General features: G+C 35.4%; 44 protein-coding genes. 19 read left to right on the top strand and 25 right to left on the bottom strand.

Translation table 11 applies throughout. The annotated features are described in order from the left end of the window. A partial coding sequence (locus B9T31_RS16095) for an NAD(P)/FAD-dependent oxidoreductase (RefSeq protein ID WP_139840934.1) occupies positions 1 to 259 on the bottom strand: 259 nt, incomplete at its 3' end. Between the two features lie 189 nt (positions 260 to 448). Between B9T31_RS16095 and B9T31_RS16100 the strand changes: the two genes are divergently transcribed. The 4 genes from B9T31_RS16100 to B9T31_RS16115 all read left to right on the top strand — a co-directional run bounded on the left by B9T31_RS16100 (position 449) and on the right by B9T31_RS16115 (position 3,763). Further along, positions 449 to 1,060, top strand: coding sequence for a DUF1285 domain-containing protein (locus B9T31_RS16100; protein ID WP_086182952.1), 612 nt, complete (start codon positions 449 to 451; stop codon positions 1,058 to 1,060). Between the two features lie 51 nt (positions 1,061 to 1,111). Continuing rightward, on the top strand, positions 1,112 to 1,984 hold the full coding sequence (murI, locus tag B9T31_RS16105) for a glutamate racemase (RefSeq protein WP_086182953.1): 873 nt from the start codon (positions 1,112 to 1,114) through the stop codon (positions 1,982 to 1,984). A 99-nt stretch (positions 1,985 to 2,083) separates the two neighbouring features. Then, positions 2,084 to 3,097 carry a ferrochelatase gene (gene hemH / locus B9T31_RS16110; RefSeq protein ID WP_086182954.1) on the top strand — a complete coding sequence of 338 codons (1,014 nt, stop codon included), beginning with the start codon at positions 2,084 to 2,086 and terminating at the stop codon, positions 3,095 to 3,097. A 21-nt stretch (positions 3,098 to 3,118) separates the two neighbouring features. Beyond that, on the top strand, positions 3,119 to 3,763 hold the full coding sequence (locus B9T31_RS16115) for an MBL fold metallo-hydrolase (protein ID WP_086182955.1): 645 nt from the start codon (positions 3,119 to 3,121) through the stop codon (positions 3,761 to 3,763). A 78-nt stretch (positions 3,764 to 3,841) separates the two neighbouring features. On the opposite strand, the gene B9T31_RS16120 is transcribed toward B9T31_RS16115, so the two are convergent. Next, positions 3,842 to 4,027 (bottom strand): DNA gyrase inhibitor YacG, encoded by a 186-nt coding sequence (locus B9T31_RS16120; protein ID WP_086182956.1) that lies wholly within the window; start codon positions 4,025 to 4,027, stop codon positions 3,842 to 3,844. Between the two features lie 116 nt (positions 4,028 to 4,143). Between B9T31_RS16120 and B9T31_RS16125 the strand changes: the two genes are divergently transcribed. The 3 genes from B9T31_RS16125 (at position 4,144) to B9T31_RS16135 (ending at position 6,478) form a co-directional block, all read left to right on the top strand. After that, positions 4,144 to 4,788, top strand: a complete 645-nt coding sequence (locus B9T31_RS16125) for an SAM-dependent methyltransferase (RefSeq protein ID WP_171264788.1) — start codon at positions 4,144 to 4,146, stop codon at positions 4,786 to 4,788. Positions 4,789 to 4,794: 6 nt separating this feature from the next. Next, positions 4,795 to 5,997 (top strand): TIGR03862 family flavoprotein, encoded by a 1,203-nt coding sequence (locus tag B9T31_RS16130; RefSeq protein ID WP_086182958.1) that lies wholly within the window; start codon positions 4,795 to 4,797, stop codon positions 5,995 to 5,997. Between the two features lie 67 nt (positions 5,998 to 6,064). Further along, on the top strand, positions 6,065 to 6,478 hold the full coding sequence (locus B9T31_RS16135; RefSeq protein WP_086182959.1) for a GFA family protein: 414 nt from the start codon (positions 6,065 to 6,067) through the stop codon (positions 6,476 to 6,478). 34 nt (positions 6,479 to 6,512) lie between these two features. Here the strand turns inward: B9T31_RS16135 and B9T31_RS16140 are convergent, their stop codons facing one another. Both B9T31_RS16140 and B9T31_RS16145 read right to left on the bottom strand, forming a co-directional pair. Then, the gene (locus B9T31_RS16140) at positions 6,513 to 7,076 is read right to left on the bottom strand and encodes a hypothetical protein (protein ID WP_086182960.1); all 564 of its coding nucleotides are present in this window, start codon (positions 7,074 to 7,076) and stop codon (positions 6,513 to 6,515) included. Between the two features lie 4 nt (positions 7,077 to 7,080). Next, positions 7,081 to 7,869 carry a class I SAM-dependent methyltransferase gene (locus B9T31_RS16145; RefSeq protein ID WP_086182961.1) on the bottom strand — a complete coding sequence of 263 codons (789 nt, stop codon included), beginning with the start codon at positions 7,867 to 7,869 and terminating at the stop codon, positions 7,081 to 7,083. Between the two features lie 118 nt (positions 7,870 to 7,987). Here B9T31_RS16145 and B9T31_RS16150 point away from each other — a divergent pair, with 118 nt between their 5' ends. Together B9T31_RS16150 and B9T31_RS16155 are read left to right on the top strand one after the other, a co-directional pair. After that, positions 7,988 to 9,256, top strand: coding sequence for a hypothetical protein (locus tag B9T31_RS16150; RefSeq protein WP_086182962.1), 1,269 nt, complete (start codon positions 7,988 to 7,990; stop codon positions 9,254 to 9,256). A 29-nt stretch (positions 9,257 to 9,285) separates the two neighbouring features. Next, positions 9,286 to 10,239, top strand: coding sequence for a 2-hydroxyacid dehydrogenase (locus B9T31_RS16155; protein WP_086182963.1), 954 nt, complete (start codon positions 9,286 to 9,288; stop codon positions 10,237 to 10,239). 119 nt (positions 10,240 to 10,358) lie between these two features. Here B9T31_RS16155 and B9T31_RS16160 read toward each other — a convergent pair whose 3' ends face one another. The 11 genes from B9T31_RS16160 to B9T31_RS16210 all read right to left on the bottom strand — a co-directional run bounded on the left by B9T31_RS16160 (position 10,359) and on the right by B9T31_RS16210 (position 25,579). After that, the gene (locus tag B9T31_RS16160) at positions 10,359 to 10,760 is read right to left on the bottom strand and encodes a hypothetical protein (RefSeq protein WP_086182964.1); all 402 of its coding nucleotides are present in this window, start codon (positions 10,758 to 10,760) and stop codon (positions 10,359 to 10,361) included. Between the two features lie 176 nt (positions 10,761 to 10,936). Beyond that, positions 10,937 to 14,542, bottom strand: coding sequence for an urea carboxylase (gene uca, locus B9T31_RS16165; protein ID WP_086182965.1), 3,606 nt, complete (start codon positions 14,540 to 14,542; stop codon positions 10,937 to 10,939). Positions 14,543 to 14,554: 12 nt separating this feature from the next. Then, positions 14,555 to 16,387, bottom strand: a complete 1,833-nt coding sequence (gene atzF, locus B9T31_RS16170) for an allophanate hydrolase (RefSeq protein ID WP_086182966.1) — start codon at positions 16,385 to 16,387, stop codon at positions 14,555 to 14,557. 359 nt (positions 16,388 to 16,746) lie between these two features. Then, positions 16,747 to 17,136 carry a hypothetical protein gene (locus B9T31_RS16175; RefSeq protein WP_086182967.1) on the bottom strand — a complete coding sequence of 130 codons (390 nt, stop codon included), beginning with the start codon at positions 17,134 to 17,136 and terminating at the stop codon, positions 16,747 to 16,749. Positions 17,137 to 17,208: 72 nt separating this feature from the next. Then, positions 17,209 to 18,156 carry an HrgA protein gene (locus B9T31_RS16180; RefSeq protein WP_171264789.1) on the bottom strand — a complete coding sequence of 316 codons (948 nt, stop codon included), beginning with the start codon at positions 18,154 to 18,156 and terminating at the stop codon, positions 17,209 to 17,211. Positions 18,157 to 18,211: 55 nt separating this feature from the next. After that, positions 18,212 to 20,281, bottom strand: coding sequence for a glycine--tRNA ligase subunit beta (glyS, locus tag B9T31_RS16185; RefSeq protein WP_086182969.1), 2,070 nt, complete (start codon positions 20,279 to 20,281; stop codon positions 18,212 to 18,214). Then, the gene (gene glyQ, locus B9T31_RS16190; RefSeq protein ID WP_086182970.1) at positions 20,281 to 21,255 is read right to left on the bottom strand and encodes a glycine--tRNA ligase subunit alpha; all 975 of its coding nucleotides are present in this window, start codon (positions 21,253 to 21,255) and stop codon (positions 20,281 to 20,283) included. The genes glyS and glyQ overlap by 1 nt, the downstream gene beginning before the upstream one ends. A gap of 243 nt (positions 21,256 to 21,498) precedes the next feature. After that, on the bottom strand, positions 21,499 to 22,959 hold the full coding sequence (locus tag B9T31_RS16195) for a hypothetical protein (protein WP_086182971.1): 1,461 nt from the start codon (positions 22,957 to 22,959) through the stop codon (positions 21,499 to 21,501). Between the two features lie 66 nt (positions 22,960 to 23,025). Then, entirely contained in the window at positions 23,026 to 24,318 is a 1,293-nt protein-coding gene (locus B9T31_RS16200; protein WP_171264787.1) for a hypothetical protein, read from the bottom strand. Continuing rightward, on the bottom strand, positions 24,263 to 24,682 hold the full coding sequence (locus tag B9T31_RS16205) for a divergent PAP2 family protein (protein ID WP_086182973.1): 420 nt from the start codon (positions 24,680 to 24,682) through the stop codon (positions 24,263 to 24,265). The genes B9T31_RS16200 and B9T31_RS16205 overlap by 56 nt, the downstream gene beginning before the upstream one ends. Positions 24,683 to 24,697: 15 nt before the next feature. Then, on the bottom strand, positions 24,698 to 25,579 hold the full coding sequence (locus B9T31_RS16210; RefSeq protein WP_086182974.1) for a decaprenyl-phosphate phosphoribosyltransferase: 882 nt from the start codon (positions 25,577 to 25,579) through the stop codon (positions 24,698 to 24,700). A 28-nt stretch (positions 25,580 to 25,607) separates the two neighbouring features. On the opposite strand from B9T31_RS16210, the gene B9T31_RS16215 reads away from it, so the two are divergent. From B9T31_RS16215 to B9T31_RS16225, 3 genes are read left to right on the top strand one after another with little or no spacing between them, the layout of a single operon-like run. Further along, positions 25,608 to 26,012, top strand: a complete 405-nt coding sequence (locus B9T31_RS16215) for a GtrA family protein (RefSeq protein ID WP_086182975.1) — start codon at positions 25,608 to 25,610, stop codon at positions 26,010 to 26,012. A gap of 3 nt (positions 26,013 to 26,015) precedes the next feature. Continuing rightward, positions 26,016 to 27,314, top strand: coding sequence for an FAD-binding oxidoreductase (locus B9T31_RS16220; RefSeq protein ID WP_086182976.1), 1,299 nt, complete (start codon positions 26,016 to 26,018; stop codon positions 27,312 to 27,314). Beyond that, positions 27,315 to 28,070, top strand: coding sequence for an SDR family NAD(P)-dependent oxidoreductase (locus tag B9T31_RS16225; RefSeq protein WP_086182977.1), 756 nt, complete (start codon positions 27,315 to 27,317; stop codon positions 28,068 to 28,070). A gap of 41 nt (positions 28,071 to 28,111) precedes the next feature. On the opposite strand, the gene B9T31_RS16230 is transcribed toward B9T31_RS16225, so the two are convergent. The 8 genes from B9T31_RS16230 to miaB form a co-directional block, all read right to left on the bottom strand. Beyond that, complete coding sequence (locus tag B9T31_RS16230; RefSeq protein WP_086182978.1) at positions 28,112 to 28,480, bottom strand: hypothetical protein; 369 nt, start codon at positions 28,478 to 28,480, stop codon at positions 28,112 to 28,114. Positions 28,481 to 28,641: 161 nt separating this feature from the next. Then, positions 28,642 to 29,217 carry a xanthine phosphoribosyltransferase gene (locus B9T31_RS16235; protein ID WP_086182979.1) on the bottom strand — a complete coding sequence of 192 codons (576 nt, stop codon included), beginning with the start codon at positions 29,215 to 29,217 and terminating at the stop codon, positions 28,642 to 28,644. A gap of 89 nt (positions 29,218 to 29,306) precedes the next feature. Next, positions 29,307 to 30,008: a DUF3108 domain-containing protein gene (locus B9T31_RS16240; RefSeq protein WP_086182980.1), complete on the bottom strand. Its 702-nt coding sequence runs from the start codon at positions 30,006 to 30,008 to the stop codon at positions 29,307 to 29,309. A gap of 92 nt (positions 30,009 to 30,100) precedes the next feature. Continuing rightward, on the bottom strand, positions 30,101 to 30,772 hold the full coding sequence (locus B9T31_RS16245) for a hypothetical protein (RefSeq protein WP_086182981.1): 672 nt from the start codon (positions 30,770 to 30,772) through the stop codon (positions 30,101 to 30,103). A 231-nt stretch (positions 30,773 to 31,003) separates the two neighbouring features. Then, on the bottom strand, positions 31,004 to 31,297 hold the full coding sequence (locus B9T31_RS16250; RefSeq protein ID WP_086182982.1) for an antibiotic biosynthesis monooxygenase family protein: 294 nt from the start codon (positions 31,295 to 31,297) through the stop codon (positions 31,004 to 31,006). Positions 31,298 to 31,358: 61 nt separating this feature from the next. Then, on the bottom strand, positions 31,359 to 31,841 hold the full coding sequence (gene ybeY, locus B9T31_RS16255; protein ID WP_086182983.1) for an rRNA maturation RNase YbeY: 483 nt from the start codon (positions 31,839 to 31,841) through the stop codon (positions 31,359 to 31,361). A 25-nt stretch (positions 31,842 to 31,866) separates the two neighbouring features. Further along, positions 31,867 to 32,952: a PhoH family protein gene (locus B9T31_RS16260; protein WP_086182984.1), complete on the bottom strand. Its 1,086-nt coding sequence runs from the start codon at positions 32,950 to 32,952 to the stop codon at positions 31,867 to 31,869. A gap of 41 nt (positions 32,953 to 32,993) precedes the next feature. Further along, on the bottom strand, positions 32,994 to 34,448 hold the full coding sequence (miaB, locus tag B9T31_RS16265) for a tRNA (N6-isopentenyl adenosine(37)-C2)-methylthiotransferase MiaB (RefSeq protein WP_086182985.1): 1,455 nt from the start codon (positions 34,446 to 34,448) through the stop codon (positions 32,994 to 32,996). A gap of 407 nt (positions 34,449 to 34,855) precedes the next feature. Between miaB and B9T31_RS16270 the strand changes: the two genes are divergently transcribed. The 4 genes from B9T31_RS16270 to B9T31_RS16285 all read left to right on the top strand — a co-directional run bounded on the left by B9T31_RS16270 (position 34,856) and on the right by B9T31_RS16285 (position 39,172). Next, positions 34,856 to 36,745, top strand: coding sequence for a lytic transglycosylase domain-containing protein (locus B9T31_RS16270; RefSeq protein WP_228146072.1), 1,890 nt, complete (start codon positions 34,856 to 34,858; stop codon positions 36,743 to 36,745). 27 nt (positions 36,746 to 36,772) lie between these two features. Next, complete coding sequence (locus tag B9T31_RS16275; protein ID WP_139840935.1) at positions 36,773 to 37,429, top strand: ribonuclease I; 657 nt, start codon at positions 36,773 to 36,775, stop codon at positions 37,427 to 37,429. Between the two features lie 310 nt (positions 37,430 to 37,739). Continuing rightward, entirely contained in the window at positions 37,740 to 38,726 is a 987-nt protein-coding gene (locus tag B9T31_RS16280) for a malate dehydrogenase (RefSeq protein WP_086182988.1), read from the top strand. Between the two features lie 188 nt (positions 38,727 to 38,914). Beyond that, positions 38,915 to 39,172 (top strand): DUF2789 family protein, encoded by a 258-nt coding sequence (locus B9T31_RS16285; protein WP_086182989.1) that lies wholly within the window; start codon positions 38,915 to 38,917, stop codon positions 39,170 to 39,172. Between the two features lie 68 nt (positions 39,173 to 39,240). Here the strand turns inward: B9T31_RS16285 and B9T31_RS16290 are convergent, their stop codons facing one another. Then, on the bottom strand, positions 39,241 to 39,768 hold the full coding sequence (locus B9T31_RS16290; RefSeq protein ID WP_086182990.1) for a hypothetical protein: 528 nt from the start codon (positions 39,766 to 39,768) through the stop codon (positions 39,241 to 39,243). 57 nt (positions 39,769 to 39,825) lie between these two features. Continuing rightward, positions 39,826 to 40,428 (bottom strand): 2OG-Fe(II) oxygenase, encoded by a 603-nt coding sequence (locus B9T31_RS16295; protein ID WP_086182991.1) that lies wholly within the window; start codon positions 40,426 to 40,428, stop codon positions 39,826 to 39,828. 117 nt (positions 40,429 to 40,545) lie between these two features. Here B9T31_RS16295 and B9T31_RS16300 point away from each other — a divergent pair, with 117 nt between their 5' ends. The 3 genes from B9T31_RS16300 to B9T31_RS16310 are packed head-to-tail and all read left to right on the top strand — an operon-like array spanning position 40,546 to position 43,381. Continuing rightward, positions 40,546 to 41,403 (top strand): 23S rRNA (adenine(2030)-N(6))-methyltransferase RlmJ, encoded by an 858-nt coding sequence (locus B9T31_RS16300; RefSeq protein WP_086182992.1) that lies wholly within the window; start codon positions 40,546 to 40,548, stop codon positions 41,401 to 41,403. A gap of 42 nt (positions 41,404 to 41,445) precedes the next feature. Continuing rightward, positions 41,446 to 42,270, top strand: coding sequence for a CDP-diacylglycerol--serine O-phosphatidyltransferase (gene pssA, locus B9T31_RS16305; RefSeq protein WP_086182993.1), 825 nt, complete (start codon positions 41,446 to 41,448; stop codon positions 42,268 to 42,270). Between the two features lie 22 nt (positions 42,271 to 42,292). Further along, complete coding sequence (locus B9T31_RS16310; protein WP_086182994.1) at positions 42,293 to 43,381, top strand: DUF6670 family protein; 1,089 nt, start codon at positions 42,293 to 42,295, stop codon at positions 43,379 to 43,381. The last annotated feature ends 215 nt before the right edge of the window (positions 43,382 to 43,596 follow it).

Genomic DNA, 43,596 nt, shown 5'->3' on the forward strand with positions numbered 1-43,596 from the left:
CAACGACAGGAACATTTAATGGTGCACCTTCATCTTTCCAGTTAGGGAAGAGTTCATTGATGGCACGAGGTTCAAGAACAGCCCCAGAGAGAATATGCGCACCGACTTCGGAGCCTTTTTCAACCACACAAACGGAAAGATCATTTAAATTATTTTCAATAGCCAGTTGACGAATTTTGATCGCAGCAGAAAGACCCGCAGGTCCTGCACCGACGATGACAACGTCAAATTCCATAGATTCACGTTCGATGTGTTCCATCTAGGACTCCTCATATTTTGCGAAGGTGGCAACCGTGACGACTAAAAAGACGGCGCTGCCATGAGTGTTCTGTAAAGCCGAGACACAAATTAATTATGCGTCTTTTGTATTGTGGGCTAGTATAGTTTTAAACCGTGTCCTAGCCAATTGGCTTAACTATATTATTTTACGTCATTGGAGTATTAACTGATGGGAATTCAAAATAAATCACCAAATATGACGAAAAATCCTGCGAATAGTGATGATAAAAATTTAATGGATATTACACAATACTTAAAAGATGGACAGTACGGTCACAAAAAGTCAATCCCCCCATTAGCACAATGGCATCCAAAGCAGTGTGGCACAATGGATTTAGTCATCAAAGAAAATGGAGAATGGTGGCACGAAGGTCAACCGATTCGAAGACAGGCACTTATTAATTTGTTTTCTACAGTATTATGGAAAGAAAATAATAAATTTTATTTAAAGACGCCTGCTGAAAAAATTGAAATTCAAGTTGAAGATGAGCCTTTATTTGTCAATCAAGTCGATCAAATTTTGATAGACGGTCAAAAATATTTGCAATTTACAACAACAACGGACGATATTATTTTAGTAGATCAAGATCATGCTATTTTTATGCGTGAATATCAGGGTGAATTAAGGCCATATGTACAGGTGAGATTTGGTATAAATGCTTTAATTCAGCGTGCTGCTTTTTTTCATTTAATTGAAATGGGAGAGTTATATGAAACTGATCAAAAAGAGACCATATTGAGTTTACAAAGTGGTAATTTTAGTTTGCAATTAGGCTGCTGAGGTTTAAGCTTTGGCTTCACTCCTTTATTTTTTTGACTCAGCTGAGTAGATATGAAAGCAATTCATCCTATTTATCCATTCAATGAACCGATGTCAAAGGCCGCTGCTGATGCACCGATTGGTATTTTTGATTCTGGGATTGGTGGTTTATCTATAGCGATTGAAATTGCACGATATTTACCCAATGAACGTATTGTTTATTTTGCTGACACTGCTCACGTGCCATATGGACCACGTGATAATCAAAATATACGTGAGTTAACTGCACAAGCTGTTGAGTGGCTTTATCGCCAAGGCTGTAAAGTTGCTGTTGTTGCTTGTAATACAGCATCTGCATTTAGTTTAGATCATTTAAGAGAGCATTATGGTGACCATTTTCCAATTATTGGATTGGTACCTGCCTTAAAACCTGCGATATTACAAACAAAAACAAAAAAGGTGGCTGTTTTAGCAACCCCTGCAACGTTTCGTGGACGATTGATACAAGATGTTATAGAGAATTTTGCCATTCCATCTGAGGTCAAAGTATTACCTGTTATATGTCTAGATTTAGTCCCTATCGTTGAAGCTGGTGAGCATATGGAATCTATATGTTTACAAAAATTAAAAGAAGTATTACAACCCGTTGTAGATGAAAATGTAGATTATCTTGTCTTAGGTTGTACACATTATCCATTTTTAAAAGCAGCAATAGAAACGGTATTTCCAGCACAATTTATATTAATTGATTCGGGGCTTGCAGTTGCACGTCAAACTGCACGTATTTTAATTAAGAATGAATTGTTAGCATCATCACCCATCGATTCAAATACACTGAGAATTGAATGTTATTTTAGTGGGAATAATGCAGAAAATATGCGCGGTATTTTGCAAAAAATAATTTCAGAAGATATTTCTTGGCAAGCGATTAATTTATTGGAATAGTGAAATATCGATTGATTTATACTTATTTAATTGATCAATTCATCAACTTTAAAAAAGTTGTATTACGATAAGCTTATTCCGTCATATTTAGAGGACATCATGATTTCTACTGTAAAACCTAAAGTCACGATTATTCTCGCAAATCTGGGGACACCAGATGCTCCTACTGCGCCAGCAGTTCGAAAATTTTTAAAACAATTTTTATCTGATCAACGTGTGATTGAAATTCCAAAACCAATTTGGCAAATTATTTTAAATGTATTTATTTTACCCTTTCGCCCAAAGCGAGTTTCACATGCCTATCAGATGATATGGTCAGAAGATTCACCAATGCGTGAGATTTTATTGCAACAAGTTTCTATGCTTAATCAACAATTAGCAAAACACTATCCAGATTTAGATTTAAATATTGTTCCAGCAATGACGTATGGACAGCCAAGTATTCATCATGCGTTAGAGCAATGTCAGCAGCATAAATCTGATCATATTATTTTATTTCCCTTATTCCCTCAGTATTCTGCCACATCGACAGCGCCTTTATATGATGCAGTTGCAAACTGGGTATTGAAGCAGCGGAATTTACCTGGTTTAAGCGTAATTCGAGATTATTATCAACATCCATTATATATTCAAGCCTTAGCACAAAGCGTACGTGATTATCAAAACCAACATGGTCAGGCTGAAAAACTATTAATGTCATTTCACGGAATTCCTCAGCCTTATGCAGACAAAGGCGACCCTTATGCAGATCGTTGTCGTATTACAGGTCAATTGGTTGCCCAAGCATTAAATTTAAAGGCAGATGAATGGGAAATAAGTTTTCAGTCACGTTTTGGTAAGCAAGAATGGGTGAAGCCTTATACAGATGTAGTATTGCAAACGTGGGGGCAGCAAGGTGTAAAGTCTGTACAAATTATGAGTCCAGCATTTTCAGCAGATTGTTTGGAAACACTTGAAGAATTAGCAATTCAAAATAAAGAAATATTTCAGCAAGCAGGCGGACAAGCCTATGCTTATATTCCTGCCTTAAATTTACGTGAAGATCATATCGCTTTATTCAGTATCTTAGTTCAGGCTCATCTTGATGCTTTAAAACAAACATTAGCCTATTAAATTCTCTGAGGATTTTGCCAGATGTTACAAGTTAAAATTGTGCCAGTAACCGCATTTCAACAAAATTGTTCAATTCTTTGGGATTCTGAAACCAAAGATGCCATTTTAATTGATGCAGGCGGTGAGCCTGAAAAACTTAAAGCTGAAATTGAAAAATTAGGGCTAAATGTGAAAGCACTTTGGTTAACGCATGGACATTTAGATCATGCTGGTGCAGTTGGTGCGTTAAGGAATGAATGGAATGTTCCTGTGATTGGTCCACATAAAGAAGATGCTTTTTGGCTCGATATGATTCAAGAAGTTTCAGCTAAATATGGTTTTCCAATTCCTGAAAAAGTGAATGTAGACCAGTGGTTGAATGGTGGTGAAATACTCAAACTAGGTGATGAGGAATTTGAGGTTCGTTTTGCACCAGGCCATACACCAGGTCATGTGATGTTTTATAATAAAAATTATGCTTTATTATGGACAGGCGACGTGTTGTTTAAGGGTTCAATTGGACGAACTGATTTTCCAAAAGGAAATCATCAGCAGTTATTAGACTCGATTCAACGAGAATGTTTCAGCTTACCAGATGAAACACAATTTATTTCAGGACATGGTCCAATCAGTACCATTGGCTTTGAAAAACAGCATAATCCATTCGTTGCAGGAAAAGCAGGTTAATGAGATGGGTGTGGATTAAGTCCATTTATAAAAAAGTCTGTATTCACAGACTTTTTTATTTTAGCAGGGTAATTGCGCTTAGAGTGTATCTTCTTCGCTTCCACCATCAGCTTGAGGTGCATCTTGAGTTGGGAGTTTATACTCTTCTTTGGCCCAAGCTCCAAAATCGATGAGTTTACAACGTTCTGAGCAAAATGGGCGAGATTCATTCTGTTCCCATGTTGTGAGTTCACCACATCTTGGGCAATTTAATGTTGTAGGCATGGGAAATGACTCCAATAAAAACAAGGTTTGATCAATCAAAATTAAAAATAGATAGGGATAGAATTAGGTAAATACGGGCACACTTGTTAGACTTGTGCCGTTTTTGTTAGTTTGATCTGATTATGTCAATTCGTCAATTTCAAGCGCATCGTATGTATGCCCCTCGTGATTTTAAAGCCATTGCCAATGAGCCAATTTGTGTTGAAATTGGTGCTGGAAAAGGTAAACATGCATTATTGTTTAGTAGAGAAAATCCAAATAAGAAATTACTTGCAATAGAAAGAACGCGAGAAAAGTTTTTAGCTATGCAAAAACAGCACGAACTCGAAGGGCAAACCAACTTAGAGGTGATTCATGCAGATGCTTTACCTTGGGTGGTGCATGCATTATTTCCAGAACAAGTTGAGCAATTTTTTATCTTGTATCCAAACCCTGAACCACATAACGCAGCACAGCGATGGTTAAATATGCCATTTTTTGAGTTTCTGTTGTCACGTTTAAAAGTCGGTGGCAGCATTACTTTGGCGAGTAATATTACTGAATATATTGATGAAGCTGTAGAGCAATTAGTGCATGTATGGAAGTTGCCATTTGTAAAAGAGGAGATTCCCCTTACATCTGCACGAACGCATTTTGAAATTAAATATTTAGAACGTGGTGAATTGTGTCAGCAATTGATTATTCATAAACCTGAAGTTTATACAACTCGGTTTGATGATTTTGCACCGCTCAATGGGCAAAGTTATGAAAATAAAGGTTAAATGTAAATGACCAAACGTATCGCAATAATTGGTGCTGGACCTGCAGGATTAATGGCTGCGGAAGTCTTGAGTCAATATGATTATCATGTGCATATCTATGAGCAAAAACCTTCTGCGGCACGAAAGTTTTTAATGGCAGGAAAAACAGGTTTAAATATTTCCCATTCCGAGCCTTTCGAAACATTTATACAACGATATGATCAGAGAGAATGGCTTGAACCTTGGGTTCAACAATGCGATGCATTGTGGATTCAAAATTGGATGAAAGGGTTGGGTGTTGAGTCTTATATTGGGTCTTCAGGACGGGTTTTCCCAATAGAAATGAAAGCTGCACCGTTATTGCGTTCTTGGTTAAAACGTTTAGCGGAACATGGCGTGCAATTTCATTATCGACATCGGGTTATAGATATATTGGGTACACAGCTGAGCATTCAAAACGTAATGAATGAACACATAGATCAAATACATTTTGATGCTATTATTTTAGCATGTGGTGCAGTATCTTGGCCGTCTTTGGGCAGTGATGGTTTGTGGCAAAAATGGTTGAATCGTGATGAAATAGAGCCATTTCAAGCGAGTAATGTTGGTGTCGAACGACATTGGTCTAAATTTATGCAACCTGTTTTTGGAGAACCACTAAAACGCGTTGAGGCTTGGGTGAGTGATGGTGCTAAAACAATGGGTGATATCGTCATTACTCATTATGGTTTGGAAAGTGGTCTGATTTATAAACAGGGGCGAGCCCTACGTCAGCAGAAAAAAAATCGACAACCATTGCAATTGATTTTAGATTTATTGCCAGACCAAAACCGAGAGCAACTCACACAAAAATTACAACCCAGTCAAAGACAATCATTAAATAATGTTTGGCGTAAAGCAGGATTAGATCATGCGAAAGCAAACTTAGTCCGTGAATTGGTTGCAAAAGAATTTTGGTATCAACCGAACATACTTGCACAGAAAATTAAGCATCTTGAAATTGACTTAACTGGTTTTCGTTCTATTGAAGAGGCGATTAGTTGTGCTGGCGGTGTTCGCCGTGAATATTTAACTGAACATTTACAATTGAAAAATCATTCTAAAATATTTGTATGTGGTGAAATGTTAGATTGGGATGCGCCAACAGGGGGATATTTATTAACAGCATGTTTTGCGACTGGGCGTGCTGCGGGTGAAGGCGTTCATCAATGTTTGCTGTCACATCAATAATCTTTTATATATTGATGTTTGTATTTTATGCTAATGTCGTTAAGAAATTAATGCTTGGGTAAGTAAGATGACACATCCAAAAAAATATACGGGTAGCTGTTTGTGTGGTGCTGTTCAATATCAAATTGATGGTGAAATTGGTCCAATCATACAATGTCATTGTCAAAAATGTAGAAAAGCGAATGGAACGGCTTTTGCAACCAATGCACCTGTGGTGAGATCTGAATTTAAGTTTACACAAGGTGAAGGGGTTATCAAAAAATACAAATCGAGTGAAGCAACAGAGCGTTGTTTTTGTGGTGAATGTGGATCACCTATTATGAGTATTAAGGAAGCAACTCCAAATTTTTACCGTTTAAGAATTGGTACTTTAGATACACCGATTGATCATAAGCCGACACAGCATATTTTTGTTGGCTCTAAAGCGGAATGGGATGTCATTTATGATGATCTACCTCAATGTGAAGGTATGGCAAAATAAAAAAGGAATCCTATGATTCCTTTTTTATTGATTTTTATTCTTGAACTTTAGTTTCGAGTTCAGGATATTGTGTACGCCAATATTCAAGTTGCTCTTGCGCTTGTATATCACTTTGCATGGCACTTTCATTGTCTTCAGTGATATTTGGGCTTTGATTTGCTTGGGCTTTATGCGCTTGAAGTAGCTTTTCTTGTTCTTCCCAATAATTTGCAAGCAGTCCTTGAATATAACGACCTTGTTCTGTTTTGAGATTTAGTTGTTTTAACATTTCTAAGGCTGAAAGTATGCTGTCATGTTTGCGGCTATATGCAAATTCAGCAGTTAAAGTTCCTGCATTTTTCATTTTTTCTAGATCACTTTCTAGTTCATCGCTGACGTCTGTATAGCGCTCATCATAATCAATGAGTAGTTTGATGTCATGGGTATCATTTGCAGTTTTTGTAAATTGTTTAATGGGTTGAGGAGATAATTCCTGAATCACCTGATCTTCAGTTGTTATTTCATTCTTTTTTTCAGTATTTTTTTGATCGCAAGCGCTGAGGAATAAGGCAGAGCTGAATAATGTTATTGCTATCACTGGAGATTTTAAATTGAGCATAAGTTTATCCTAACAAACTGGGTATCTTTTGAAAAATATAAACATGTGTGATGTATGGAAACGCTATTTCATCTTGCGCTGTTTTTTGAGTATAGTCACGTAAAACCTCCTCAATTTTATGTTTTAATTCTTGTTGTTGATCGAGAGGCATTGCTGCAATAAAGCTGGTCGAAAGGAAGCGTTTAGAAACAACTTGTTCAACCGTACCATGATGTTCCAATGAAAATGTCGTGTGGTCATATAAGTTAAAAAGAGCGTGTTCTTTAAAAACATTTTTCCAAATATTGTGATGGTAGCGAGGGGTATCTCCTTCAAAAGGTTGAATCAGTTCAGCAATGGCTTTGACCCAGTTAACATCAAGATCACGTTGGTTCCAAATTAAGATAAGCCATCCATGATCTTTTAAAACACGATGCAGTTCAGTTAATGTTTCAATATTGGCAAACCAATGAAAGGATTGGGCACAACAAATGGCATCTGCAAAATGTGTTGAAAATGGTAGATTATGGCTAAATGCTTGAACCGCTTGAATGTTAGGATAAGCATCCTTAAGTTGTTCAAACATTGCTGTAATGGGTTCAACAGCAATAACTTGATTACTTATTTGCTGTAAATAGGGTAAGAATTTGCCAGTGCCTGAACCTAAGTCAATTAACGTACTATTTTCAGACAGACGTAGTTCATTGGCTAACCAAGTTCCAATATTGTGTGGATAACTTGGACGGACTTGTTGATAAAGTTCTGCTGCAGAACTGAAACCTTTTTGCGCAGATGAATGTAGAAATTGTGTCATATTTTGCGATTTTTAATCTGCTGTGCTTCTATACAATAACATATTCGTTATAAAGTCATTACGATAACGAATTTAAAATTGATCATGTTAACTAAGAGTAGTTCGCTTCGGTGAGGGAATGGATAAACACATAATTTTTGAAGACGGACATATCCGCGCTATTTTCCTTAAAGGTTCTTCACAAGAATTGATTATTTCTTTTGGTGATTTAATTACACGTGCAAAAGGACTGGCAATTAATGCAGAAAAATCATTGGAAAAGTTTCAATACAATGTGATTGGGATTATGCCAAAAGAAAAGTCATGGTTTCCTGAAAGTTCGATGTTGAACATGATGGCGGCAATACAAGAATACTTAGCACCGTTTAAGACACGAATTGGTTATGGTGGTTCTATGGGGGGCTATGCCGCAATTAAGTATTCAAACCTGCTAGATTTACAACGTATTGTTGCTTTAGTGCCACAGTTTTCGATTGATCCATTAGATGTTACAGATTTACGCTATAACATGTTTTATCATGAAGAAGTTAATCGGGAAATGAAAATCAAACCTGAGGATGTTTCTGAGAACCGTGAATATATTGTGGTATATGATCCTTATTATGAGGAAGATTCTGCTCATTACATTAAAATTAAAGCGCTTATTCCACATGTAAATACATTACATTTACCACATACAGGTCATGATGCAATTGCAATTTTAGCCAGCTCAAAATTGCTCAATGATTTTTTAACGCATAAATTTGATTCAGCCTATTTTTATCAACAAATCCGTGAAGTCAAAAAAAATAGTAAATTTTATTACCGTAAAGTGATTGAAAATTTATTACCAAAGCATCGTGGATCTTTAGGTCAGATTCTGAAAAATAATGATTTTCAGGTGGACAGTAATTTCTTTGACAGCAAGTTGAAACAAAATTTAATACGTTCTTTATTTAGTAATAAACAGGTTGATCAGCACGATTTAAAAAAATTAGGTTTACAGATCAATGTACCGCAAGAAACCCGTAGTTTATTGCTAGACGATTTTGGACACGGCTTAGTGTTTAATGTCATTAGTCAAAAAATTGAAGGCTATGCATCGCATGCAATTGCACTCAATCATAAGTTTTTAATTCCAATTTATGCTAAAAATAGTGGTTTAGTACAAATTTATTTGAATGATGAACCTTATATTGTCGCAATGAATGATCGGAATATTTTAAAGCTATTCAGAGAAGATGAAGATTTGGCTTTAGGTATGCACCCACTTGTGTTGAAGAAGTACGGTGATTATTTTGCAATTAGCTATAAACAGTTAAATTTAAGTAGTGATGAATACGGTGGTTGTGAATTCATTGAAGATATGCCAGAAACTGCCAAGTTTATTCATGAACCAGAGCTTTAAATAAAGATTTAAATTGCAAGGAGTGTCATGTGAAAGCTGTATTTTTAGATTATGCATCTTTAGACAAAGATGATTTAGATTTTAGCGCACTTCATGCAATTTATGATGAATTAGATGTATATCCTACAACATCATCTTTAGAGTTGCTTGAACGTGTACGTGATGTAGATGTGATCATTAGTAATAAAGTGATCATTAACGCTGAGACGATTCAACAATGTCCGAAGTTAAAGCTAATTTTAATTTCGGCAACAGGAACCAACAATATTGATTTGGTTCAGGCAACAGCACAGGGCATCATTGTTTGTAATTGCCAAGCTTATGGGACATCAGCAGTTGCACAACATACTTTGATGCTGATACTTAATTTGGCGACCTCATATCGTGATTATGATCGTGCAGTACAGCAAGGTAAATGGAATCACTCTTCTCAATTTTGTTTACTCGATTTTCCAATTGTGGAACTGGCAGGAAAAACTTTAGGAATTGTGGGTTTTGGTGAGTTAGGACATGCTGTTGCGAAATTGGCAGAAGCTTTTGGTATGACTGTATTGGTTGCACAGCTTCCAAATCGCCCGATTCATGAAACACGAATTCCTTTAACGACATTATTATCACAAGTGGATTTTCTCACCTTACATTGTCCATTAACAGAAGACACACAAGATTTAATACATGCTCATGAGTTTTCGATCATGAAAAAAAGTGCATTTTTAGTTAATTGTGCTCGAGGTGGAGTTGTGAACGAGAATGCATTGGCTGAGGCTTTGATTCGACATGAAATTGCAGGTGCGGCAACGGATGTACTTACTGTGGAACCACCTAAAGATGGAAATGTATTGCTGAATCCGAGCATTCCTAATTTACTCATCACACCGCATAGTGCATGGGGAAGCGTTGATGCACGTCAACGCATTATCAATCAATTGGTTGAAAATACAGATGCATTTATACAAGGAAAAGTCATTCGACAAGTTAACTAGAGATAAAAATTTCATACTTTTGGTAAATGAAAAATAAAATACAAGCTCAGGAATCTGAGCTTGTATTTTGAAAAAGTTTACTTATATTGACAATATTTTTGTTTGAGTTTGATCTTTTCTTAAGGATTGACTCGCGTATTTTGTTCTAAAGGTTGTTGAATAATTGGGGCAGGACCATCTTTAGGGTCTCCAAACACGCCATTTTTAACTTCCGTGATTTTTTGTCCAGCTGCCTGTGCTGTATGTTCTATACCTTCTTCTGCTGCTTTGGCTTTGGGTTTTAATTTATTCCAACCACGTTCAGTTGCAGATCCAATTCGAGTTGCGGTATTTTTAATTCCCTCTTGGGTTTTATAGGCAAATACATGAAAAATATTGGGGTTTTGCCCATAAGGTGAAATTAATCCATTTTCATCAGCCTGGTTTTGATTATTATTCAGGGGCGATGTTGTTGGGTTAGCCCATAATGATGTGGTCATTAATATTAAACTAACACACGTTATCAATTTTGTTTTATTCATGGTGTGCGAGACCTCCTTATATCAGCCTATTCTTGACATGAGTATATAGCAGTCTATTTCTGATGATGTAAAATTTTCTTAATTGTTTGAAGAAATAATGGAGAATAAGTTGCTATTGGACGCACTGAAATCAAAAGCCCAAACAAATTGTTTGGGCTTTTGATCAATTGAGAGAATTATTTCATATAAACAAGAGGCTCACCTGTATGTACTGTTTGACCAGCACGACAAATAATGGCTTTTACCGTACCTTCTTCATCAGCATAAACAGGTAATTCCATTTTCATTGCTTCAATAATGGCAATGGTTTCACCCTTTTTGACAATTTGACCTTGTTCAACCAAGACTTTCCATACATTTCCAGTCATAGATGCATTTAGTGCAATAAAATCACTAAAGTCTTGTTGTTCAACTTCAGGCTCATGAATTTCTTCTGCATGAACAAATTCATTTTTCCAACGTGTTACCTCTGTTTTAAATGCCAATTGCTGCTTTTCTTGGAAGTCTGTAATACTTTGTGCGTGATCTGCTAAAAATTGACAATGTTCAGCATAATCAAAAATAGTCTCTTCGATACGGATCTGGGCTTGCCCATTGGCAAAATCTAAACGCCATTGTTCAAGTTCAGTTTCAGAAACTTCAAAAAACTTAATTTGATCAAAAAACTGCAAGAACCAAGGTTGATCACCAAACTGTTTATTCTTTTTAAATTTATTCCAAATAGGGATAGTACGACCAACTAATTGATAACCTCCAGGGGAGTCCATTCCATAAATGCACATGTACATTCCACCAATACCAACAGTTCCTTCCGCTGTAAATGTACGGGCAGGATTATATTTAGAACTAAGTAGTCGATGGCGTGGATCAATTGGAACGGCACAAGGAGCTGTTAGATACACATCTCCTAATCCGAGTACAAGATAATTGGCATCAAATACAACTTGTTTAACTTGATTACGATGTTCTAATCCATTAATCCGTTGAATAAAGTCAACATTATTCGGTAGCCAAGGTGCTTTAGAACATACACTTTCCTGATAACGTTCAACTGCATCTAAGGTTGCACGGTCTTCAAAAGCCATAGGCAAATACAGAATACGAGATGGAATTCTGATTTGACTCAAATCACCCATTTGATCTTCTAAGAGAAGGAGCTTATGCATTAAGGTTGATTGTGAAATGATTAAACCATCATATTTAATTTGTAATGAACGTACGCCTGGTGAGAGTTCCAAAATACCTGCTATAGATTGAGCACGAATCATTTCAATCAGTTGATGAACGCGTAATCGTAGTGAGAGATCGAGAATATTATCTCCGTATTCAAGCAAGATATAGCTATCACCTGCCTGACGATAGATTGTTTTAGGTGAAAGCGTTGTTTGTTCTTTTTGTGCGAGAATAATGCCCCCAGTTACCGTTACAGCATGGGAAAGTGGATTTAAGGTTGTTGTAATTTCAAAATTTTCAATAAAGTCGAGTTGTTGCTGTTCTAATTGATTTGCTTGTTCTATGGTTAATGGAAAAAAGGAAATTTTATCGTCTGCTTTCAGTTGTCCGATTTTCCATAATTCTGCTTTTGCAATCGTCACAGGGCATACAAAGCCCCCTAAGCTTGGTCCATCCTTGGCTAAAATAACGGGGAAATCCCCTGTGAAGTTAATAGCACCAATTGCATATTCACAGTCATGAATATTTGAAGGATGTAATCCAGCTTCACCACCGTTTTCACGTGCCCAACTTGGAGATGGACCGCTTAAGCGAATTCCTAAGCGATTTGAATTAAAATGGACGGTCCATTCTGATGCAAAAAATTCATCAATATATTCTTGTTTAAAAAAATCTGGGGCTCCATGTGGTCCATATAATACACCAATTTTCCACTCTTTATGATAAGTCGGGATGAGTTCATTGGGTAAGGCACGAGGTACTGCAGTGGCTGCAGATTGCTCTGGTTGAAGCTGTGCTGGATCGACAGTTTTAATCATGTCGCCCATACGAAGTATACGTCCAGCATGTCCACCAAAGTTTCCTAAGGCAAAAGTTGATCTGCTTCCCAAATAAAGAGGTACATTTAAGCCGTGACGAACAGCCAAGTAAGTCCGACAACCTGATTCAACTTGACCTAATTTAAGAGTTTGACCAGATTTTACGTAAATAGGTTGCCAAAATGGAACCATTTCTTCGTCAAGTGAAGCAGCGCAAGGAGCACCTGTTAAAGCAATGACTGTATCAATATGAAACTTTAGGGTTGGACCCAGTAAGGTAAATTCAAAACCAGCAGCTTGAGAATCATTTCCGACAATTTTATTGGCTAATCTGAATGCAAAATCATCCATTGGACCAGATGGAGGAACACCAATATCCCAATATCCAATCCGACCAGGATAATCCTGAATAGAGCTATGCGTTCCAGCTTGAATCACTTCAATGACTTTGGGGGTATTCTTAAAATGATCAAGCATACGTGTCCAAATTTGCATATTTTCAAATTGAGATGTCGCGATAATTTCACGAATATAGTCAAGGTTTGTACTAATGCCATTGAGCCTCACTTTTTCTAAGGCTTCTTTTAGTTTTTGTATTGCAGCTGGACGATTTTGAGCATGTACAATAATTTTAGCAATCATTGGATCATAGTATTGGGAAATTTCTGTACCTGTGGAAACCCACGTATCGACTCGAATATCATCTGGGAAATAGACTTCAGTTAAAACACCTGGACTAGGCTGGAAATTTTTCAGTGTATCTTCTGCATAAATGCGAACTTCAATTGCACATCCTTGAGGTTGAACTTTTGTGAGCATTTCCCAATCGAGCTCATCACCAGCTGCAACTTTAAGCATGCATTCAATGAGATCTAAGCCCGTGGCCATTTCTGTAACGGGATGTTCAACTTGTAAGCGTGTATTGACTTCTAAGAAATAAAATTCATCTTTAGATGGATCGTAAATAAATTCGACTGTGCCTGCACTGCGATAATTAACGGTTTGTCCAAGTTGTATTGCTGCTAAATGTAATTTTTCTCGTGTCTGTTCTGGTAAATGTGCTGCTGGTGTTTCTTCTATAATTTTTTGATTGCGCCGTTGTAAGGAGCAATCTCGTTCACCCAAAGCAATCACGTGACCTTGACCATCACCAAAAATTTGCACTTCAATATGTCTAGCCTGATCGACAAATCGCTCTAAAAATACACCAGAATCTTTGAAAAACTGTTTACCTAAACGTTTAACACTTTCAAAGGCCTCAATTAACGCTGTTTGTGAATCACATTTTGTAAGCCCAATGCCACCACCACCTGCTGTACTTTTGAGCATAATAGGATAACCAATGGATTCCGCTGCATTAAGAGCTTCTTCTAGATTATTTAATAAGCCTGTTCCTGGTGTCATAGGAACATGTGCGAGTGCTGCTAACTCACGAGCACGATGTTTTAGACCAAACTCTTCAATTTGAAAGGCTGTTGGACCAATAAAGACCAAATTATTCTGTTCACATCTTTGTGCGAAATCGGCACTTTCAGAGAGAAAACCATAACCAGGGAAAATCGCTTGAGCACCTGTTTCTTTGGCGATATCCATTAATCGATCAATATTTAAGTAGGTATGTTCTAGTTCAATGCCTTGTAGTGAGATGGCGATATCCGCATCTAATACATGTTGTGCAAAACGATCTATATCTGAATAGACCGCAATACTTTTTATTCCGAGTTTTTTTAATGTTCGGATTGCTCTAACGGCAATTTCTCCGCGATTTGCAACAAGAACCGTATGAAACATGATGATTATTCCTTAGTAAGATGTAACTTTTGTTTGATTATTTTGTTGTTGTTGATATACATACCATCCACCAAAATGGCTGATATTTTTTGCATTAGTGAGTGCATAAGATTCACAAATAAAGCCTTTAACCCAACGACCGTCTTTCAATTCAATATTACCTATGCCAAGCGGTGCAGGAATTTCAGCAACAAATTCACCAAATCGGGCAGTCGGAATATCCCAAAGCTCAACGACAATTGCTTGCCCATCTGACTCATTACGAACTAAACCAGGTTTAGGAGGAATAACACCTTGAAGTTCATAAAGTGAATATTTATGAGCTGTTCGTGTTGTTTCTATATGTACTGCATCTCGGGTGAGTAATTGAAAATTCAATGGCATCCCCGTTAAATGTGCACCGACAACGGCAAGACGAATATGATGGTTCGAAGGCGCTAAAATAGATTGATGAGGCTTTAGGTTTTGACCTGTTGCACCTAAACTTAAATTCAAATGATTTTGCCAAATTTTGCCAAAATGAGCTAAAGCTGCATCATGCCACGCAGGAGCAATAAGAGTGATACCAAAAGGTAAGCCATCTGCTCTAAAGCCTGCGGGTAATGCGAGTGCGCTTAGATCGGCTAAATTGGTAAAATTTGTATAGGTTCCAAATTGAGAATTTAACTTGATGGGTTCAAGTTTTACCTCTTCAATGGTATAAATTGTTGGCGATGTTGGAACAATTAAGGCATCAAAATTTGCTAGAGTTTCTTGAATGGTGCGTGCTAAATTTTGTTTTAAATATTCAGCGTTATAGGCATCAATTGCAGTAAATTGATAACCTTGTTTAATAATTTCTAAGACAGTTGGGTCGAAAGCCTTTTGATTTTGATGAATTAAATCATCTACAGCCGCAGTTCGTTCAGCAACCCAAGGTCCTTGATAAAGTTGGGCAGCAAGTTTTTCAAAGGCACTAAAATCAATTTCTGTAATATGGGCTTGAAAAGAGGTCAATAATTGAATGGCTTGTTTAAAGGCATGCTCAGACTGTTGATCTCCCCAAAAGTTTAAAACTTGAGGAATCGCAAAATTCAATTTAGATGAAAAGCGGGCAGGGGCAGTTTTAGGATTTTTTCTAGAATAGCCATCTCTAGCATCATATTTTTCAAGTAAATTTGCAACATATTCAGCATCTTCAACGGTCAAAGCAAAAATTGAAATGCAGTCAATACTTTTACATGCAGGAAATAAACCGAAATTAGAAAAACGTCCTTTAGTCGGCTTTAAGCCTACAATATTATTAAAACCAGCTGGGACACGACCAGAACCAGCAGTATCTGTTCCTAATGAAAAAGGTACAAAGCCACGAGCGACGACACTGGCAGAACCAGAACTGGAACCCCCACTAACGTATTTGGGATTAAATACATTTTCAACAATCCCATAAGGTGAACGTGTACCTACAAGCCCTGTTGCAAACTGATCTAAGTTAGTTTTACCAATCACAATTGCACCTGCTTGTTTTAATAATTTAACAAGTTCGGCATCTTGTGTGGCAGGTAGCGTCAGCGCATTACATGCAGCCGTTGTAATAAACCCTTCTACATCAATGTTATCTTTAACAGCAAATGGAATTCCATATAATGGATATTGTTGATAAGGATTTGCTGTATGCGGGTTAAGTTGTTGCAGATTACTGATTTGCTCCCTGATTTGTTCAGTGGTTGCTAAGGTGATCCATGCATTGTCTTGTATATCTAAATTTTTAACTAAGTCGATTAATTGCTCTATGGAAAATTCACCACGTTGATAAGCCAATTGCCAATCATGAATTGTCCATCCACAAACGTCATTTAAAAGCATATTTGAGTCCATCTTACATACAAGCACGAATGCTATGAAGCAGGATTTATGCCAAAAATTAACGTCTTGTTCTGAATATAATTTTTATAGATGTACAAATTTAAATGTCATAATTTGGCTCAAATTCTTATGTTTTGAAAAAATTGTCCATCAATAGTGCAAAGCTGAAATAGTAAAGAAGAACATGTTGTCGAGACTAAAGATTAAAGAAATTTTGAGTTCATATTTGGGTAAAGAGATAATCAATTAATTCAGATTTTTGGTATAATTAAGTTATATTTTATTGAAATTTATAATAAAAATATGATGTGAATAATATTTTAGGTCGCTTAAAAAATTTTAAACGACCTATTTTGAGATTAATTACACTGTTCTAACGCTTCTTTTGCAAAGTTTTTACGAAGTGCTAAAAAGTTCTTTTGAGTATTTTCATCGTATAAATCAAATTTTTGAGCTGAGCTTGTGCCATCTGGTGAGAATAATGCAGAACCTGCTGAAAATAATGTTAAACCTTTAAATGCCCATTGTTCTACCACTCTTCCATTGCCCATTTGCCCTGTAAATTCAATAACGCACTTATCATGTAGCTTATTTAGACGGGCTTTATTGTTAAGGGTATCTGGATAGACATCTAGATTATGAACTTCTTGGAGTACTCCAGCATCTAGATGTTCAACAGTTGGTGCAGTTGTACAAGCAGAAAGCGCTAAACCAGTCAAAGTTGCGAATATAAGTGCGTGAAGTTTCATAAGATTCTTTCTTATTCAGTATTGTTCAATTGAGTATATGAAATATAAACCAAATTTTATAGAGGTTTTATCTTAATGATTCCAATCTTGTGGGCGAATACGTCCTGTCTGATAGTAAATAGAGACTAATTCAATAAAATTTTTAAAGTCCAAATTTTCATTTATGATTCGATTCATAGATTGCCAGTCAACTTCAGGTCTTCTTCGTGCGGGTAATAAAATTTCACTTTCAGTAGGGTTTTCTGGAATTAATAGGATTACGCCAATACCATGAAGTGCGGAGAGCATACGCAGTTCTTCTTCAACGATATTTGTAGAAATTGAAGTTGCGACTAAATAGCCTTCATTCGCCCAACTGGAATTACTCACAGCCTGAAAAAAACTACTTCGAATATTGCTACTATTTAACTCTTTCTTGACTTCAAAAGACCATAGACGAATATTTTGTCCTGAACTATGTTTTACACAGGTTTTGATGAGTTCACTCCAGTGTTTGTCTAAAGCTTGCATTGCAACAAGGTCAGGGTGCAACCATTGATTACCGTTTGGACCACGCGTATTACTTGAGCGTTTTTCATTAATTCTAAGGCAATATAAATTTAATTCAGATGTTAAGAACTCAATCAGAAGAGGATATAAATCATGTTCAGATAATTGACCTACTTCATGAGTTGTTGAATAAATATCCATATTATTTTGAGATGATGCTACTGTTTCAATATTTTGTGTTAGTTCGTATGTGGAATGTGAGGAATACCAAAACTTTCGTGGACGAGGCTGATCACGAATATGAATATATGGGGAAGTTTTTAAAAGACTTTTAGCGCTACTGCTGATTTCACGAACAATTTGCAGAATAAAATCTGAATCTGATGTAAATCGATGATTTAATCTTTTGTACTCATAATCTTCTGGGTAAATTTTAATAATAGCTTCAGCAATTTCTCTTGCAGTAAATTTTTGATCTAAGTTAGATTTTAAAAATTCTGTAACTTTTTGGTTTTGAGATAATTTCATTATTTATACGTCATAAAAAACCTCGCTATAACATAGCGAGGTTCCATTTATTTTTCAATTAATGTTGCAACACGGAAATATCTGCAACTTTAGTAAATAAATCACGTAGTTGAGCAAGTAAACGTAAACGGTTTGCTTTAAGCTCAGGATCATCAGCCATGACCATGACATTGTCAAAGAATGCATCGACAGGTACGCGAAGTGCAGCTAGTTTAGACAAAGCTGTTGTGTAATCTTTAGCAGCAAATAAAGGTAAAACAACAGGGGTAATATTTTGCAACTCTGTAAATAATGCCTTTTCAGCATCTTCTACTAGGTTTTCTTCAATAATAGCCCCTGTTGGTGTTGCTTCTTTTGCAAGAATATTCGCAACGCGTTTATTTGCCGCAGCCAATGCCGCAGCTTCAGCTAAAGTACGGAAATGGTTTACAGCATTCACACGTTTGTCAAAATCTAAAGGAGATTTTGGAGACAATGCTTGCACAGCTTGTATGACATCGACTTCAACACCTTGATCTTCATATTTAGCGCGATAACGACCTTCTAAGAATGCAACCGCATCTGTTCGTGTTTTATCGTGATCTTTAATCACATCGCCATAGGAAGCTAGCGCTAATTTAATCAAATCTTCAATTGAAACATCTAATTCATTTTCAGTCACAAGGCGTAAAATACCAATTGCAGATCGACGTAATGCAAATGGATCTTTCGATCCTGTAGGTGCTTGATTAATACCAAAAATACCTGTCAATGTATCTAAACGATCTGCAAGGGCAATGGTTGTACCAGTTTTCGTTTTTGGTAATACATCACCAGCAAACTTTGGTAAATATTGCTCGCCAAGTGCTTCAGCAACCTCGTTATTTTCACCTTCAATACGTGCGTAGTATGTCCCTGCAATACCTTGAAGTTCTGGAAATTCACCGACAAGTTCAGAAGTTAAGTCACATTTCGCAAGAAGTGCCGTTTTTTCAGCATCTGTAGAGTCTGCACCTGTAATTGCAGATAAGGCAGTAGCCAATTTGGCAATACGTTCTGATTTATTCCATAGTGTGCCAAGTTCTGCTTGGAACACCATATTTGCTAGCTTTTCTTTGCGAGAGGCAAGTGGTTGTTTTTGATCTTGTAAGAAGAAAAATTCAGCATCGGATAAACGAGGACGTACAACTTTTTCATTTCCCTCAATAATCTGAGTTGAATCTTTAGATTCAATATTTGAAACGGTAATGAAATAAGGTTGAAGTTTATTCTCATGATTGACTAAGCAGAAATACTTTTGATTATCTTGCATCGTGGTAATTAAGGCTTCTTGAGGAACTGCCAGGAAGCGCTCTTCAAAACTTGCACGAAGCGAAACAGGCCATTCAACCAAAGCTGTTACTTCATCACGAAGATCGGTCGGAACTATAGCTATGGCATTGACTTCATCTGCAAGTGTTTTGACTTGCTGATCAATCATTGCTTGACGTTCTTCAAATGAAGCGATGACATATGCATCTTTTAATTTTGATAGATAATCATCTGCATGCGTTAAGGCAATTGCTTCTGGTGCATGGAAGCGATGACCATAAGTTAAGTTGCTAGTTTTGTGGCCTTGGATTATTGCATCAATCACTTGATTATCTTTGAGTAAAATAACCCATTTTACTGGTCGTACAAATTCAATGCGACTTGCTGCAGAACGCATACGTTTCGCAATAGGAAGATTATCTAAAGCAGTTTGTAAAATTTGAGGTAACAAGACATCTAGATTTTGACCTTTAACCTCTTTTAAAAAGCAAATTTTTTCAACTTTACCTGCTTGAAAGGTAGATATTTGATCTGCTCGAATACCTTGCCCACGCATAAAGCCTTCAAGTGCTTTGGTTGGATTACCTTCACTGTCATATGCAGCTTGAACTGCCGGACCATCAAAGCGCTTTTGTGTATCTGCTTGAGCACCATCTACTTGAGTAATTTTCAAAGCTAAACGACGAGGCGCAGCATAGGCTTCAATTGAATCAAAGGTTAGACCTGCTTCTTTTAAGCCTTTTTCCGTTTCTACTTTTAATGCATCACGTAATTTTTTTAAGCTTTTGGGTGGAAGTTCTTCACAACCTAATTCGAACAATACTGTATGTTTTGACATTATTTGCTCTCCTTTTTTGCATCTGCTTCAACTTGTGCTTTTAACTGCGCCAATACTTCATCTCGTAAATGCGGTTCTGCCATTGGAAAACCAAGTTCAGAACGAGCTGCTACATAACTTTGAGCAATAGCACGTGCTAAAGTTCGTACACGTAAGATATAGCGTTGGCGTTCAGTGACAGAAATTGCACCACGTGCATCAAGTAAGTTAAAACAGTGCGATGCTTTAATGACTTGCTCATACGCAGGTAAAGGAAGTTTTGCTTCAATTAAACGGTTTGCTTCAACTTCATAAAAATCAAAAAGTTCAAACATTTTTTCAATATTGGCATATTCAAAATTATAAGTTGATTGTTCAACTTCATTTTGGTGGAAAACATCACCATAGGTGACGGTACCAAATTGTCCTTTTGTCCAGACTAAGTCATAAACTGAGTCTACGCCTTGTAAATACATAGCAAGACGTTCTAGACCATAAGTGATTTCACCTGTTACAGGGTAACATTCAATACCACCAACTTGTTGGAAGTAGGTAAATTGCGTAACTTCCATGCCATTTAACCAGACTTCCCAGCCTAGACCCCAAGCACCTAAAGTTGGTGATTCCCAATTATCTTCTACAAAGCGAATATCATGTACAAGTGGATCAATTCCAATGGCTTTCAATGAATCTAAATAGAGCTGTTGGATATTGTCAGGATTCGGTTTAAGTACCACTTGAAATTGATAATAGTGCTGTAAACGATTTGGATTTTCTCCATAACGTCCATCTTTTGGTCGACGTGAGGGCTGTACATAAGCAGCATTCCATGTTTCAGGACCTAAAGCACGTAAGAAAGTTGCTGTGTGAAATGTACCAGCACCCATTTCCATGTCATAAGGTTGAAGAACAACACAGCCTTGTTCTGCCCAGTAATTTTGTAAGGCAAGAATTAAGCCTTGGAAGGTATCAATATGCGATATGGCGCGACTCATGGTCATCCACTTAAAATTAGAGAAAAATTGCGTTCAATTATAGGGATTTTCAAAGGCGGTAGCAAAGGTTATACATAAAATGCTTATGCTAAGATTTTAAGCTGAAAATGAAGAATAAAACTTGAGATGTAAATAATCAGAATTAAAAAGTGATTAAAGATTTGAAAAATTATTTAGTGCAGAATTAATCGATTAAAAGTCACAAATACATAACGAATTAGATATTTGTGACTGAAACATTCATTACTTCATAATAATTTCGTAATTGTTAGAAGGGTTTTGTGCCTGATACAGTTGAAGCGTTTGTTTTAGCTTAGATAAATGAGCTTTATCTGTGGCATAAAAAGTAACTGTGTCATAAGCTGGAGTAATTTTTCGTTGCTTAAGTTTAAGTTCACCTGCTTTAAGCCAATTATCTGGGCGAGTCGGAAACCAATCATCATAAACAGCGACATAATGAACATTATTTTTCTGCATTAATTTCTTAATCCAAGTAACATCATTTGGATCTTTTCTATAATGCAAAGCTTCAATAGAGCCTAAGCCCCATAAATCTAATATATATTGATCACTACGTAAAGCAACAAGCCCAAGATCATTCACAGCAATAGGTGCATTTAAAGTTTTAGCGATTTCAGACATTCGGAATTGTTGGTTATAAATATTTGAAGAAGCTTTTGCTGTTTGATTGGTCGAACTACTTAATGATGGGAAAGCCGTGATCAGAAAAATAGGCAGATACCATATATTCGGACAACGTTGATATAATTGATAAATCATTAAAATTGAAGCAAAAACAAGATAGTAAATTTCGTAGCGAGAAAACCAGCCGTATTTTCCAAGTAAAAAATGTAACAGTGTGGTTGAAATTAAAACAAGAACAATCGCTTTGTTATTTTTCCAAGTCGCCATTGCAACGATAAAAACAAGAGAAAAGAACCAACCATAAACTTTCATATTATTTTTGAAGTTATCGATGATACTTTCATTGGTATTAATGGTTTTTGCAATAATTGAAGAGGGTAAATAGCCGAGATTATTGAGATATAAGAAAAGCGAAAATATAAAAATAATTAAAAATAAGAAAGTGACACTGATCAGTGCTGGTTTCTTGAAGTGATTAAAATATAGATAAACTAAAACTGGAATGCTAATAGCAAGACCTTCATAACGTACTAAAGGTAACAAGACTAAAGCAGTAAAAAAAATAATTAAGCTTTTTTTGTATGCTGTAATTAATTGGATATTTAGAAGATAGTAACAAATTAAAATAACCAATAAAATTTGTAAACTATGTTCTAAACCATTAAAAACAAGACCATATATATTAAATGCATATAAAAACAACATTGAAAAAAATAAATCTTTTGCTAAGTTGTTGAATTTAAAAATTTTTAAAAGTAAAAAACCAGAAATAACTAAGAAAATTGAATTTAAAATAAGAGGGATATATTGTATGAAATCTGTTCCACCAAAAGGGACTAATAAGAATGGCCAAAGAATACTACTAGAAGGCGCGGACATTTCTGATAAATTAATTCCATATGTACCGTAGTAAATATTTTTAGCTAATTCTATATGAATATATGGATCATCTAGAGTATAGGTAAAATGATGATCTTTTTTTAAAATCTGTAAAAAAATTATGATTACAGGTAGTATAAAGAAGAAAATACGAATTACATTTTTTAAATAACTATTCATTTTAGACTCATAATATTAACGACTAATACGTAGGATTACTTTAGAAAAACGATAATTTTTTATATATTACTGGTTAGAATGAATAGACCAATTCAGTTTATCTAAAGTTTCTTTTGAAATCGTTGCTGTATTAATATCGGATAAAGCACCTTGATTGATTTTTGCAAAGTGTGGAAATAATTCGGTTATACCAAATGGGCCTAGCGTGATACCAATTAAAGCTGAAATAACAATATATTTTTTATATTTAATCAAGTTATTTTGTAGCAAATTGAGGTCAGCTATTCTGGTTAAAATTAAATAAAAACAAAGGATGGTTAAATTAAATAAAAATAGAGATATCCATCTGAAGTAATCAAATGCAATGACTGATAACAGTAATGGTGAAGCTGTGACAATCATAAAAAAATAATATTTTTTAAAATTAAATGATTGGTAAATAAAATTTAAAAATGGAATAATTACAACTATAGCAATTAATATTGCAATATAAGTTTTTGACTGAATTAATGCATGTAAATTTAATAAGATATTTTCTTTTATGCTTAAGGATGTTGTTCTAACGGCATATTCACTAAAGTATCTATAATTTTTATAATTTTGAATAAGAGCATGAATTTGATTGGATGTTGCTGTGCCATATATACTGATTAAAATAATACAGATGATTGTTAATAGTGATAGAGCATAGGTTTGTTTTTTATTTTTATAATTTAAGTAAAATAGAGAGATCATTAAAGGGGAAAAAATAATAAGGGCAGCTTCATGGATTAAGGTTAATAAAACGATTGAAAATGTTAAATAAATAAAAGGAATTATTGTTTTTTTACATTGAGTAATAATAAATAAAAATATAATAACTAACAATTGAGCTATTTGATCAAATCTTGATATTTCTAATATAAGCTGAGTGGTTGTAAATGGTAAAAGCATAAAACAAAATAAAAGAGTATATTTATATTTTTTATCTAACGTTAATGTGTTTAATACTCTTAATGTTGCTAAGTAAATAAAATAAAATAAAAATAAAAATAAAAATATAGAAATTAACCTAATGTTTTTATAAGTTGGAGGTATTTGAATATGATGTAAGATTTGGCCGATTAATCCTCGTTTCATGAATCCAAAATCATAATTGAATAGCCATGAAGTATAGAGATAATCGGATAATCGGATACTAAAATCAAATGTATACTCCCTACTATGAATAAACAAAGCTATTGTTAATATTAAAAAAGGAAAGAGTAGATATAATTTTAATTTTTCTTTCATCGAGTCAAGTAGCATAGAGATATAACCAAAATTATTTTGTAAATAAAAATAATGCGTATGCCACGCATATGCCTGTAATAATGCCACCAAATATCTCGAAACGAGTATGCCCCATACGTTCTCTTAAATGAGTAGATTGAGTAGAGTTTTGGTTTAAAATATTAATGGCTTGCGCATGTTTTCCGACTTGTTGTCTTAAACTATTTGCATCTAATAGCACAATAAAAGAAAGGGTTAATGCAACAGCAAATGAAGGTGTATTTATACCTTCTTTAAAAGCAATAAGCGCAGTTGTACTACTAACAATCGCACTATGATTACTTGGCATTCCCCCATATCCAATTAATCCAAATGCCAGTTTTTTTGCTTTAATACTATTAATGGAAAATTTTAAACATCCTGCAACTAACCAAGCACAAAATGGTGTTATTAAATATAAGTAGTAATTCACGTGAAGTCTCATTATTTACATGGTTGGAAGTAAAACCCAGATACAATATGCAACCCATGCAAAAACAGTACCTAAAATTTGCCAGTCTTGGATAATAACGTCAGTCGGAGATTCACCTTCTTCTAATGTTTCGACAATAAACCAGTATCGATATAAACCAAACATTACAAAAGGTATCGTCATGACTAATTGGGGCTGAACATCCATCACATATAGACTGTAGAACACAATAGCAGTAACCGCAGACATTTCAGCAAATCGATCAATTAGAGATACAGAATAATGTTCTAGAACACCTCGACTTTGCGTACCACTATTGATTAACTCCTGACGTCTTTTAATGGATGCAAGATACAATGAAATACTTAACGTGGTGACGAACATCCAATTTGATACGGGAATTTCTAATGCAACAGCACCCGCATATACGCGTAATACAAATCCAAATGCAACAATAAATATTTCAATCACTGGTTCATGTTTTAGTTTGAATGTATATGCCCAGTTTAAAATTAAATATGTGGTAATGACATAAATGAGTTTAGGATGATAAATCCAAGCAAAAGCTAATGAGCAATAAATAACGATGAGTAGAGCAATTGCACTTTTAGGAGATACTGCACCAGAAGCGAGGGGTCTTTTATGACATTTTTCAGGATGAGCTCGATCTTTATCAATATCTTTTAAATCATTAACGATATATACAGCTGAAGCTGCTAAGCAAAATAATAATGCTGCAAATATTGTAGATTCAACAGCGTGCCAATTTAAGAATAAACCTGAAAAGATTAAAGGAGCAAATACAAAGCTATTTTTAACCCATTGTTTGGGTCGTATAAGTTTTGTTAGACCTCTAATTTCTTCTAGAATAGATTTTTTTACTGCTATATTATGCATACTTCTAAAACACTTATTTTTAACATAAATGACAAATATTTTTAAACTATCAATGCTCTATATTGTTTTTGCGATGATAGCGACCCTCTTAAATATACTATCACAGCAAATAATTGTGATGTTTTATTTTGGTAAATTTTATATAATAATTTCTATGCTGTTTGGCACAATTGTCGGACTATTTGTGAAATATTTTTTAGATAAAAAGTATATTTTTAAATATCAAGTTAACAATATAAAACATAATAGCCAACTATTTTTATTATATTCTTTGATGGGGCTATTAACAACATTTATATTTTGGGGATTTGAATTATCATTTTATTATATATTTGAAGATAAAAATATGCGTTATATTGGTGGAATAATTGGGTTAATAATAGGCTATATGTCTAAGTATTTCCTCGATAAGAAATATGTGTTTAGGGTTTGATATATGCAGATAATTCAAGCATGGGGTAGACTATCTAAAAATAAACAGAACATTATTTATTTAAAAGAATATACTGATATTTTGAGAAAATTTGAAAATAATAAACTTGGAATAATGCGTGGTTTAGGGCGTAGTTATGGTGATGTTGCTTTAAATCATCTTGGAAATTTATGGCTTGGGCAGGGACTAAATCATTTAATTTCTTTTGATGTAAATACTGGAATTTTAAATTGTGAGGCAGGTACAAGCTTACAAGATATTCATAGAACATTAATACCACAAGGGTGGATGCTAGCAGTTACCCCTGGGACACAAATGATTACTGTTGGTGGTGCAATTGCAAATGATGTACATGGAAAAAATCACCATGCATTTGGAACATTTGGTGATCATGTATTAGAAATAACGCTATTAAGAACAACGGGTGAGATATTTATTTGTTCTCGTCAAAAACATTCTGAATTATTTTTCGCTACAATAGGTGGAATTGGCTTAACAGGCGTTATTTTAAGTGCAAAAATTCAATTACGGACAATAAAAGGTCCTTGGTTAGAATCTGAAACCATTCCATATTACAACTTAAATGAATTTTTTGAATTAGCTGATGGTTCAGAGCAAGATTGGGAACATACGGTATCTTGGGTGGATTGTATGAATGGCGCAAATGCTCGTGGTCTTTTTATGCGTGCAAACTTAAGCGATGAATCATACCAATCAGCGCCAGTAATTAAAGATAAAACCTTTCCTCTATCTCCACCCATTTCAATGGTAAATAGTGTAAGTTTACCATTATTCAATTTTGCATATTTTCATAAAAATCGCTTACAGAAAGGAAAAAAAATCGTTCATTATGAACCGTTCTTTTATCCATTAGATGCCATTCATGAATGGAATAAAATGTATGGACCAAAAGGCTTCTATCAGTATCAAAGTGTTGTACCGAGAAATGTTGGTAGTGATGCAACAAAAGAGATGTTAAAGGCAATTAAAAAGTCTGGGGAAGGTTCATTTCTTGCTGTTTTAAAAACGTTTGGTGAACGGACATCCGGTGGCTTATTAAGTTTCCCTGAACCTGGTGTCACGTTAGCGCTCGATTTTCCAAATCGAGGAAAACGAACAGAAAAACTGTTTGAAGTACTTGATGCAATTGTTAAAGAAGCACATGGAAAGTTATATTTAGCAAAAGATGCACGCATGCCAAAAACATTATTTGAGAAAGGTTATCCTTTATTTAATGAGTTCTTGAAATATAAAGACCCCGGTATTAGTTCAGAAATGTCACGAAGATTATTAGGTGTATAAATGTCACAGAAACAAAAAATTCTTATTATTGGTGGCACTTCTGCGATTGCGGAACATTGCGTAAGACAATGGTTATCAAAAGAAAATGCTGAAATTATTTTAGTAGGGCGAGGTATTGAAAAATTAACACGAACAGCAAATGATTTAAAGGTTCGATACCCTTCCACAGAGATCCAACTTCAAGAAGTTGACTTTTTATCGACAATATCTATTCAAGCATGTATTGAACAGGCATTTGCAATATCCCCAGTTGATATTGCATTGGTTGCACATGGTACTCTACCAAATCAGGAGTCATGTGAAAATGATATTAATATTGCCAAACAAGCAATTGAAGTAAATGCATTATCTCCAGTTCTTTTTGCTGAAGAAATTTTGAAAAAGATGATTCAAGAAGATCATGGTCGCTTAGCTGTTATTGGTTCTGTTGCAGGCGATAGAGGTCGAAAATCTAATTATGTTTATGGTGCTTCAAAAGCATTAATTGATAAATATTTGGAAGGGGTTCAGCATCGTTTAGCACTGATTGGATCAAAAGTAACAGCAACTTTAATTAAACCTGGACCAACAGCAACACCTATGACTGCAGAAATTTCAGGAAAAGGAAAGCTTGCATCTCCAGAACATGTTGCAAAGGAGATTGTCGAGGGTGTTTCAAAAGGGAAACGAGTGATTTATGCACCAAGTAAGTGGCTAATTATTATGCTAATTATTAAAAATCTACCATTCTTTTTGTTTAAAAAAATGGATATTTAAACGAGTCATTTTCAAAAAGGAGAGGTAAGTTATCTCTCTTTTTATTGGCTGTAAATTTCTTTAAATCGACAGTTACATTGTTTGCACTTAAAATCTAAGAAAATATTTTTATCTATAATGACGCCTGCTTTTTTTCCGTAAATATTTCCTAAAAATCCACCTGTAATGCCAACACCAATTGCACCCACAAAAGTACCAACTGTACCGCCAATAATAATACCTAGAGGTCCTGCAACAGCAGTGCCAATTGCTGCGCCAATCGACGCGCCTGACGCTGCACCTCCGACAGTTCCTGCTGTAGCGCCCGCGGAAGAAAGCAAGACGCCACCAAGTTTTCTTAATTGTTGTTCATGATTGCGTTGTTCAATATCAGTGGATTTGCATTTAGGGCATTGAATAGGAGACGGCATGATAAAATTCCATATATTACGCATACTCATCATAAGAGGTTTTATTCAAAATGAATATTAAAATATGTTTTAATTCTTTCCAAAAAAATACCTGATATTTCATCAGGCATTTAAAGTTCATAGAAACTTTGGTTTTATTGAGTGTGAGCAAATACGAATCGTTAGTCAGACTCAAACTCTACACGGCCATTGGCTAAAGATTTGACTCGAGCCAATGATTCTACACGGTATCCTTTTTCCAATAATAGATCGCGACCAGGTTGGAATGATTTTTCAATCACAATACCAATTCCAATAACTTCAGCATTTGCTTGATGAATAAGATCAGCTAATCCTAAAGCAGCTTGCCCATTGGCGAGAAAATCATCGATGACTAAAACTTTGTCTGTTGCACTGATATGTTTATTTGAAATCGCAATCGTGCTTTCAATTTGTTTCGTAAAAGAAAATACTTTAGAGCGATATAAATCATCTTTCAAAGTCAAGGATTGATATTTTCGTGCAAAGATGACTGGAACACCGAGCTCTAAGCCCGCCATAACTGCAGGTGCAATGCCTGAAGCTTCAATCGTAATGATTTTGGTAATGCCCGATTCTTTAAAAAGACGAGCAAACTCTTGACCAATGAGTTGCATCATTACTGGATCGATTTGGTGATTTAAGAAAGAATCGACTTTGAGAACTTCTTCAGATAGGACGATACCTTCAGCTAAGATTTTCTGTTCTAGTGCATGCACGGGAGAATCCTCAGGAGCAGGTGCTTGTATAAGCAAAAGCGTATTTTAAAAATCACATAAAAAAAAGCAAGCAAAATTGAGTAAATCAATCATTTTTTTGAATTTTGATATTCATTGAGCAATATACTATATGAAAAATTTTTATCAATATGTAATGCTTTCACTGGTAAATAATTTAAAACAGGAGCAAGCCAAAAAGTAGTTTGACGGTTGGAGTCATCATGCGTCATGCTTATTTTTAGTGTCTCATAAGTGCCGATAGGGGTTGTAATATTTTCCAGACCTTCAGGTGTAATTTGTAACATTTTAGTTTTTTTCATGCCAGCCACTAAATATTCATTTTTGAGCTGTTGGTTTTTTAAATCTTCTCGAATTTGTAATTCAATATTAAGTTCATCAAGGACATTCTTTTCTAAGGGATAAGCGTAGCTTGCTTTATTATCTTGAGTGAAAATCATCTTTTTTGAGACATCAAAGGTGATGCTATTTTGAGTATTGAAAAAAAATAGTTTGGTATTTCTATTAAAAAATTCAGATTGGATTGATGTATTATTTTGTGTAAATTTACTCTGTGCAGATGCATGAATAAACTCACTTGAAGTTGCAGTAAAACTATAATTCCATTCGTTATTTATATTTTTTAATGTGCTTGTCGCTGTACCTAATTGTTTTCCATTGTAGTCAACTAGATAAATTGCTCGGAATGGTTCTAAAGCATATACAGTACTCCCGATGAATAGGGCGGAAATGGTAATTATAGATTTAAGAATTTGTCGATTTTTTTTTAGCATGAATTGAAAAACGCTTATATGAGAAAATTTTACATGAATATTATTTTGTGTTGAATCGTGAGATAGATGTTATTTATATAGTGATAAATCATTTAAATTGGCTGATTTTGCTCTTCAACAATAGTAAATTCGGTTAAATCAGGTTCAACCGTGTATTTGGTGATGTGACCAAAAAGAGGCGCTAAATTTACATTACCGAGTACAATAAGTTCACCCTCTCTTAATACTGCATGATTAACGTGAACTTTGGATAAGGTATCAATAATTGAATCACTTTTCCCCATCCAGCGATTTAAATCTAAGTGCAGTAAATCATCTTTAACTTTCAATACATCCAATTTTTCTAAAATAATTCCCAGAGGATCTTTATTTAAAACTTTTTGATAAAAAAATACAGCAAGGAGCACACCCCATTTATGAAAGATAGTTGGATATTTTGCTTGTACGATGCTGGTGTCACTGATTTGTTCAAAAACAACAAGTTGTGTTCTGTTGGTCATTTCCATTTGTAATAGTTTTAAATCAACAGAAAGGGTGATATCTAAACCTTGATAATTTAATGTTGCATATAAACGCAACCAATCATCGTGTAAGTCAGCGTGTAAATCTTTCAACATTTTGACATTATCTGTGACAAAGCGTCGAAAAGTCGCATTTAAAAAGGCTTCAGATAGTGGGAATTCTCTTTCATCTTCAATAAACCCTTCTGCTTTTCTATAGGCATATTGCATATACTTAGAAATATTTGATATCAGAGTTTGCATAAAGAGCATTCCAAGTCGTTGAATTTTAAATAAACACGCTTAAATTTAATGAAAAGCATTCGAATAAGATAGGCAGTTTAGCAAATTAAATGAATTTCTATTGAAAATAACAAAACATTTTTTAATTTAACTTTAAGTTTCGATCATTTCAATCCTTTGTATGGAACTGACATGATAGATTAAATTGAAAGTTTCTTCACTATAGAGCGATTAGGGAAATAATTTTAGTGATTATGGGCTTTTATACTGACGCTGAATTTCACAAATTTCGATTTCAAAGTTGTGATACCATTTTTCTTTTCCTTGTTGCTGCGTTAATTGATGTTCTGTATCTAATCGCCATGCTCGAATATCTTCAAGGCTATTCCAGTAAGAAAGGGCGAATTCTTTTTTTTCTAAACAAAAAGATTCAAACTTTTGACAGTTAAATTGTTGCAGAGCATTATTACGTAGATTTTCTGCGGTTGCATTATATTCATGATCAAAATTACGGATGCTCGCTTTAAAAATAACAACGTATTTCATTTTATTTCTCTATAAAAATTATGATTTAACGTATAAAAAAGCGAGCCTGAGCTCGCTTGTTTCATTCTAATTCCAGATAAGGGTTTTCAAATCCTAATTTCTTTAAAATTTCAATTTCTAAACTTTCCATTTCATTTGCATCTTCTTCAGATGTTTCATGATCATAACCCATTAAATGCAGTGTGCCATGAACCAACATATGCGTAAAATGCGTTAAAGGTGCTTTATTTTGTTCAAGGGCTTCATGAAGAACCACAGGAATACAAATCACTAAGTCACCGAGAGGAAACACATCTAAAACTTGTGCCATTTCATCTGGAAGATCACTGGAAAAAGATAAGACATTGGTAGGCTTATCTTTTCCTCGGTATTCTAGATTAAGTTTACGACTTTCATCATTACTCACACAAGCAATGCCAATTTCACAGTCACTTTGCGTATGAATATGACGTAACGTTATTTCTACAACTTTTTTAAGATAAGCACGTTTCAAAACTAATTCAGGGCTTTGAATATCCTGTTGTAGGGTAAGACTGAGTTTCAAAAATTATCCTTCAATATTTACAATTTTAAACTTCATGCTGAGCATCTGCAGCAGCATTATTTTCAGTGACTAACGCGTCTTGAAGCGCTTTTCGTTCAGCACGTGCCTCAGTGCTTAAGCGTTGCTGTACGCTGTCCCAACCCTCATACGCTTCAACAATTTTTTGTACTAACTGATGGCGTACGACATCTCTAGAATGAAAATGTGTAATGTGAATTTCTTTCACATTTTCAAGCACGCGAAGGGCATGAGAAAGACCAGACTGTTGACCGCGCGGTAAGTCGACTTGAGTAACATCACCTGTGATGACCGCACGTGATCCAAAACCTAAGCGTGTGAGGAACATTTTCATTTGCTCGGGCGTGGTATTTTGTGCTTCATCTAAAATGACAAAAGAGTGATTTAGGGTGCGTCCACGCATATAGGCTAAAGGAGCTACTTCAATCACTTGGCGTTCAATAAGTTTGGCAACTTTTTCAAAACCAAGCATTTCATATAACGCATCGTATAGTGGACGCAGATAGGGATCAATTTTTTGAGTTAAATCACCCGGTAAGAAACCAAGTTTTTCTCCAGCTTCAACCGCAGGGCGAACTAATAAAATACGTTGAATTTCATTTCGTTCTAACATATCGACCGCAGCTGCGACAGCGAGGTAGGTTTTTCCTGTACCTGCTGGTCCAACACCAAATGAAATATCACTTTGTAAAATGCGTTGCACATAACGTTTTTGGTTTGCACCGCGTGGATTAATACGACCTTTGCGCGTTTGTAGCCAAACTGCATCCAAACCCGTATGCTCTTGTTCTTCAAAATCTATTTCTTGTAATTCACGGTCAGTTTGACTGCCTTGAATCATGAGATGAAGCGTATCAGCGGTAATTTGTTGACTGGTTTCACTTTCTTCATGTAATCGATGCAGCAGGCTTTCAGTCCGTGTTACTGCATCAATTTCTCCATCAATAAAAAATGCATCCCCACGATGGGAAAGTTTGACATCTAAACGTTGTTCGATTTGCTTCAAATGACCGTTATATGCACCTAAAATGCTTTGTAAACGATCATTTGAAAGGCCAGGAAAAGTTACTGTACGTCGAATCGCTGCAGTCAAGAGAATTCCTTTTATAAAGTAGACTAATTTATAGCTCTACATTACGCCACGTCAGGCTCAAGATTCAAGAGTTCACCATAAACTAAATTTAAAGTTTTTATCTCTGTTACCTCAATTTCTGCGAAACGACCGACCCAAGCAGCATCACCAATAAATGTTACTAAACGTGTATTGTCCGCAGTACCAACTAAAATATTCGGATCTTTGTCAGAGACGTTTTCAATGAGGACACGTTGAACAGTGCCTAGCATTGCATCAGTTTTTTCAATACTTGAACGCTTAATCCATTGCTGTACTTTAGCAAGACGTTCTTTTTTAACATCTTCAGGAATAATATCCTCAAGTTCTGATGCTGGAGTACCTGGTCGTTTTGAATAAATAAAACTATATGAATGATCAAAATCCATATCTTTAATAAATTGATAGGTTTCTTCGAAGTTTTCATCAGTTTCATTTGGGAAACCAATAATAAAGTCGGACGATAAGTGCATGTCGGGGCGCACTTTACGTAATTTTTTAATTTTTTCGATATAAACATCAATGGTGTGATTACGTTTCATTGCTTGCAGTACATCGTTTGAGCCACTTTGAACAGGCAAGTGCAGATGTGAAACCATTTGTGGTAAATCACGATAGCATTGAATTAAATCATCATTAAATTCTAAAGGATGTGAAGTGGTGTAGCGTAAACGTCCAATACCTGGAATTTCTGCAACTAAGCGTAATAAATCAGCAAAAGTACAGATTCCTCCTTCAAACGTTTCTCCTCTATAGCCATTAACATTTTGACCCAGTAGGGAAATTTCACGAACCCCTTTTTCAGCTAAGGTCGCAATTTCAGCTAGTACGTCATCTAATGGGCGAGAAACCTCTTCTCCTCGAGTATAAGGAACGACGCAGAAAGAGCAATATTTGGAACATCCTTCCATAATAGAAACAAATGCTTTGTAGCCTTCCACACGTGGCTCAGGTAAAAAATCAAATTTTTCAATGTCAGGAAAAGAAATATCCACCAATTTGATTTTATCTTTTTTAGGTTTTTCAATTTGCTCAAAATGTTGATCTAACATTTGCGGTAAGCGGTGCAAAGTTTGTGGTCCAAAAATCATATCAACATAATTGGCACGTTTTTGAATGTTGTCACCTTCTTGAGAGGCAACACAACCGCCAACACCAATAATAAGATCAGGATTTTTTTCTTTCAGTTTACGCCAACGACCCAGTTCAGAAAAAACTTTTTCTTGTGCTTTTTCACGAATAGAACACGTATTCATGAGCAAGATATCGGCTTCCTTGGGATCGGTCGTTAAAATATAACCGTGAGAGTCGCCAAGAAGATCTGCCATACGATGACTGTCATACTCATTCATCTGACACCCTTGTGTTTCGATATACAGTTTTTTAACTGAATCGAGAACAGGGGTGTGCTGTGGCTGGGTAACAGTGTTTTCTGAGGCAGCTTGGGCACTATTGGGAATGATGGTTTGAACCGTCATGTAGGCTCCTAAAAATGAAAACAAAAAATTTAATTTGGATTGGCAATAAACTGTAGCTTATTCATATAAATAAAGAATACAGTATTGTATATGGCGACCAACTAAATTTGAAAATATATTGGAAGGCGCATATTTTAGCAGGAAAAGGGGGCAAACTTATAGCTTAAAATAATGATGTGATGCACATTGAATTTTACGATGAAAATGTTTGAAATTTAGTAGTGTTTAATCATAAGGTTACATAACAGAACAATACGACTGACTAAGAATAATTAAACTATATAGAAAATGGTAAAATTAAACATTTATGGGTTTGGGTAGTAAAAATGAGCAAGTACATGCTGAATATGCAGAAAAAGCAATTTAATATCGGTTCAAAGTTTGTATTGAGTTGTGCATCTGTATTTATGTTTTCGTCAGCATATGCAGCAGAAGAGCAATTTAGTGAAGCATTAAGAGCCGCAAATGCAGGAAATATCACCTCTCTCCAGCAGTATCAAATGTCAATGCAAAATGATGCATTAGGGTATTATCCTGAATATTGGATGCTCAATCGAAATCTTGCTTCTCAACCTGTAAGTGCCATTATTAGTTATGCTGAGCGCTATCCTCAATCGGCAATGGCTGAAAAGCTGTCCGCAGATTATGTGGAAGAGAAAGTAAAACAAGCTGATTTTACCGATGTTCAATTGGTTTTACCTTATGTTTCAAATCCAGATCAGGAAGAAAGCTGTGCAATTGCACAAGTGCGTGCACGAACTGGCGACCCGCTTGTTTTTTTAGAAAACAAAGAAGTGTGGCTCACAGCCAATACACAGCCCGAACCGTGTATCGGATTAGCACGTATGATGTTATCAAGTCCAATTATGACCAAAGAAGATCGTGAACATCGTTTATGGGTGCAACTCAGGTCAGGTCAAGGCGGGCAAGCAGTCGCAACTTCTCAAACATTAGGACTGAATCTTTCACTTGGGCAATTAAATATAATTCAAGCTGATCCTCTTAATTATTTATGGTCTGCACCTAAGTCGACAACAACAGATTATGCTTATTTGGTATATGCCATTGGGCGATTAGCTGACAGCGATTTGAATGGCGCGTTGTCTTCAGTAAAAAAAGCTGCGGAAGGAACACCTGAGAATGTACAAAAAGCGTTATACCGTACCGTAGGTTATGTTGGTGGTACAACGGTGATGAAGAATAATTTTAACCGTGAAGTATTGAATAATTTTGATGCCAGTTATGGCATGCCATTTAGTCATGAAGAAGCTGAAATTTATGCAAGGCAAGCTATTCGGTTTAGCGCTTGGGAAAGCTTAGTGCGAGCAATTGATGCAATGCCAGTAAATCAACAGCATGAAGATCGTTGGCAATATTGGCTGGCTCGAGCATATGAGCAACGTAATGATTCAGCATCTAAAGCAAAAGCACGAGAAATTTTCTTAAAATTATCACAAGGGGATGATTATCATAATTTATTGGCAAAAGATCATATTGGGCAAAATTATAAAGATTTTCCTGTAAATTATGAACCAACCGCTGCAGATATGCAGCGATTAAATCAAGATATTCATTTCCGTCGAGCGTTTACACTAAAATCAATTAATGCACCTGTTTTGTATGTGAACAGAGAATGGAATTGGGCAGTTCGTCAGGCCTATTTAAAGCACGATGATGGCTTGATTTTAGCTGCAGCCAAACGTGCAACCGATATGGGGTGGTATGATCGTGCAATTTATGCGGCAGATCGTACAACGAATAATCACAATTACATCTATAAATATGCAATGCCATATAAGAATTATGTTGTGTTGCATAGTCAAAATGCTGGTATAGATCCCGCATGGGCTTATGGCTTAATGCGACAAGAAAGTCGATTTAATATTGGTGCTCGTTCACATGTTGGTGCTGGCGGTTTAATGCAAGTTATGCCAGATACAGCAAAATTAATTGCGAGACAAATGGGGGAATCTTATAATCCAGCCGCATTAAGTGATATGAATACGAATATTCGATATGGCACTTTCTATTTATCGATGATTCAAAATCAATTAAGTGGTAGCTCTGTATTGGCAACAGCTGGGTATAATGCTGGTCCAAATCGGGCGCGCCGTTGGCAACCAGATTTTAAGACTTTAGCATCAGATCAGTATACAGAAACGATTCCTTTAGCAGAAACTCGCGACTATGTGAAACATGTAATGACCAATGCCACCCATTATGGCGTACTACTTGGACAAGGGGGGCAATCTATTGGAAATAGAATGAAAACCATTCCAGTAAGAGATAGCCAGTAGTGATTAGTTGAATGATTAGGTTTTTGAATGAATAAAGTATGTGGTCAGAAACGGCTTAAGGATTATTTTTTACTGTTTATGGGTAATATAATGCTGTGCATGATTGCATCTTCTATTCATGCAAATCCTGTCAGTGGCTATGTCATGGAAATACAAATGACTCCCGCAGTTTGTCTACTTGATGTAGAAAAAATGAAGAAGCGAGAATGCTTAGAAGGATATGCATTAAATATTTTAGGTTTGTATCCTGAAGTACGAACAGCAAATTGTAGGACAAATACCTCTGCAACCTTAGCCCCAATTCAAGCGAAAGTTGTGGCAAGTGTTATGCCCAATGAGTTTGTAAGAGAAAATCTTTGGCGAAGTGTGGGTGGATGTGTGCCAATGAATGCCAGTCAATATTTCAGAGCTGTCATTAACCTTGCAGATAAGCTCAATATTCCAGTCGTAATGACTCGACAGGAATCAACATTAATACAGCAAAATATGTTAAGAACAATGTTTCTTAAATTAAATGCAGGATTACCTGAAAGAGGGATTAGTTTTCAGTGCCGTAGTCATAAAAATGTAAGTTATTTGACGCATATTAAAATTTGCTATGATGCCAATGGGAAATATAAAAACTGTCCAGAAATCATTGAAAATCAATGTCAAAAATCGTTTGTTATCAAAGGAACATACTAATATTATTCAAAATTTAAAATGATATTTTCAGTTTCTTTTTATATGGTTTTATTCTGAGTAATTCAAAAATATGCTTATTTAGATCATTTTAAATACTTGAAACTTCTATTTTTAGAAGAGAAATTCAAACGTATTTTAGTTCTTTCATTAAATTTTATTCATATTTTCTATCAGACTTTTGTTGAAATACATTCTCTTTTACATGCATATCAGAAAGGATTGGAGTACAATCTTTGGCGTTTAAGATAATTAGATTAAATAGAACAGCTATTTAATTGTATTGACGATCCTCTCATTTGGAGATAATTACATGAAGCAACCTGTACGCGTTGCCGTTACTGGCGCAGCTGGTCAAATTGGTTACAGCCTATTATTCCGTATTGCAAGCGGTGAAATGCTTGGTAAAGACCAACCAGTTATTTTGCAATTGTTAGAAGTTCCTTTTGAGAAAGCTCAACAAGCGCTTAAAGGCGTGATGATGGAACTTCAAGACTGTGCATTCCCACTTCTTGTGGATATTGTTGGTACTGATGATCCTAAAGTTGCATTCAAAGATGCAGATTACGCGTTATTAGTTGGTTCGCGTCCACGTGGTCCTGGTATGGAACGTGCCGACTTATTAAAAGTAAATGGTGAAATTTTCATCGGTCAAGGTCAAGCACTGAATGAAGTTGCTAGCCGTGACGTTAAAGTACTTGTGGTTGGTAATCCAGCAAATACGAATGCTTACATTGCAATGAATTCTGCTCCAGATCTTCCTGCGAAAAACTTTACAGCAATGTTACGTCTTGACCATAACCGTGCAGCTTCTCAAATTGCAGCTAAAACAGGTAAAGCGGTTAAAGACATCAAAAAACTTACTGTTTGGGGTAACCACTCTCCTACAATGTATGCTGATTATCGTTTTGCTACGATCAATGGCGAAAGCGTGAAGGATACAATCAACGATCAAGAATGGAATGCAAATGTATTCCTTCCTACCGTTGGTAAGCGTGGTGCTGCAATTATTGAAGCTCGTGGTCTTTCTTCAGCTGCTTCAGCTGCAAATGCTGCAATTGATCATATGCGCGATTGGGCTCTTGGCACAAATGGCGAATGGGTAACAATGGGTATTCCATCAGATGGTTCTTATGGTATTCCTGAAGGTGTAATGTTCGGTTTCCCTGTTACAACAGAAAATGGCGAATATACAATTGTTCAAGGTCTTGAAATTGACGAATTCAGTCAAGAACGTATCAACCATACGTTGCAAGAATTAGAAGAAGAGCGTGCAGCAATTGCTGACATGCTTAAATAATTTAATTTTCGTTAATTAAATTGAAAAGCACTCTTTTAGAGTGCTTTTTTATTTTTAAATTACAGCTTTATATCGATATAAAAACACAATTTGAAACAACAAACTTCGGTTGATGACTAGGTTTTTTTTTATTCTTGATATAAGTTAATTAAATAATAAATGACAGAATACTTGATAAGGAGTGCGTGATGCTCAATCAAAATAAACCATCCTTAGCTTTATTATTTTCTCAATTAGGCTTAGCGAATAGCCCAGCCGCAATTGAACTGTATATTAGAACCCATCAGCTTAGTGCAGCACAAAATTTACATGATGCAGTATTTTGGAGTAAAGGACAGCGGGATTTTTTAATCAGTCATTTGGTGCAAGATGATGACTGGGCAATTTGGATTGATGAATTAAATCAACAATTGCATATGGATGCTTATAAATTACAACCCGTTTAACCCACTTTGAATATAAAAAATGCCTCTGATAAAGAGGCATTTTTTTGATAATGAAGAGCTTTAAATATTCAGTGCATTTTACTTTTTAAAATCTGTAGAAACCAATCTATTTTTCGATATTGAATAAATGCAGGATGTTGCTGTAATAAATCAAAATCAAACGCTTTGGTTTTACTATATTTCGTTAACCAGTGACGACAAAGGGCGGATTCATTTTTCACAGCTGAAGCGTATGCTAAAAAGAAATAAATATCTCCATTCGTGTCTGAAGTCATCGGCTTTAAAATTTGCTGAGTAATTAATGCAAACTTTTGTTCCTTGGTTATTTCGTAATACAACATATAGGCTTTAGCTAAGTGCAATGAGAGTTTAATATACAAACTCAGTGTTATTTCTTCAAATTCAATACGACTTTGTTCGAGAAGAACAATCGCTTCTTGTAGGAAATGAATTTGTTCTTGACGAACTTGACTGAGTGTCACTAACTGTAAGCGTAAGTCGCTACGTTCTAAGGCAAGTTCAGGTGTATTGCCTTGTAAATAGAGTTGGTCAGTTTCCCCAATACGTTGAATAATCGGTTGAATATGTTTTTGCATTAACGACTCCTCATCACAGTTAACTTTATATGAGGATGATTCATTGGATTTAAAGCGTTAAAAAATAGGATGATCATTGCGAAGCCAAGCAGTAATTGAAAAACGTTGATGTTTTGCTTGTAACACTTCGTGCATTAAATCACTTTGAAAAAGTGCGATACGATTTGGTTTAGGCGAAATGATATGCCATTGTTTATTTTTATCTTGCAAGTGAAGCTCGCCTCCCCAACCATCCTGCCATTCATCATGTAAATAGTACACGGTGGAAATCGTACGTCCATTTTTTCCTTGAGGATTATCGCGGTGGAGTGCATAAAATTCTCCAGCGTTATAGCAAGCAAAATGCGCTTCAACGTCATGGATACCTAAGAAAAATGCGCGATTAAATTGTTCTGCTAAATAATTTAAAGTTTGAATATGTTGCTGAGCAATTGTGAAATGATCATTGATCCATAAAATATGGTCGCTTCGGATATTACTGACGACACCATTTTGAATGGCTGCATTTCGAAATTGATTGAGGTGGGAGATGCATTCTTTGGTTAATGAATGTCTATATTCTTGTGTATAGATATGATCAATAATACTAAAACCGTGTTGATCTAAATTATCTAAAATTTGATCAACCGGTAAATCCTTTGGGATAATCATTTTTTCCATGTATAAAACCTCTATAAAAGTTATAAAAAAAGGTGAGATATTCTAGAGCAAGAATAGCATCTGAACGAAACTATTTTTCATGCTAAAATGTCGGTTGATATTAGGAATTAATGAAACATGAATTACCGTCACCATTTTCATGCTGGTAACTTTGCTGATGTAATGAAGCATGTATTATTGCTTCAATTATTAAATAGATTGAACACGAAAGATAAACCATATCGTTATGTAGATACGCATGGTGGTGCAGGTAAATATGATTTAGCTTCTTCTGAGGCACAAAAATCGGGTGAATTTTTAACGGGAATTCATCGTCTTGTTAAACTTGATGATTCAATTAAGCGAAATGCACCTGAAGGTGTTCAGCAATATTTAAAAGTTGTTGAACAAATGCGTGCAAATTTTGGTAAGGGTGCTTACCCAGGTTCACCATGGTTTGCTTTGCAAGGGATGCGTGAGATAGATAAAGCCACTATTTTTGAAATGCAGCGCGATGTCTATCAACAGTTACGTCATAATATTTTTGACAAGCGTGCAGGTTTGCATGAACGTGATGCATACGAAGGTTTGTTAGGTGTTATACCACCGAAAGAAAAGCGCGGCTTGGTCATGATTGACCCTCCTTATGAGTTAGAGCGCAAAGATTTTCCGCAATTGGTCAATCTTTTGGTAGCAGCTTATAAGAAATGGCCAACGGGGGTATTTGCTGTATGGTATCCAATTAAAGATCGTGCAATGATAGAACGGTTTGAAAAGAAGATGTATAAAACAGGAATTCGCCGTCAATTGATTTGTGAAGTTTGTGTTTGGCCAGATGATACGCCAGTGGGTTTAAATGGATGCGGTTTACTTGTTATTAATCCACCATGGAAATTTTCTGAAGATGCGGATGAAGCACTTCAATGGTTATTCCCACATTTGCGTATGAGTGAAAATGGTGGACATGCCGCTGTGCGCTGGTTGGTTGGCGAATAAGTTTTAATGAATATAATGATAGGTCGTAGTTAGGATCGAAGAATGACTAATACAAATAAGCCTGAAGGGGATTTTTCCACAAACGATAATTCATTCGATGGAATTACATTTGAAGTCGTGGAGGAAGAGCATACCAATGAAGGAAATAAAGTGAAGCGTCGGGGCATCTATCTATGGCCTAATCTGATTACGACTCTTGCATTGCTTTCAGGCTTCTACTCCATTATTGCAAGTATGAATGGAGACTTTAGACAGGCCATTTTTGCAATATTCTTTGCTGCTTTATTTGATGGATTGGATGGGCGAGTAGCACGGGCAATCGGTGCACAAAGTCCATTTGGAGAGCAGTTTGACTCCTTATCAGATTTACTGGCATTTGGGATAGCACCTGCAATTTTGATGTACAGTTGGAGTTTGCATGATTTAGGGCGAATTGGGTTAGCGTGTTGTTTTGTGTATACCGCTTGTGCAGCATTTCGTTTAGCACGATTTAATGTGCAAATTGGAATTGTAGATAAGCGATATTTCATTGGTGTTGCAAGCCCATTAGCAGCGATTATTATTATTTCATCTGTTTTAGTTGGATTGGATTATTCAGAAGTTTTTGATTTAAAAGAAAAAGGCATACAGATTTATAATGTCATACTAATCGTTACAGTTGGACTATTGATGATTTCAAACATCAAGTACTATTCTTTTAAAACAATTGATCGTAAAAGAGTACCTTTTGCAGTACTGCCATTAAGTGTTTTTATTATTGCTGTTATTACTTACGATATTCCTGTAGGTATTTTAATACTTTCTATAATTTATGCATTATCTGGTTTTTTTACGACATTTTTTGCAAGAAAGAGTGCTAATACATAACGAAGAATAAAAGGAGTTTGGTATGCGGCTGTTTCAAGATTTCTTAGATCAGTCTAAACAGCTGAATCAAACTCCTAAACATAAACGAATATTTAAAAAAACAGATTTTATTTATCATGCACCAAATAAACAATATAAAGTGATTTTTATTGGATTAAAAATTCCAAACTTACCCGCACCTCTGCATTATTTAAATTTCTTTAGTACGATTGGTATACCAAACTCAGCCGTTTTTTTGAATCAAAGTGCGATCAAAACAACTGTGTTAGATACAGCAACGACATTGGTCAGTACCAGCCCTCATATGGTTGGACAGCTCAGTGCGTATTCGATTAAAAAAGACTGTTATTTAAATGAGCAAGATCTTCAGTTTGGACATCGAGAAAGTATTTCAGGTAGTTTAACCAATATTAATATACAAAGAATGAATGATGAGCTTAGTTTTGATTTGCAAATTTGTGCATTATCGCCATCGTTATATTTTTCAAAGTTGAAATTTAATTTAGCTGAGTTTTGGTCATTGCCTGCCATGTGTAAAGGTGAGCTATTTTATAAACAACAAAGATATGAGATTGAGGGGTTAGCTAGTTTTGAGTTTGCCAAAAGTAGAAATCTTTCTTATATGTCATGCGCCTTCTATGTGTATCAGTTAATCAATCTTGATGAACAACGACAAATAATTTTTACTCAATATCGGGATTCTTTTAATCATTTGATTTCCTCACGTATTTATATAAGAAACATTCTCCAAGATGATCTTCAATTTTTTGATGAGCAAGTTCAATTCAATATTAAAAGAATATATCCACAAATTAAAACGCCAAATGGTCAAATTATGTATTTACCACGTGAATTTGAGTGGCTATATCAAGATGAGAAGATATCAATACAGTTAGAGGGATGCTGTCGAGGAGATTTTAAGTTTGGACTAGGAGCAGGCTTTGTCGGAAGTTTTTATTATACGTTGACAATGAATAACGAAGTATTTGAAGGTACTGGTGGGTATTGTGAATACATTGATTGTCGTGCACTACGATGGCAAGAACAAAATAAAGAAGAAAGTTTGATTAATAAAATTGAGCAAGTTGCGCCAATAATGATCAAAAAATAAAATAAAACAGTATTTTTGCACACAAAGTATTCACTTGATAGTAAATTTAAGAACAAATTTGATTTAGGGGTTGCATTGGAATGGGGATGGTGTAGAATGCACATCCATCGGCGGTGATGTTGATTAAAACTTGTTGAGAAACAAGGATTTAGCCTTAAGTGGTAAGATCTGAGAGTTTTGAGAAGGTTTTAAAAGATTAACAAAACTAGTTGACT

Origin of the sequence: Acinetobacter sp. ANC 4558 (genome assembly GCF_002135375.1) — a bacterium.
Taxonomy (GTDB): Bacteria; Pseudomonadota; Gammaproteobacteria; order Pseudomonadales; family Moraxellaceae; genus Acinetobacter.

Coding starts and splice junctions, on each gene's coding strand:
- B9T31_RS16275 (WP_139840935.1), top strand. CDS start 36,773: ATGAATAAAGTATGTGGTCAGAAACGGCTTAAGGATTATTTTTTACTG.
- B9T31_RS16135 (WP_086182959.1), top strand. CDS start 6,065: ATGACACATCCAAAAAAATATACGGGTAGCTGTTTGTGTGGTGCTGTT.
- B9T31_RS16270 (WP_228146072.1), top strand. CDS start 34,856: ATGTTTTCGTCAGCATATGCAGCAGAAGAGCAATTTAGTGAAGCATTA.
- glyQ (WP_086182970.1), bottom strand. CDS start 21,255: ATGAGTCGCGCCATATCGCATATTGATACCTTCCAAGGCTTAATTCTT.
- B9T31_RS16130 (WP_086182958.1), top strand. CDS start 4,795: ATGACCAAACGTATCGCAATAATTGGTGCTGGACCTGCAGGATTAATG.
- miaB (WP_086182985.1), bottom strand. CDS start 34,448: ATGACGGTTCAAACCATCATTCCCAATAGTGCCCAAGCTGCCTCAGAA.
- B9T31_RS16210 (WP_086182974.1), bottom strand. CDS start 25,579: ATGCATAATATAGCAGTAAAAAAATCTATTCTAGAAGAAATTAGAGGT.
- B9T31_RS16175 (WP_086182967.1), bottom strand. CDS start 17,136: ATGAAACTTCACGCACTTATATTCGCAACTTTGACTGGTTTAGCGCTT.
- B9T31_RS16285 (WP_086182989.1), top strand. CDS start 38,915: ATGCTCAATCAAAATAAACCATCCTTAGCTTTATTATTTTCTCAATTA.
- atzF (WP_086182966.1), bottom strand. CDS start 16,387: ATGCTTTTAAATGACGTTTGTGGATGGACAATTCATGATTGGCAATTG.
- B9T31_RS16120 (WP_086182956.1), bottom strand. CDS start 4,027: ATGCCTACAACATTAAATTGCCCAAGATGTGGTGAACTCACAACATGG.
- B9T31_RS16220 (WP_086182976.1), top strand. CDS start 26,016: ATGCAGATAATTCAAGCATGGGGTAGACTATCTAAAAATAAACAGAAC.
- B9T31_RS16245 (WP_086182981.1), bottom strand. CDS start 30,772: ATGCAAACTCTGATATCAAATATTTCTAAGTATATGCAATATGCCTAT.
- B9T31_RS16140 (WP_086182960.1), bottom strand. CDS start 7,076: ATGCTCAATTTAAAATCTCCAGTGATAGCAATAACATTATTCAGCTCT.
- pssA (WP_086182993.1), top strand. CDS start 41,446: ATGACTAATACAAATAAGCCTGAAGGGGATTTTTCCACAAACGATAAT.
- B9T31_RS16310 (WP_086182994.1), top strand. CDS start 42,293: ATGCGGCTGTTTCAAGATTTCTTAGATCAGTCTAAACAGCTGAATCAA.
- B9T31_RS16160 (WP_086182964.1), bottom strand. CDS start 10,760: ATGAATAAAACAAAATTGATAACGTGTGTTAGTTTAATATTAATGACC.
- B9T31_RS16240 (WP_086182980.1), bottom strand. CDS start 30,008: ATGCTAAAAAAAAATCGACAAATTCTTAAATCTATAATTACCATTTCC.
- B9T31_RS16300 (WP_086182992.1), top strand. CDS start 40,546: ATGAATTACCGTCACCATTTTCATGCTGGTAACTTTGCTGATGTAATG.
- B9T31_RS16250 (WP_086182982.1), bottom strand. CDS start 31,297: ATGAAATACGTTGTTATTTTTAAAGCGAGCATCCGTAATTTTGATCAT.
- B9T31_RS16295 (WP_086182991.1), bottom strand. CDS start 40,428: ATGGAAAAAATGATTATCCCAAAGGATTTACCGGTTGATCAAATTTTA.
- glyS (WP_086182969.1), bottom strand. CDS start 20,281: ATGTCAAAACATACAGTATTGTTCGAATTAGGTTGTGAAGAACTTCCA.
- B9T31_RS16150 (WP_086182962.1), top strand. CDS start 7,988: ATGGATAAACACATAATTTTTGAAGACGGACATATCCGCGCTATTTTC.
- B9T31_RS16290 (WP_086182990.1), bottom strand. CDS start 39,768: ATGCAAAAACATATTCAACCGATTATTCAACGTATTGGGGAAACTGAC.
- B9T31_RS16225 (WP_086182977.1), top strand. CDS start 27,315: ATGTCACAGAAACAAAAAATTCTTATTATTGGTGGCACTTCTGCGATT.
- hemH (WP_086182954.1), top strand. CDS start 2,084: ATGATTTCTACTGTAAAACCTAAAGTCACGATTATTCTCGCAAATCTG.
- B9T31_RS16115 (WP_086182955.1), top strand. CDS start 3,119: ATGTTACAAGTTAAAATTGTGCCAGTAACCGCATTTCAACAAAATTGT.
- B9T31_RS16100 (WP_086182952.1), top strand. CDS start 449: ATGGGAATTCAAAATAAATCACCAAATATGACGAAAAATCCTGCGAAT.
- B9T31_RS16145 (WP_086182961.1), bottom strand. CDS start 7,869: ATGACACAATTTCTACATTCATCTGCGCAAAAAGGTTTCAGTTCTGCA.
- murI (WP_086182953.1), top strand. CDS start 1,112: ATGAAAGCAATTCATCCTATTTATCCATTCAATGAACCGATGTCAAAG.
- B9T31_RS16195 (WP_086182971.1), bottom strand. CDS start 22,959: ATGAATAGTTATTTAAAAAATGTAATTCGTATTTTCTTCTTTATACTA.
- uca (WP_086182965.1), bottom strand. CDS start 14,542: ATGTTTCATACGGTTCTTGTTGCAAATCGCGGAGAAATTGCCGTTAGA.
- B9T31_RS16230 (WP_086182978.1), bottom strand. CDS start 28,480: ATGCCGTCTCCTATTCAATGCCCTAAATGCAAATCCACTGATATTGAA.
- B9T31_RS16280 (WP_086182988.1), top strand. CDS start 37,740: ATGAAGCAACCTGTACGCGTTGCCGTTACTGGCGCAGCTGGTCAAATT.
- B9T31_RS16215 (WP_086182975.1), top strand. CDS start 25,608: ATGACAAATATTTTTAAACTATCAATGCTCTATATTGTTTTTGCGATG.